Below are 56228 nucleotides of genomic sequence, written 5' to 3' on the forward strand. Positions count from 1 at the left end.
TCTCTGCGGTAACACGCTCCTGTGCGCCGGTGGGTTCGAAGGGGAGCTGCCCGCGCAGTTGTTGCCACAGCGCCCCCGGGGGCTGGATGACCGGGGCGCTGCGTGTGTCCGCGGGCATCCGGCTCTGCTGCATGCGCGCGAGTTGGTGGGCGCAGAGCTCTTCCAGGGCCAGCCGTGTGCGCGCCGGGCTGCGGTTCTCCGGGGTGTCCAGGGCGGCCAGTGCGTCGGCCTGCGCCGGTGGGTGATGGAGCTGCTCGAGGGCGCTATGCAGGCCAGGCAGGCCCTGCCGGGGCAGTTCCGGAAGCAGGTCGGGCAGGGCCTGCATCCCCGGGAGGGCGTGCGCGACCAGCTGGCGCAGCAGCTTTTGCGACACACCCTCGGTGGTCGGGTAGATCGGGGTCAGGTGCGACTCCATCGCCGGCGGGCTATCGCCCACGGTCTGGATCTCCGGGTGCACGCACTCCAGTGCGCCGGGCATGCCGCGGGGCTCGCCGAAGGCGCGGATGCACGTGCCGGGGCTCAGGCGGCGCTGCTGGTTGGCCCCGAAGTGAAAGAACCGCAGCAGGACCTGGGCCTGGCCGTCGGCCAGGGTGACCACCAGCATGCGCCGGCGGCGGTGGACTACCTCGGAGTGGGTGACGTGCCCCTCGAACAGTGCAGCCAGCCCCGGACGCAGCGCGGCAATCGGCGTCAGGCGCGTGCGATCCTCGAAGCGCAGGGGCAGATGGAACAGCAGGTCCCCGGCCTGCTCCAGACCCAGACGCTCCAGTCTTTCCGCCACCGCCGGGCCGACACCCTTCAGCGCGGTCAGCGGGACCTGCAGCTCCACCGGTTGGGTTCGCGCAGCGCGATCAGTCGCGCGGGCACCAGGCGATGGCGTCCATTTCCACCTGGGCGCCCTTGGGCAGGGCGGCCACGCCGATCGCGGCACGTGCCGGGTAGGGCTCGTTGAAGACTTCGCTCATGATCTTGTTCACAAGCGGGAAGTGAGCCAGGTCGATCAGGAAGATGTTCAGTTTGGCGATATCGGCGGTGCTGGCTCCCGCCGCCTCCAGGACAGCCTGGAGGTTGGCGAACACCTGGCGGATCTGGTCCTCGATGCCGCCGTCGACCAGTTCCATGGTGGCCGGGTCCAGCGGGATCTGGCCGGACAGGTACAGGGTGTCGCCGGTACGCACGGCCTGCGAGTAGGGGCCGATGGCGGCCGGGGCGTTTTCGGTCTGGATGATCTCGCGCGACATGTGGACTCCTTGTACTGCCGGGTTGAATCTTGATAGGGCCGCGATTGCTGCATGCGGACCCGCCATTCTACTGATCAATCCGCACGCGTGTGCGGTTGGGGGGCTCGGCAGCCGTGCACGCGGACGGCTACACTGCGGGCCACATCCGTAACGACAAAAGGAAGCAGGCAATGACGGGATACGCACTGGCAAACGTGCTGCATGTACTGGCCGTGGTGATCTGGGTGGGCGGTATGTTCTTCGCCTACATGTTCCTGCGCCCGGTGGCCGGGCAGCAGCTCGAGGGGCCGGCGCGGCTGAAGCTCTGGGAGGGTGTGTTCGCGCGCTTCTTCCCCTGGGTCTGGGCCTCGGTCCTGGTGATCCTGGTGACCGGCTTCTACCTGATCTTCGGGGTGTTCGGCGGCATGGGTGATGTGCATCCCAGCGTGCACACCATGCTGCTGCTGGGCCTGATCATGATGGCGATCTTCGCCCATGTGTTCTTCGCCCCTTATCGGCGCATGCGCAAGGCCATTGCGGCAAACGATACCGAGGAAGGCCTGCGCCGGCTGGGGCAGATCCGCATCCTGGTCGGGATCAACACCGTCATCGGTCTGGTGACGATCGTGGTCGCTTCCGGCGGTCGCCTGCCGCTGTAGGAGGCACGCTACCTTCCTAGCCCCGGGTGCCATACCAGCCGGGGCCGAGCCGGCGGTTCCAGCAGCACGGCTGCGTTCTGGCCGAAGGCCTCCAGCCAGCGCGCCAGCAGGTCGTCGGGCAGGTCCGCGATGGCCAGGCCCGGTTCGTCCGGCCACTGGCCGCGCGGGTCGCGATTGCGGGCAGGCCATGCGCGCAGGCCGTGCTCGGCCACGGTCTGCTCCAGCCGGCGCTGGCGTTGGATGTTTTCACCCTCGGTGCTCGGGCGGCTGCCCGGGTTGCAGGCGGTGAACAGGACCAGGCGCTGCATGTCCCGCTCGGCCATCCAGGTCGTGACATCCTCCGCGGGCTGGTCGATGTACAGAACTCGGCTGCTGCCCTCGATCTCCAGGCAGTAGGCGGCGCTTAGGTAGGCCTTCTCCAGTGTCGCCAGCTGCGCTACGGGAGCGGGCGACTCCGCGTGCGCGGCAGACATCCGGTCGCCGTATTTGCTTGTATTGGTGGACATCTCGCGGCACCCTCCCCGCCTGGATCGTGCGGATGTGGTCGATCAAACAGGGGGAGCGGGATGCGCGTCAAGGATGCGACAGCGGTTTGTGGTGCCTCGTCGGGTGCGGGTGCGTCCATGGACCGGCCCGTCCCCGGCTGGGATTGAGACGCGATGGCCCCGCGTCCCTTCGTTCCCGGGCTGACCGGCGCCTTTGTTGTGGTGCTGCTGCTGGTCGCGGTGGTCGCCGTCGCCAGCTGGCTTCGGGTGCAGCAGCTGCAGTACGACGTCCAGGCCCTTACCGAGGAGTACGTGCAGAAGGTGGACCGCGTGCATCGCATGCGCAGCCTCGTGCGCGAGCGCATGCTGCGCGCCTCGCTCGTGATCAGTGCAGAGGACCCGGCCCTGCAGGATCGCTACCAGCGGGAGTTTCGCGAGCTGGCCGAGCGCTTCCTGGACGCCCGCGAGGGTGCGGAATTACTGGCTCGGACCCCTCGCGACGCTGCGCTGCTGGCCGAACTGCGTGCGCTGACCGCGACCGGTGCCCCGATCCTGTCCGAGCTCCTCGACATTGCCCTGGCGGGTGGGCGCAACGAGGCGCTGGCGATCCTGTATGCGGACGCGATGCCGGTGCAGGAGGATGTGCTGGAGCAGATGGAGGCCATCCTCGCGGCCTTCGAACGTGATAACGAGGAGGCGGTGGCGGCCATGGCGCAGCGCCATGAACAGGCGCAGCAGGTGATGCTGGTGGCCACCGTCCTGACCATGCTGATGATTGTGCTGATGTGGGTGCGGGTGCGCCGGAGGATCTGGCGTGATCACGCCGCCTTGCACAAGGAACTGGAGGGGCGCCAGCAGATCGAGGCGCGCCTGCGCGAGACGCAGGCCGGGCTGGAGGCGGCGGTGGCCCGGCGAACCGCGGCCCTGCAGGAGACTACCGAGCGCCTGGAAGAGGCCCAGCGGATTGCCGGGGCCGGTTACTGGGACTGGGATATTCGTGGTCTGCGGATGAACTGGTCCACGCATGTCTTCGATCTGTTCGGGCTCGACCCGCAAACCGATACCGCGGGATTCGAGGCCTACATGCGAGCCATCCATCCCGACGACCGTACGCGGGTGCGCCGCGCTACCAACGAGGCGCTGGATCACGAGGCCTATTACCGGGTGGATCACCGGGTGGTGCGCGCGGACGGCGGGCTGCGCCATGTGCGGGTCGAGGGCGAAATCGATCGGGACGCCCAAGGCCGCGCCGTGCAGGTCCTCGGGATGGTCCGTGACATCACCCGCGACAAGGCCTCCGAGGAGCGCCTGTGGCACCAGGCCCATCATGACTCCCTGACCGGCCTGCCCAATCGCAGTCTGCTGCAGGAGCATATTCAGCAGGCCCTGCGCCGGGCCCAGCGCGCCGGCACCGGCCTGGCCCTGGTGGTCTGCGATCTCGACGGCTTCAAACCCATCAACGATCGCCTGGGACACGATGCCGGCGACGTGATGCTCGTGACCGTGGCGCGGCGTCTGCGCGAGGGCGTGCGCGAGAGCGACGTGGTGGCCCGCGTGGGCGGCGACGAATTCGTGCTGCTGCTGGAGAATGTGCGTGATCCGGATGCGGTGACGGGGGTCGGACTCAAGCTGATCGAACGCTTCGAGGAGCCGGTGGAGGTGAATCGCGAGTCGGTTCGCGTCGGGCTCAGCATGGGGGCGGTGCTCTACCCCGAGGACGGGGACGATGTGGAGGCGTTGCTGCAGCGCGCCGACCGCGCGATGTACGTGGCAAAGGAGGAAGGCGGCAGCCGGATCGTGCTGTACCGGGAATGCCCCGGAGAGGAGCGCCGGCAAACGGATCTGTCCCTGCGCCGGCGCGGCGCGCTGGGTTGCGGGCTGGAAGACCCGGCCGCTCGCGACTGAATCGGCCGGCCTCGTCTACGGCCGATGCAGTCGCGCGACGAATTGTTCGTGCGTCAGCGGCGCGCTGAACAGGAAGCCCTGGAACCGGGTGCAGCCCAGGGCCAGGAGCTGCTCCCGCTGTTCCGGGTGCTCCACGCCCTCGGCGATGACGTCGAGCTCCATGTTGCGGGCAATGTCCACGATGTTTTCGATCAGGGTCCGGTCACCGCCGGCCAGCAGTTCCTTGACGAAGGATTTGTCGATCTTCAGCTCGTCCACCGGCAGGTCGCGCAGGTAGGCGAGCGAGGAATAGCCGGTCCCGAAGTCGTCCAGGGCGATGCGCATGCCCAGCCGGCGCAGCGCGCCCAGCTTGGTGATGGCGTCCGGCAGGTCGCGCAGCAGGCCGGACTCGGTGACCTCCAGGGTCAGGGCGTGGCCGTCCACCCCGTGTCGGCGCAGCCGCGCCTGGAACTGGTCGACGAAGTCCGGGCGCGCCAGTTGCCAGGGCGAGAGATTCAAGGCCAGGCGAGGTGGCTGCAGGTTCCCGGCCTGCCACTGCGACAGCTGCATCAGGGCGTGTTCCAGGACCCAGTTGCCGACCCCGTGGATCAGGCCGGTCTCCTCGGCGACCGGGATGAAGAGATCTGGCGGGACCTGGCCCATCTCCGGGTGCTGCCAGCGCAGCAGGGCCTCGGCTCCGATCAGGCGCTCGGCGGCATCGAACTGCGGCTGGTAGTGCAGGTCCAGCTCGTCACGTTCGGCCGCTTGTCGTAGCCCGTCCTCGATCTGCAGGCGGGCATGCGCCTCGTCCTGCAGTGCATGGCGGTAGAACTGCACGCCGCCGCGGCCGGCACGCTTGGCCTGGTACAGGGCGATATCGGCGTGGCGCAGGGCTTCTGCCGAGCTCTCGCCGGCGTCGGGATAGCATACGCAGCCGAGACTGGCGCCGACCCCGAAGGTGCGTTCACCGATGATGATCGGGCGCTGCAGGGCCTCCAGGATGCGCTCGGCGATTGCCTGCAGTTCCGGCTCCAGGGTCTCGCGTACCCGGGCGCACGGGGGCAGGACAACGGCGAACTCGTCGCCACCCAGGCGCACGATCAGCGCATCCTCGGGGGCATGGCTGCGCAGGCGGTCCGCCACCGCGCCCAGCACGGTGTCGCCTACCGCATGCCCCAGGGCGTCGTTGATGGTCTTGAAGTGGTCCAGGTCGATCAGGATCAGCCCGCCATGCAGGTGGCCGGCGGTGGCCTCCTCGATATGGCGGGTCAGGTCGTCGTGCAGGCGGGTGCGGTTGGCCAGCCCGGTCAGGGAGTCGTGGTAGGCCAGGGCATGGATGTGTTCCTCGGTGTGCAGGCGTTCCAGTTCCGCCCCTGCGCGGTCGGCCATGATCCCGAGGATCTCCATCGCCTTGTCGACATCCTCCACCGGATGTCGGTTGACCATGGCGATGTGCCCCAGCAGCGTGCCCTGGCTGTCCAGCAACGGGGCCCCCAGATAACTCTCGGCGTCCATCTCCACCAGCATCTCGTCGGCCGGAAAGCGCTGTTGTACGTCGCAGGGGTAGATACAGGTACCGATCTCCAGCACACGTTCGCAGGGGGTCTCGGCGAGGTCGTAGCGCAAGTTCTCCACGATCTGCCCCGCGGTGCACAGGGCGACGGTCTCCACCACGCCGGGTTTTTCCGGATCCTCGATGCCGATCAGGGCATAGTCGGCAGCGAACAGGTTGCTCAGCTTGAGAACCAGCTGCTGGAAGAACTCCTCGCGCGAGCGCGCCTGCAGCCCCTCGGCGATCAGGCGCAGGGCGTCCTCGCTGCGGTGCGCGGCGGTGATGTCCTCCTGCATCACGATCACGTCCTGTACCTCGCCGCGGGCATCCTGCAGTGGGTAGATGCAGCCCCGCAGCCAGCGCTCGGGGGTGATGAGCGGGGTGGTCTGGGTCGCCGGGTCGGGGTCGGCGGGTTCGGCCGACTGGTCGGGGCGGGCTGGTGGGGTGTAGGGCAGCGGGCCGATCTCGCGGTAGTGTCCGCGCAGGGCATCCTTGAGCGGTTCGTGGATGTGCCGGTCGATGGCATCCGGGCGGTCCAGAACGTTGCCGCCCGGCAGGGAGGCTTGTGCGCCGTGCATGGTTTCCCAGGCGGCGTTGCACTGGCGGATCTCGCCCTGCGGTGTGAGTACCTGGATGCCGACCGGGGATTGCTCCACCAGCGCCCGAAAACGGCTTTCCGAGTCACGCAGGCGTTCGCTGGTCTCGCGGTTCAGTACCAGGCTCATCATGACGACCATCACCACGTAGCCGAACGGCGCGAGCTGGGGCATCTCCAGTGCGCCCCCCCGGGCCAGGACGCCCTGCAAGGTGAACAGGACGAAGACCCCGATCCCGCCCAGCAGGAGCAGGGTGGTGGTCTGGCGATAGCGCCGGTAGTGCCGGATCAGTGTGGTGAGGGCGAAGCCCAGGACCAGAAAGACCGCGAGCACGCCAAAGCCGAACCAGGGGCTGATGGTACCCACTGCCAGGGCCACGGTTTCGCCCCAGGGGAGTTCCAGGGGGCGGAGTTCGTCGATCACCTGGTACTGCATGCTGTAGGGCTGCAGGGTGTTGACCACCCAGGTGATGACCAGCAGTACCAGAAGACCGGAGATCAGCCAGCGGGCGGAGGTGCGCGTATGGGCCGCGACGAAGGCGGCGAACAGCACGTAGAACGGTCCCAGCAGATAGACGTTCAGGGTGAGTGCGCGGGTATAGGCCTCGACGGTGCCGGCCTGGTAGGTCTGGGCCGATCCGACGGCAAGCACCGCCATCAGGCCGCACATCGCGGCGAACAGCCGGTGCTCGGTGCTCCGGGCACTTTGCCGGCTGTGCAGCAGGTGGCTGAGCGTGGCGTAGATCGCCAGCCCCGCTGCAAGGTAGAGCGATGGCGCAAGGATCCCGTTCATCGGTTCCCTGCGCTTGCGTCCCAGTGCCGTGCCATCCCTTGCCCCCCTGCGGTGAAGCGATGCGGGTCGGTGCCCGCGCTCGGTCCCTGCCGCTACAGTACAAAAGAACACGCGCGCGCGTCCCGGTTCGCGTGAGGGTCACCGCGGGGGTGGCTAACGGTCGGTCACAGATACGGCGTGAGCAGGCGCGCGGCCCCGTCGCGCAGTTGGGTCGCGAGCGGCCGGGCACGGACCTCCTCGAGCGTCAGGGGGTGCGACTGTGCGCGCAGCGCGTCGGTCCAGGTGGCCAGTTCCTGGCCCAGTCCGGCATCCAGGCATTCCAGGTTGAACTCGAAGTTAAGGCGCAGGCTGCGCGGGTCCCAGTTGGCGGAGCCAACCAGGGCCCACTCGCGGTCTACCAGCATCAGCTTGGCGTGGTTGAACGGTGGTGGTGTGAGCCACAGCCGGCAGCCGCGCTCCAGCAGTTCGGCCTGCTGCGGGCGGCTGGCCCACTCCACCAGGCGCAGGTTGCTCCGGGCGGGGATCAGGATGTCGACTTGCACCCCGCGCAGGGCCGCGGCCTTCAGCGCCCCGGTGAGCGCCACGTCGGGCAGGAAGTACGGGGTCACGATGGTGACCTGTTCGCGGGCTTCGGCCAGCGCCGACTGCAGGGTGAAGTTCAGGACCTCGAAGTCCTCGTCCGGGCCGTCCGGAAGGCCGCGGCAGGCGCGGGCGCCGGCGGGGTCTACGGACTGCGGAAGCCAGAGCGGCCCCTCCAGGCGTTCGCCGGTGGCGAATTGCCAGTCTTCCGCGAAGACCCGCTGCAACTGGGTGCAGGCCGGACCCCGCAGCTCGAAGTGGAGGTCGTGTATGGGGTGCGGACCCGGGTTGGTGTGGCTGTGGCCGCGGCGGATATTCATGCCGCCGGTGAAGGCGCGGGCGCCGTCGATCACCAGCATCTTGCGGTGATTGCGCAGGTTGAAGGCGGCCAGGCTGCTCGGCAGGTGTACCGGCATGAAGGCGGCGGCAGGCAGGCCCACCCGGCGCAGCTGGCGCAGGGTGTTGCGACGGCTGTAGCGCGCGCCGATGGCATCGATCAGGATGCGTACCTGCACGCCCCGGTCCTGTGCCTGCTGCAGGTGGGCGACGAAGCGCTCGCCCACGCGGTCATAGTCGAAGATGTACGTGGCCAGGCTGATGCTGTGACGGGACGCGTCGATCGCGGCCAGCATCTGCGCGTAGGCGCGATCGCCGTCGAACAGCGGTTCGATCGCGTTGCCACCGACCAGGCGGAACGGGCTCAGGCGGTCCCCGGAATGCAGCAGGCGCTGCCAGCGTTCCGGTGGCTCGGCCAGGCTGGTCCCGTCGGTGCTGGGGTCGGCGATCAGATAGCCCTCGCGCAGGGCGTGGGCCCGCCGGCGAATACGATTGACGCCGAACAGCCAGTAGAGCAGCGAGCCGGCCAGGGGCAGCAACACGATCAGCCCGACCCAGGCGATGACGGTCCCGGTATCGCGGCGTTGCAGCAGCGCGTGCACGACGCTCATCACCGCCAGGGCGAAGACGGCGATGGCGACGATACTGGCGGTCCAGCCTGTATCCGGCACGGACGGACTCCTTGTCGATGATGCGTTTTCCGACTGCACCCGTGGAACGCCGGGCGCGTGCCCGCTACAGTACGCGGGCCCGACCCGGCGTAAAACCCCGGCCCATCCACGTCCGCGAGACCGTCGATGACCGATATCGAGACCCCCAGCCTGTTCGCCAACAGCGGCGAGCAGCTGCCGCTGAAGGACTTCACCGAGAAGGCGTACCTGGACTACTCCATGTACGTGATCCTGGACCGTGCGCTGCCGCATATCGGCGACGGCCTGAAGCCCGTACAGCGGCGGATCATCTACGCGATGAGCGAGCTGGGGCTCTCCGCCACCGCCAAGTACAAGAAGTCCGCGCGCACCGTGGGCGACGTGCTCGGCAAGTTCCACCCGCACGGGGACTCGGCGTGCTACGAGGCGATGGTGCTGATGGCGCAGCCGTTCTCCTATCGCTATCCGTTCGTCGACGGGCAGGGCAACTGGGGTTCGCCGGATGATCCCAAGTCCTTTGCGGCGATGCGCTACACCGAGTCGCGCCTGTCGCGTTATGCGCAGCTGCTGCTTTCCGAACTGGGTCAGGGCACGGTGGACTGGGTGCCCAACTTCGATGGTGCGCTGGACGAGCCGAAGATGCTCCCGGCGCGGCTGCCGAATGTGCTGCTCAATGGGGGTTCCGGGATCGCGGTGGGTATGGCGACGGACATCCCGCCGCACAACCTGCGCGAGGTGGCCGCTGCCTGCGTGCACCTGCTGGAGCACCCGAAGGCAACGGTCGAGGAGTTGTGCGCGATCCTCCCGGCGCCGGATTTCCCCACCGAGGCCGAGATCATCTCCCCGCCGGCCGAGTTGCGAAAGGTCTACGAGACCGGCCAGGGCTCGATCCGGGCCCGGGCGCGCTACGAGCGCGAGGGCGACGACATCGTGGTGACCGCGCTGCCGCACCAGGTCTCCGGCGCCAAGCTGCTGGAGCAGATCGCCGCCCAGATCCGCGCGAAGAAGCTGCCGATGGTCGAGGACCTGCGCGACGAGTCCGACCACGAGCATCCGACGCGCCTGGTGATTACCCCGCGCTCGAACCGGGTGGACGTCGAGGGCCTGATGGCGCATCTGTTCGCGACCACGGATCTCGAGAAGACCTACCGCGTGAACATGAACGTGATCGGCCTCGATGGACGGCCGCGGGTGCGCGACCTGGCAGGGCTGCTCGGCGAGTGGCTGCAGTTCCGGATCGAGACGGTGCGCCGGCGCCTGCAATGGCGGCTGGAGAAGGTGCAGGCGCGGCTGCACGTGCTGGAAGGCCTGCTGATCGCCTACCTCAATATCGACGAGGTGATCGCGATCATCCGCGAACACGACCGGCCAAAGCCGGAATTGATGAGCCGGTTTGGCCTGAGCGATATCCAGGCCGAGGCGATCCTGGAGCTGAAACTGCGCCATCTGGCGAAGCTCGAGGAGATGAAGATCCGCGGCGAGCAGGACGAGCTCAGCCAGGAGCGCGACCAGCTGGAGAAGACGCTGGGCTCCGAGCGCCGCCTGCGCACCCTGGTCCGCCGCGAGATCGAGCAGGACGCGAAGGAGTATGGCGACGAGCGGCGCTCGCCGCTGGTCGAACGCGCGGCCGCGCAGGCGCTGGATGAATCGGCACTGGTGCCGACCGAGCCACTGACCATCGTGCTCTCGGAGAAGGGCTGGGCGCGCGCGGCCAAGGGCCACGATGTCGATCCCCGCGGGCTCAGCTACAAGGCCGGAGATGCCTTCCAGGCGGCGGTCATCGGGCGCAGCAACCAGCCGGTGGCGTTCATCGACTCCACCGGTCGCACCTACACCATTGCGGCCCACACGCTGCCGTCGGCGCGCGGCCAGGGCGAGCCGCTTTCCGGCCGGGTGAACCCGCCGGAGGGGGCGCGTTTTGTGGGCCTGGCCACCGGGGCGGAGGAAGACCGCTGGCTGCTGGGCTCGGATCACGGCTACGGCTTCATTGCCAAGCTGGGTGACCTGCTCGGCCGGCAGAAGGCAGGCAAGAACGTGCTGAGCGTACCGGCTGGCGCGGCCGTGCTGCAGCCGGCGCCGGTGCGCAACCCGCACGAGGATCACATCGCGGTGGTCACGACCCGCGGCTATCTGCTGGTGTTTCCGGCCGCGGGGCTGCCGGAACTGGCGCGCGGCAAAGGCAACAAGCTGATCGGCATCCCGTCCGCGGCGCTCAAGGATGGCTCCGAGCGGGTGCTCGGGGTGGCTGTGCTGGCGCCGCAGGACACCCTGGTCGTGCATGCGGGCAAGCGCTTCAAGGCACTGGCCCCGGCGGAATGGGCCGAGTACGTTGGCGAGCGCGCGCGTCGCGGGCGTCAGCTCCCGCGCGGCTATCAGAACGCGGACAGCCTGGAGGTGCGCCCGGCCTGAACCCGCGCGTACCTGTGTGGTCTGTGAACGCGGCGGTGCTTGAATTTGGCCGCTGCGCCCCGACTATCGGTTCATCCCGTCGAGTTTATTAATTGGAGTACAGGAAAGCTTCATGAAACGTATCGTGCTGTTTCTGGCGACCAACTTCGCCATCCTGATCGTCCTTAGCATCACTCTGCGCATCCTTGGGGTCGAGAGCATCCTGGACGACCAGGGGGTCAATCTCGACCTGACCGCGTTGCTGATTTTCGCCGCCGTGTTTGGCTTTGGTGGTTCGTTCATCTCGCTGGCCATCTCCAAGTGGATGGCGAAGAAGACGATGAAGGTCCACGTGATCGACAAGCCACGCAACGCCACCGAGCAGTGGCTGCTGGAGACGGTCACCCGTCAGGCCCGCGAGGCCGGAATCGGGATGCCGGAGGTCGGTATCTACGACTCGCCGGACCCGAACGCCTTCGCCACGGGCATGAGCAAGAACAATGCCCTGGTCGCGGTCAGCACGGGGTTGATGCAGAACATGGGGCAGGGCGAGGTCGAGGCCGTGCTGGGGCACGAGGTGGGCCACGTGGCCAATGGCGACATGGTGACCCTGGCGCTGATCCAGGGGGTGGTCAATACCTTCGTGATCTTCCTGTCGCGCGTGATCGGTCACTTTGTCGATCGCGTGATCTTCAAGAACGAGTCCGGTCACGGGCCGGCATTCTGGATCACCGCCATCGTGGCCGAGATCGTCCTCGCGATCCTGGCCTCCATCATCGTGTTCTGGTTCTCGCGTCAGCGCGAGTTCCGCGCCGACGAGGCGGGGGCTCGCTTTGCCAGCCGCGAGAAGATGATCGGGGCGCTGGAGTCGCTGGCGCGCGCCTCCGGTCGCCCGGTGGACATGCCGGACCAGATGGCCGCCTTTGGTATTCGCGGCGGCATGGCCCAGGGGCTGAAGAAGCTGTTCATGAGCCACCCGCCGATCGAGCAGCGCATCGCGGCGCTGCGCGCCAACGGCTGACCGCAAGCCTTTATGTGTACCAGGAGAGGGCCGCCCTTCGGGGCGGCCTTTTCCGTTTGCAGTGCCGGGGCGGCGGCCGGTCGGATCAGTAGTAGCGACCGCGTCCGGGTTCGCTGCCGGGGGCGGCGATGACGTCGTCGCCGACGAAGGGGTTGCTGCGGCGTTCTTCGCCGAAGGTCGACTCGGGACCATGACCGGGGACGAATCTGGTGTCGTCGCCCAGCGGCCAGAGCTTCCCGGTGATGGAGTCCAGCAGCTCGCGCCCGTTGCCGCGTGGAAAGTCGCTGCGGCCGATCGCGCCGTGGAACAGGACGTCACCGACCAGGGCGAGCCGGCCCTCGCGATCGTGGAAGACCACGTGGCCCGGGGTGTGGCCGGGAGAGTGCAGGACGTGGAGGGTGGCTTGCCCGAGCTCGACGGTGTCGCCATCTTCCAACCACTGATCGGGCACCAGTGGCTGGACCTCGGAGAAGCCGAAGATCTGCGCCTGCGCCGGGAGCTGGTCCAGCCAGAAGGCATCGTCGCGGTGCGGGCCGATGATCGGCGCGCCGGTACGTTTGGCCAGTTCGGCGGCCGCGCCCACGTGGTCCAGGTGGCCATGGGTCAGCAGGATCTTTTCCAGGTGGACGCCCTGATCCCGCGCGATCCGTTCCAGGGCCGCGGCATCCGCGCCGGGATCGACCCAGGCCGCCGCCCCGGTGACGTCGCACCAGATCAGAGTGGCGTTCTGGGCAAGCGGGGTGACAGGGTGGCTCAGATGGCGAAGCATAGCGGCGGGATCCGTGAACGAATTCGAATTTTGAAGGCTGGAGGCGCTGGATTGCGCGCACCCGGGAATAGAACCGTCGAGCGGGCGTCTTACGGGGTATGCAGGTCTTCAAGGGTACGTGATATGACGATGCGGTGAATCTGCGACCCCCTGCGCATTCACCACTTGACAAGAATATCGCCATATTAGAAGATTTGCATACGCTAATCGCTGTCCCCCCTGTCAGCGGTTGGTGGACTCCTCCATCCTCCTTTGGTGGTTTTCTTGGCGCGGGCCTCGACCCGCGCTTTTTTTTGCCTGCAATTCGCGTCATGCCGGCCGCCGTGTCTACCATGGTGGCCTTCGACGACGCTGCGAATCGCCCTTTATGACCCGACGCCTGAACAGTCTGCGCACCGCGGTGTTGTCGTTCGTGCTGCTGCCCCTGCTGCTGTTGATGGCCGCGGTGGTGGCGCTGGGTCTGCACGAATTTCAGACCCAGATGGAAAACCGGATGCAGGAGGACATCGAGCTGGTGGCGCGCTCCATCCGCCTGCCTGTGGCCGGTGCGATGCTGCAGGACGACGCGGCCGGTGTGCAGCAGTCGCTGGACTCCCTGTTCCAGATCGAGGAGGTGTTCGGGGTCTATGTCTACGATGCCGACGGCCGGATGGTGGCGGCCAGTGGCCCGCCCAGTCCGACCCTGCAGCGCCGTGGCGAGGCGCAGGTCATCAGCGAAACCGGGAGCCTCGGGGCTTTCGGCGAACATCAGGGGCGCGAGACCTTTTCGTTCTTTCTTCCGTTGTCCGATCCGGCCGGTCGCATCGTGGGGCTGTTGCAGGTGACGCGCGACGTCACACCGTTCCGGGCCTTCGTCGCGCAGCTCCAGTGGCAGGGTGGGTTGCTGATGCTGGGGATTAGCGGGCTGTTTCTGCTGGTGGTGCTGTTCGGGTACCACCGGGCGGTGGGGCGGCATGTGTCTCGGTTGATGGCCGCGATGCGCGCGATTGGCGAGGGTCAGCGTGGATTGCGGGCGCCGGAACAGGGACCGGCGGAGCTGCGCGGCCTGGCAGTCTCGATGAACCGCATGATGGAGCGTCGCGAGGCCTCGGAGGCCGAACTGGAGGCGCAACGCCTTGAGCAGGGACGGCTGGAGGAGAAGCTGCGGCACTCGGAGAAGCTGGCGGCGATCGGCCAGCTGGCGGCCGGCGTGGCACACGAACTGGGGACGCCGCTCGGGATTATCGCCGGTCGCGTGCAGCGCGCCATCCGGCACCTGCCGGAGGCGGATCCGGCGCGCACCGAGATGGAGGCGCTGAAGGCCGAGCTGGAGCGGGTGGAGACCATCGTGCGCCAGCTGCTGGACTTTGCCCGGCGCAATCCGTTGCAGGAACGCTCGCTGGGTCTCGCGCAGCTGGTTGGAGATCTGGTCGGGCGTGTGCGCGAGCGGCATGCCTCCGGCGGGGTGGAATTCCGGCTCGAAGGCCCCGAGTTGACCATCGCCGCGGACCGCCTGCGCTTGGGCCAGGCCCTGGAGAATCTGCTGGAGAATGCCGCGCAGGTCGCCGCCCGCGAGGTCCGGGTCCGCTGGCATGCCTCGTCCGACCGGGTCGAGCTGGTGGTGGCGGACGACGGCCCCACGGCCGGGCGAGGGATAGACGATGAGCAGGCCGAACGCCTGTTCGAGCCCTTCTTTACCACCAAGCCCACCGGCGAGGGGACCGGGCTCGGGCTGGCGGTGGCGCAGGTGGCGCTGGAGGACCACGGGGGTACGGTGATGCTGGATCGCAGTGTCGCGGGGGAGACCCGTTTTGTCGTGCATCTGCCGGTGTCAGCTGGCGCCCAGGAGGATTCGCTTCGATGAGCAGCAAGGCACAAGTCCCCGCAACGCCCCCGGAGTCGGTCCTGGTCGTGGAGGACGATCGCGGGCATCGCGAACTGCTGACCGAGGAGCTGACCGAGGCCGGCTACGCGGTTACGGCGGTTGCCAGTGCCGAGGATGCCGCGCGGGTGCTTGCGCAGCAGGCCTTCAGTCTGGTGGTGAGCGACCTGCGCCTGCCCGGCGCGGATGGCTTCCAGGTGCTCCAGGAGGCCCGCGCCCGGGTGCCGGCACCCGGGTTCATCATGCTCACGGGCTTTGGGACCATCGACCAGGCGGTGGCCGCGCTGAAGGCGGGGGCGGATGACTTCCTGACCAAGCCGGTGGATCTGGATCACCTGCGTCTGGCCGCCGACCGGGTGACCGAGGCGCGGCGTTTGAAGGACGAGGTGCGTCGCTTTCGTGAGGTCCTTGCGCAGGCCGATGGCTTTCACGGCATGCAGGGCCGCAGTCCGGCCATGCTGCAGTTGTTCGACCTGATTCGGCGGATCGCGGCCGCCGACGGCAGTGTCCTGATCACCGGCGAGTCCGGGACCGGCAAGGAACTGGTGGCGCGCGCGCTCCATGCGGAAAGCGAGCGGGCCGGTGGTCCGTTCGTGGCGATTAACTGCGCGGGCATCCCCGAGGCCCTGCTGGAGTCGGAGTTGCTGGGGCACGTGGCCGGTGCGTTCAGTGGGGCCAAGGGGGCTCGGCGCGGCCTGTTTACCGAGGCCGACGGCGGCACCCTGTTCCTGGACGAGATTGCCGAGATGCCGGTGGCCATGCAGAGCAAGCTGTTGCGTCTTCTGCAGGATGGTCGCGTGCGTCCGGTGGGCGCCAACGAGGAGATCGCGACCGATGTGCGTATCGTGGCGGCCACGCATCAGGATCTGCAGGCACATATTGCCGACGGTCGTTTCCGTGAGGATCTCTACTATCGCCTGGAGACCTTTCGTATCGAGATCCCGCCGCTGCGCGAGCGTGGCGATGACATCGAACGCCTGGCCCTGCAGTTCCTGCGTCAGCAGGCCCTGGCCCGCGACCTGCCCGAGCGTCGCCTGAGCCCGGAGGCCCTGCGTGCGCTGGTGCGGTATCCGTTCCCGGGGAACGTCCGCGAACTCGCGAGTCTGATGGAGCGTGCCGCCACCCTGGCGGCCGGCGAGGTCATCGAGACCCGTGATCTGCCGGAGCGCGTATTCGAGGCGCCCGCCGAGGATCCCGGCGGAACGACGGGCGACCGGGCGGAGGGGGCGACGCCGGTCCCGGGGATGGGCGACGACGGCCAGTGGCCGACCCTGGAGGAGCGCGAGCGCGACTACATTCGCAGGGTGCTGGAGCATGTGGACGGCAACAAGCAACGCGCTGCGCGGATCCTCGGCATCGGCCGCAAGACGCTGTACCGCAAACTCGGGGAATCCGACCCATCGTGACATCCTGACCCGGGTCGACCTGACCCATGTATCATTCTGACCCGGTTTACCGTTGGTGCGTTCCCCGGCCCTTTTGGGGTGATGAGAGCATAAGTCGCTGTTTAAAAGTGTTTTGTTTGTCTTTTTCCAATCTTGGCACGATGCCTGCTCCTCCTCGGGCAGCAATCGAGGAATCGGAACCGCAGTGACGGACCATTCCTCCTCACACGGTTGCAACGAAATCGGGCGTGCTGATGATCGACCTTGAGTCGTAGCCGGCTTCGCCCCGAGATCCGAACGATCCAAAGGAAAAGGAGCAACATGATGAATATGCGCAAGACGATGCTCGCGATGGCCCTGACCTCCCTGTTTGCCGTGGGTGGAGCCGCCTCCGCCCAGTACGGCGGTGCCGAAGGTGGCGCCGGTGGGGGTGACATGGGCGGTGCCCAGGGCGGCCAGCCGCCGGCTCAGGAAGGCGGTGCCGGTGGCGGTGCTCAGGGCGGCCAGCCACCTCAGGGTGGTGCCCAGGGTGGCGCGGCCCAGGGTGGCGCCCCGATGCAGGAAGCCCCCGAGGTGGATCTGAGCGAAGAAGACATCGACACTTTCGTAACCGCCTTCGTTGCGGTGCAGGAAGTGCGCGAAGACTTCGCCGACCGCCTGCAGAGTGCCGAGGACGAAACCGAGGCCCAGTCCATGCAGCAGGAAGCACAGGACGAAATGGTCAACGCGGTTGAAGACTCGGGCATGAGCGTCGAGGAATACAACGAAGTGGCCATGGCCCTGCAGAACGACCCCGAGTTGATGCAGGAAGTCCAGGAGCGCGCTGAAGCCCAGCTGTAACGGGCAGCGCAACCCCCCCCGGGCATTGCGCCCGGGGGGTTGCAGGGGCCGGCCTTCGGGGCGGCCCCTTGTTTGTGTCCGGGGCATGCACGCGAATGTTCTGCACATTGATCCGTGATTCCCCCGAGGGCGGACGCCTTCGCGTCTCGGGAATTGTCCCTGTAGCTTGAATTGGGCGGAGGGAAGCGTTATTCTTGCGCGCTTTCTGAATCGCCCCGACCTCGGAGCATCGAACATCATGAGTACCATTAGCGCCAAGCCGGCCGAAGTCGAACGCGACTGGTTTCTCGTCGACGCCGACGGCAAGACCCTCGGTCGACTCGCCACGGAAATCGCACATCGCCTGCGCGGGAAGCACAAGCCCGTGTACACGCCGCATGTCGATACCGGCGACTACATCGTCGTGATCAACGCGGAGAAGATCCGCGTCTCCGGCAACAAGGCCATGGACAAGAAGTACTTCCACCATTCCGGTTACCCGGGTGGCATCAAGGAAGCCAACTTCACCCAGATGATCGAGCGTCATCCGGAGAAGGTGCTGGAGCTTGCCGTCAAGGGCATGCTGCCGCGCAACCCGCTTGGCCGGGCCATGTTCAAGAAGCTCAAGGTCTACGCCGGTACCGAACACCGGCACACGGCCCAGCAGCCGCAGCCGCTCGAAGTCTGAGCCGCCAGAATCAGCAAGGGAATCGATCCGAATGGCTATCAATCAGTATTACGGCACCGGCCGCCGCAAGACCGCCTCGGCGCGCGTCTTCCTGCGTCCCGGCACGGGCAACATCACGGTTAACGAGAAGCCGCTGGACGACTTCTTCGGCCGCAAGACCTCGCGCATGGTGGTACGCCAGCCGCTGGAGGCGACCGAGTCGACCGGCAACTTTGACGTGATCGCGACCGTTGAAGGCGGTGGCGGCAACGGCCAGGCCGGCGCGATCCGTCTGGGTATTGCCCGCGCCCTGGTGCAGTACAACGAAGACATGCGCCCGTCGCTGCGTCGTGGTGGTCACCTGACCCGCGATGCCCGCGAGGTGGAGCGCAAGAAGATCGGCCTGCGCAAGGCCCGTCGTGCAACGCAGTACTCGAAGCGCTAAAATTCGCGTCGAGTTTCGGGCTGCACCCGACCCGGTTTACTGGGGGATCGTCTAGCGGTAGGACTGCGGACTCTGACTCCGCCAACCCAGGTTCGAATCCTGGTCCCCCAGCCATTCATGAAAGAAGGCCCCCTTGTGGGGCCTTTTTTCATGAATGGTTGGAAGATTTCAGGATGAGAACCTGCAAGGTTCGAGGGTGAGGCGTAGCCGAGCCGAACAGCGCCGTATGCGGCGCTGGCCCGAAGGGCGAGGCGCATGGCGCCGATTAATCCTGGTCCCCCAGCCAAGGCAGTGCGCCCCTCGAAGGGGCGCACTGCCATCCCCGGAGCCTGGCAACGATTCGGGCCAGAACGTTTCGGCACCGCCCCGCTGATTTGTGGACGCCGACCCTGCTTCCGGTCTCCCTGCCTTTAAATGGCCAGCCACCGCCGACCTTGGCGACCGGTCCCCGGTAGCCACAAACGCCCGGACCCCGGCATCCCGTCAACCTCGCTCCCGACTCCGCTACAATCCCTCGACAGTGATCGGGAAATGCAGGGAATTCTCCCGCCCTTTTTCCGTCCAATTCCGCAGAACCCGGCCGCACTGGGTCGGATCGATCAAAATGCCAGAGAAGAGAGGATTGACCATGTCGGTACCCGAGAATCCCTACGAGCCGGTCAGCGTGGATGTGACAGCCCACGAGGTCGAAGGGCTGGACACCTGGTACATGATCGGGATCTCCGGTATTCCGGATCCCGACAACGAGGGGCATACCTCGAATGCGGGGTTCGTCGTGACCGACGAGGGCGTGGTGGTATATGACGCCCTGGGGACGCCGCCACTTGGTTTCGAGATGATTCGCCGGATCCGCGAGGTGACCGACCAGCCGATCAAGTACGTGATCGCAGGTCATTATCACGCGGATCACATCTATGGCCTGCAGGCGTTCGCGGACCACACCGATGCCAAAATCATCGGGCAGGCGCGCGCGCGGGACTATCTGGGAGGCGCCGGTGCGGTGGCGCGGCTCGAGCAGCGCCGGGGCGTGCTGGCCCCATGGGTGGACGAGGACACCCAGATCATCCCGCCGGACGAATTCTTCGAGGACGAGTACACCATCCGTCTCGGCGGGAAGACCTTCCGGTGCGTGCACGCGGGGCCCGCACACTCGCCGGACGACATCATCATGGTGGTGGAGGAGACCGGCGTGGTGTTCGCCGGCGACATCGTGTTCGATGGCCGGATTCCGTTTCTGGGCGACGATGCGCTGGATTCGGAGAATTGGGTCAAGCGCCTGGAAGAGTTGATGGAGATGGACCTGAAGTTCCTGATTCCGGGGCATGGCGAGGCGACCGATCAGGCGGCCCGGGCGGTCAGGTTCACCCGCGACTACCTGGTGAAGCTGCGCGAGCACATGGCCGTGGCGGTCGAGAACATGGATTCCTTCGACGAGGCCTACTCCGCGATGGACTGGAGTGACTACGAAGACCTGCCGGCCTTCGAACAGACCAACCGCAGCAACGCCAACGCGGTCTATCTGGAAATGGAAGAGAAGCTCTTTTGAGATCCGTCCCTGGGGAAGCGCAGTCAGTGCTTCCCTTGCGGGCCCTTGATGTATCCCTGAACCCCACGAGCGAAAGGAATGATCGCCAATGACGCTGAATATCGAACCAGGCCTGCTAATGGCCATCCTGTCCCTGGTGGCGGGCATCCTGATCCTGATCCGGCCCCGCCTGCTGAACTACATCGTCGCGATCTATCTGATCGTTATCGGGGTGCTGGGTCTTCTGGCTTATTTCTAGGGAGATGCTCATGGGACGCCAGCGCGCACGCGTGAATCGATCAGCGTCTCCCTGGCGACGTAAAGGCCCCCCGGCACCGATAGTTTGGTGCCGAAAAGCATGGACCAACAGTGCGACTTCGTGCGCAGGGCGTGCGGACCCGTTACTCTTTTGCCACATTCTGATCGGGGGGCTACGCCTCAATGACCGCCGAACGCGTCCGAGAAATACCCTATAACTACACCTCATTCTCCGACCGCGAAATCGTTATCCGTTTCCTCGGTTCCGATACCTGGGACCTCCTCAACGAGCTGCGTGGGGAGCGTCGGACGGGCGTGTCCGCGCGCATGCTGTTCGAGGTTCTGGGGGACATGTGGGTGGTCACCCGAAACCCGTACATCCAGGACGATCTGCTGGAGGACAAGAAGCGCCGCAAGGCGCTGATCGACGCCATGCAGCATCGTCTGGGCCAGATCACGGCCCGGGCCGACGGCAACGAGAAGGCGCTTAAGCTGGGTCAGCGCGCGCAGGCGGCGGTGTCCGCCTTTGCGCAGGAGTTCACTGATACCGCCGCGCTGCGCGATCAGGTGCGCAAGCGCATGAAGGCCCTGACGCACAAGGACAACATCCAGTTCGGCGGCTTGGCGCGGGTCTCCCACGTGACCGATGCGACCGACTGGCGTGTGGAGCTCCCGTTCGTGGTGCTCACCCCGGATTCCGAGGAGGAGATGGGCCCGCTGGTTGCGGCCTGCATCGACCTCGGCCTGACTGTGATCCCGCGTGGCGGTGGCACCGGCTACACCGGCAGTGCCGTCCCCCTGTCCAAGCGCTCGGCGGTCATCAACACCGAGAAGCTGGAAGGTCTGGGCGAGGTCGAGCGCCGGCCCTTGCCGGGCGTGGAGCATGACGTACCGGTGGTGCGGGTAGAGGCCGGTGTGGTCACCAAGCGCGTCTCCGAGCTGGCCGATCGCAACGGCCTGGTGTTCGCGGTGGATCCGACCTCGCAGGACGCCTCCACCATCGGTGGCAACGTCGCGATGAACGCCGGCGGGAAGAAGGCCGTGCTGTGGGGCACCGCGCTGGACAACCTGGCCGCGTGGACCATGGTGACCCCCGAGGCGGAGTGGATGTATGTCGAGCGCCTCGACCACAACCTCGGCAAGATCCACGACGCCGAGGTTGTGCGCTTCCGCGTGAGCCGCTATCAGCCGGACGGCAAGACCCCGAAGGGCGAGCCCGAGATCCTGGAGATGCCGGGACAGAGCTTCCGCAAGCTGGGGCTGGGCAAGGACGTGACCGACAAGACCCTGATGGGCGTGCCGGGCATCCAGAAGGAAGGCTGCGACGGTCTGATTACTTCGGCCGAGTTCATCCTGCACCGGATGCCGGACAACATCCGCACCGTGTGTCTGGAGTTCTACGGGACCGATCTGCACCAGGCCGTGCCGGCGATCGTCGAGATCAAGGATGCGGTGGACGCCGAGGACGAAGTCCTGCTGGCGGGCCTGGAGCACCTCGACGAGCGCTACGTGCGGGCGGTGAAGTACACCCCGAAGGGCGCCCGTGGTGACCTGCCGAAGATGGTCCTGGTCGCCGACATTGTCTCCGACAACGAGGATGCCTTGGGCAAGCTGGCGGCCAGGATGGTGCGCGCGGCGAACGCCCGCAATGGCGAGGGTTTCGTTGCGGTCAGCCCCGAGGCGCGCAAGCGCTTCTGGGCGGATCGCGCCCGCACCGCGGCGATTGCTCACCACACCAACGCGTTCAAGATCAACGAGGACGTGGTGATCCCGCTGGAGCGCCTGGCGGAGTACACCGAGGGGATCGAGACCCTGAACGTGCGCGAGTCGCTGAAGAACAAGCTCCGGATGGTCGACGAGATGCAGGAGTGCATGCGCGGTGACCATCCGGAGCTGCGCGAGTTGCTGGACGACACCGGTGGCGAGGGCCAGCAGTGGTTCGAGGCCAAGCGCGAGCGTGCGGTGGAGGTCCTGGAGACGGTGAAGAAGCGCTGGGAGGCAATCTCGGACAACTTCTTCACCCAGGCCTCGGAATGTGACGAGCTGCTGGACGAGCCCGCTCGTGCGGATCGGCGCGACCATGACAAGCTGATCAATGTGCTGCTGCGGCGCAGCCTGCGCATCTCCTACCGCGCCGAGGTCGAGCGCCCGCTGTTCGAGATCTTTGGCGGGCACCAGCTGGAGCCGGTGCGCAAGCGGCTGACCGCGATCCACGACCGGGTACTGACCAGCCGCCTGTTTATCGCCCTGCACATGCACGCGGGCGATGGCAACGTGCACACCAACATCCCGGTCAATTCCAATGACTACCAGATGATGCACCAGGCCGAGCGCCTGGTGGATGAAGTGATGCGCCTGGCACGCGAGCTCAATGGGGTGATCTCCGGCGAGCACGGGATCGGGCTGACCAAGATGCAGTATCTCGAGCCCGAACGCATCGAGTCGTTCGCGAAGTACAAGAAGGACGTCGACCCGAATGGCGTGTTCAACGCCGGCAAGCTGCTGGTGGGCTCCGGGTTGTCCAATGCCTATACGCCGTCGCTGCGCCTGGTCAAGCAGGAGGCGTTGATCCTTGAACAAAGCGAGCTGGGCGATCTCAACGACGAGATCAAGGACTGCCTGCGTTGCGGCAAGTGCAAGCCGGTGTGCAACACGCACGTCCCGCGCGCCAATCTGCTGTACTCGCCGCGCAACAAGATCCTGGCGACTGGGTTGATCGTCGAGGCGTTCCTCTACGAGGAGCAGACCCGGCGCGGGCTGTCGCTGAATCACTTCGAGGAGATGAACGACGTCGCGGATCACTGCACGATCTGCCACAAGTGCCTGAATCCGTGTCCGGTCGACATCGACTTCGGCGACGTGACCATGCACATGCGTTCGATCCTGAACAAGAAGGGCAAGCGCAAGGCGACGCCGGCGACGATTATGTCCATGGCCTTCCTCAACGCCAAGGACCCGGCCACCATCAAGGGCATCCGCAAGGGTGCGATCCAGATGGGCTATGCCGCCCAGCGCCTGGGGCATTTCGCATTCAAGAAGCTGAACCTGACCGGGGAGGGCAAGACCCCGCGCTCGACCACCGGCAAGGCCCCGATGCACGAGCAGGTCGTGCACTTCGTGAAAAAGCCGATGCCCGCCGGGCTGCCGAGCCAGACCACCCGCCAGATGCTGGGGCTGGAGGATTCGCGCTACGTGCCGATCCTGCGCGACCCGGTGAAGACCGATCTGGATTCGGATGCGGTGTTCTACTTTCCCGGGTGCGGTTCCGAGCGCCTGTTCAGTCAGGTGGGCCTGGCCACCCTGGCCATGCTCTACGACGTCGGCGCGCAGACCGTGCTGCCGCCGGGCTACCTGTGCTGCGGGTATCCGCAGAATGCCGGTGGCGATTTCGAGAAGGGCCAGCAGATCAGTACCGAGAACCGGGTACTGTTCCATCGCCTCGCGACCACGCTCAACTACCTCGACATCAAGACCGTGGTGGTGTCCTGCGGCACCTGCATGGATCAGCTCCTGAAATACGAGTTCGAGCGGATCTTCCCGGGTTGCCGGTTGCTGGACATCCACGAGTACCTGATGGAGAAGGGCGTCCATCTCGAGGGGCTCGAGGGCGTGCAGTACATGTACCACGATCCCTGCCATTCGCCGATGAAGTCGCACAAGCCGACCGACGTCGCGGCCAAGCTGCTGGGTCAGGAGGTCCTGCAGTCCGACCGTTGCTGTGGCGAGGCCGGGACCTTCGCGATCAGCCGTCCGGATATCGCCACCCAGGTGCGCTTCCGCAAGCAGGAAGAGCTGCACAAGGGCATCAAGGAGCTGACCGGAGAGGAGAAGGCGAAGGACGGCAACGTGAAGATGCTGACCTCCTGCCCGGCCTGCCAGCAGGGCCTGGAGCGCTATCGCGAGGACACCGGGATGGATACCGACTACATCGTGGTGGAGATGGCCAACCGTCTGATGGGCGATGGCTGGCAGAAGGCCTTCATCGAACGGGCGCGCGAGGGCGGGATCGAGAAGGTCCTGCTGTAGGGCTGGCGAGCCGGCACAAGCGGGTGCTGCACATGGCCCGCCCGGGTTGGCTACAATCGGGGGCACCGGGCGGTCGCGACGGAATAAAGGATCGTCACGTCGCGTCGCCCCATCGGGCGTATGCAATGCCCGTCCAGGCCGCGGCAGTGTATGCGGCATGTCCACCCGTCCATGCAAGGGAGTTCGCATGACCTTTCGCTCTTTGAGTCCCCGTCTCGCCGTGATGGCCCTTTGTTTCGGGCTGGCGGCGGCCCCCGTCGTGGCCAGTGCCCAGGCCTTTGTCGAATTTCCCGGCCGCAGTCTTTACGAGCGATTCGGCGTGGATGCCGTGGACCTGTTCGATCTGCGGGGCCAGTTGTCGCGTTCCACGGTGATCGATGTCCGCCCGCGGCTGGAATACGACATCCTGCACATCGAGGGGGCCCATCATGTACCGCTGGGCGCCCCGGATTTCGAGGATCAGGTACGGGCCCTGGAAGACCAGCATGGCGGGCCCCTGGTGTTCTACTGCAACGGGCGCGAGAGCTACATGTCCTATCGCGCTGCCGCGCGGGCCAACGCGGCCGGGCTCGGCCCGACCCAGGCCTATGACGCCGGCGTCGCGGACTGGGCAGACCGCTACCCGGGGCTGGCCATGCTCCGCGGCGAGCCGATCGAGGACCCCGAGACCCAGCTCATCACGGACGAGGCCTTCGAGGCGCGGTTGCTGGATGCCGACACCTTCGCCCGTCGTGTTCGCAACGACGACAATGCGGTGGTGCTGGACGTGCGCGGCAACGAGGAGCGTGACGAGATCTCGCTGTTTGCCGGGCGCGAGATGTCGGCCCCGTTGGAGAACATCGATACGCTTAACCGCATCCTCGGCCAGGCCAACCGGGATGGTGATGCGCTGTTGATCTTTGACCAGGACGGTCAGCAGGTGCGCTGGTTGCAGTATCACCTGGAGGAACGCGGCATCGAGAACTACCACTTCCTGGAAGGCGGCCTGCAGCATTTCTACGACGAGGTGATGACGCGCTGATTGTCCGTCTCACCGCTTGCCTGCGTTAAAAAGGGCCGGGATCATACGATCCCGGCCCTTTTTTTGGAGCGGTATCAGCGACGAAACAGCGCCAGGAGGATCGTGATCCCCACGCTGACGATGATCATCGTGGTGAGTGGGAAGTAGAAGCGGGCGTTCTCGCGTTCGATCACGATGTCACCCGGGAGCCGGCCCCAGGGGATTTTTCCGAGCCACGGCCACAGCAGACCGATCAGGACGATCAGCCCGCCGATGATGATCAGCCATTTGCCCGTCGCGTTCACCGTGGCGGACTCGACCTGCTTAACCGGCGGTCATCTCCTCGACGCCCGAGGCGGAGCCCACCAGCATGACATCCGCCGAACGGCGGGCGAACAGTCCGTTGGTCACGACGCCGGCGATATGGTCCAGCTCGGATTCGAGCTCCACCGGGTTCATGATGCGCAGGTTGTGCACGTCGAGGATCACGTTGCCGTTGTCGGTCTTGAAGCCCTCGCGCAGTTCCGGGTTGCCGCCCAGCTTCGACAGGGCGCGGGCCACGTGGCTGCGCGCCATCGGGATGACCTCGATCGGTAGCGGGAAGGCGCCGAGATAGTCGACGACCTTGGTCTCGTCGACCACGCAGACGAAGGTCTTCGACGCCGCCGCGACGATCTTTTCGCGGGTCAGCGCGCCGCCGCCGCCCTTGGTCAGGTGCAGATGCCGGGTCGCCTCGTCGGCCCCGTCGACGTAGATCGGCAGCGGACCGGCGGAGTTCAGGTCCAGTACCTCGATACCGTGGCCGCGCAGGCGCTCGGCGCTGGCCTCGCTGGAGGCCACGGCGCCATCGATCTTGCCCTTGATGCCGGCCAGGGCGTCAATAAAGTAGTTCGCGGTGGAACCGGTGCCCACACCCACGATCCAGCCGCTCTCGATCCGTTCCAGCGCCGCCTCGGCGACCGCCTTTTTCATTTCGTCCTGATTCATCACCGTCTCCCGAATATTCTGTCCGTAACCCATTGAGGATACCGACTGCTCCGTCCCCGGGACAAGCGGAAGCGTTAAGGCCTCGCATGCTATCGTTTGGGGCATGAAATTCCCCTATCTCGAGAAGATCCTGACGGCGCGCGTCTACGATGTCGCGCGCGAGACGCCGCTGGACCCGATGCCGAATCTGTCGGAGCGCCTTGGCTCCACGTTGTGGCTGAAGCGCGAGGATCTGCAGCCGGTGTTCTCGTTCAAGCTGCGTGGCGCCTACAACAAGATCGCCCAGCTAACCCCGGAGCAGCGCGCAAAGGGCGTGGTCGCCGCCTCCGCCGGCAATCATGCGCAGGGGGTTGCGCTGGGGGCCAGTCACCTCGGCATCAAGGCCGTGATCGTGATGCCAGTGACCACGCCATCGATCAAGATCGACGCGGTGCGCCGGTTCGGTGGCAAGGCTGTGCTGCACGGCGACTCCTTCGACGAGGCGGCCGCCCACGCCCGCGAACTGGAACAGAAACACGGCTACACCTTCATCCATCCGTTCGACGATCCCGACGTGATCGCCGGGCAGGGCACGGTGGCGATGGAGCTATTGCGCCAGCACCCGGGCGAACTGGACGCGGTGTTCGTGTGCATCGGTGGCGGTGGCCTGGCGGCAGGCATGGCGGCCTACATAAAGCGCCTGCGTCCGGAGATCAAGGTCATCGGCGTGGAGCCGGATGATGCGCCCTCGATGTACAAGGCGCTGCAACAGAACCGCCGGGTCACCCTCAAGCAGGTCGGGATCTTTGCCGACGGTGCAGCAGTGCGTCAGGTCGGCAAGGAGACCTTCCGCCTGTGCCGCGATCTGGTCGACGAGGTCCTGCTGGTGGACACCGACTCCATTTGCGCGGCCATCAAGGACATCTTCGATGACACCCGCGTGGTGGCCGAGCCGGCCGGGGCCCTGGCGGTGGCCGGGATGAAGCAGTACATCCAGCGCGAAGGCCTGCAGGGCGCGAATCTGGCGGCGGTGCTCAGTGGCGCGAACATTAATTTCGATCGTTTGCGTCACGTGGCCGAGCGTGCCGAGATCGGCGAGCATCGCGAGGCCCTGTTTGCGGTCACCATCCCCGAGCGTCCGGGTAGCTTTCGCCAGTTTTGTCAGGCCATCGGCAAGCGCGGGGTCACCGAATTCAACTACCGCTACGCAGATGACGAGCAAGCCCAGGTCTTTGCTGGGATCAAGCTGGAAGGGGGCGATGCCGAGCGCCAGGAAATCCTGGCGGCCCTGGAGGAGGCAGGTTACGACGTTCTGGACATGACCGAGAACGAGGTGGCCAAGCTCCATCTGCGGCACATGGTCGGCGGCCACGGTGGCGAGGTCCGCAACGAACGGATCTACCGCTTCGAGTTTCCGGAGCGACCCGGCGCGCTGCTGAATTTCCTGACGCACATGGGCCAGACCTGGAACATCAGCCTGTTCCACTATCGCAACCATGGCGCCGCCTATGGCCGCGTGCTGGTCGGCATGCAGATCCCCGCCGAGGATCGGGCGCGGTTCCGCGAGTTTCTGAAGGAGGTCGGGTATCCATGGCACGAGGAGACCGGGAATCCGGCCTACTCCCTCTTCCTGCGCTGACCGCGTCTCGCCCGCCTCCCGGGAGCGGCTGGCCCCGGTTCGTCATCTGCTGTTTACGGTGGCTTCGTCCGGCGGCCTGCCGAGCGCTCTCTCGCAAGCGCACCGCGAGGTACTTCTTTGCTCGTGCAAAGAAGTACCCAAGAAACACGCCCGACTGCCGCGACCCCGGCCCGCTGCGCGGGCCGGGGTTTCCCTCGCTCCGAGGCTTTTCGCGGGCGGCGCTGAACTCGCTGCGCCTGCGGCTCCGCTCAGACATCCAGCGCCCCGTGTCTATTTAGAATCGTCCCGCGAAAACCCTCTCCACTCGGCGCGACGACAACGGGGAGGAAGGTCCAAACAACGGCGATCGCAGCGTTCTTGCCAGTGGATGATGGCTAGGTCTTTGGACATCTTCGGCACGCTCGGCCTGTGGCCGTTGCGTGTCGCGCCCGCGAAGCGGGCGCCGGGGGACGTAGGATGTGATGAGCGCAGCGAATCGCATCAGGGTTTCGCACGACGTGGGGAACGGTGCGTTTCGCTGCGCTCAACCGCACCCTACCGGATACCGTCGGTTTTGACCTTCGCCTCCCGTATGGAGCCCCTTGCGGAAGGGTTCTCGGGCCGGGAGAAGGCGCTGGATGTCTGAGCGAAGCGCAGCGTAGCGAGTTCAGCGCCGCCGGTCCGAGGGCCCTGGAGCAAGGTTCCCGGGCGGAATCCGGGTGCGCCTCGAAGGGTACTTTCTTGGGCAAGCAAGAAAGTACCTCGCGGCGCGCTGGCGAGACAGCGCACGGCAGTATGCGGACCGAAGCCACCGTAAACACCGAGTGATGAACCATGGCCAGCCACAACATGGCATATGCGGCCGGATGGAAGGCGGGTGCCTGGAAGGTGCTGCGCGGTAGCGGCCGGGTCAGGCGGGACAGGGCGTTTGCCAGGTCGTCACGCGGGTGGGATCGCCGTCCGTGTTGTCGAGGCGGGCGAGGGTCATGCGGTTGCCCCAGACGCAGCCGCTGTCCAGGGCCAGCCAGTCCGGTCCGACGCGATGTCCGAGGGCGGCCCAGTGGCCGAACGCGATCGGGTGGCCGGCGGCCGCGCGGCCGGGTACCTGGAACCAGGGGGTGAGGCCGGATGGGGCCTCTTCCGGCGGGCCATTGCCGGCGAATTCCAGCGCCCCATCGGAGGTGATGTAGCGCATGCGGGTGAAGGCGTTGATGGTGTAGCGGGAGCGGTCGTAGCCGTCGAGATCGGGGCTCCACAGTGTCGGTTCATCGCCGTACATGACCTCGAACAGCGCCTGACGGCGGGCGGGGTCGCGTAGATCGGCCTCCACGCGCTGTGCCTCGGTCTGCGCTGTGCCCGGGTCCCAGGCCGGCGGGAGGCCCGCATGCACCAGCGTCCAGCCGCTGGCCGTGTCGGAATGCAGTAGCGGGCGCCGCGCCAGCCAGTCCAGCAGGTCGGCGGCGTCCGGGGCGTCCAGCACCGGGCGCAGGGTGTCCTTGCCGCCGGGGGGGCGCACGCCTTCCGCGGTGGCCAGCAGGTGCAGGTCGTGGTTGCCCAGTACCGCGGTCGCGGCATCCCCCAGCGCCCGGACCCGGCGCAGGCAGCCGAGCGAGTCCGGGCCACGGTTGACCAGGTCGCCGACCAGCCATAGATGGTCGGCCGCCGGGTCGAAGCGCACCTGCTCCAGCAGGCGTTCCAGCGGGTCCAGGCAGCCCTGGAGGTCGCCGACGACGTACAGTGCCATCGGGCCGCCTAGTGCAGCGTGCGCGGGACGGATAGCGTGAACGGCGGGATCGGCGCGTCGAAGGTGTTGCCGCGTTCGTCGCGCATGCCGTAGCTGCCTTCCATGGTGCCTACCGGGGTCTCGATCACCGTGCCACTGGTGTACTCGAAACTGTCACCGGGCTCGATGCTGGGCTGTTCCCCGATCACGCCCTCGCCGCGGACCTCCTGCGTCTGGTCGCGGCCATCGCGGATGATCCAGTGGCGGTTGAGCAGTTGCACGGTCAGCGCCCCCGCGTTGCGGATCACCACGTGATAGGCGAAGACATAGCGGTCGTCATCGGGTTCCGACTGGTCTTCCACATAGGCAGTGGAGACCTCGATCTCGATGGTGTGGGCTTCGGTGTCGTGCTCTTGGGGCTGGTTCATGCGGTTGCGGCTCCAGATTCGTGAGCGGGAAACGCCCGTGCGCGGGGCAGGCCCGGCATCAGGGTTTCACGGACCGGCTGGCGTAAACGGCAGCGCCGAGCAGGCCCGGTTCGGGGTGCATGATAAGGGCCACGGGCAATTGCTCAAGCAAGTGGGTCATCGGTGGGCGATTACGGAAGGTGCTACGAAAGCGTGGTCCGCGGAACGTCTCGAGCCAGCGCGGGGCGATGCCACCGGCCAGGAAGACCCCCCCGGTGGGGAGTGCGGTCAGGGCCATGTCCGCCAGTTGCCCGGCGTAGATGCCGACGAAGCGATCGATGACGGCTTGAGCCGAGGGGTGCCCGGCGAGCGCCAGTTCGCCAATCGCCGCGGCGGGTTCGGCGGTCTCCAGGGCCTGCGCCAATTCGGGGTCAGGCTGGCGATCGAGCTCGAAATGCCCGATGCGGGCGATCCCGCGACCGCTGAGTAGATGCTCGCGTGTGCAGTATCCCAGTTCGCGGGCCACGAAATCGCCCAGTGCGGCCTCCTCCGCCCCGCTGGGCGAGAAGCGCGCGTGGCCGCCCTCGCCGGGAAAGATGGTGGCGGCGCCGGGCGGGCCCACCAGACAGGTGCCGAGCCCGGTACCGGCGCCCGCGACCAGGCGCAGGCCGGCGGGATCGTGCGCTCCTTCCTGCAGGGTTTCGCAGTCCTGTGGCTGCAGGGCGTCGAGGCTCGCGCCGATGGCGGCAAAGTCATTCAACAGGGTGACGGGCAGCCCTAGGTGATCCGCGAGCGTGGTGGTGTCCAGCGCCGTCCAGGGCAGGTTCGTGACGCGCGCCCGGCCGTGATGCACGGGGCCGGCCACCGCCAGACCCGCCGCAGCAAAGGTATCCACTGTCGCAACCTCGGTGCGCCAGCGTTCGAGGATGCTGGCCAGGTCGGGGTGTTCGCGGCTGCGGTAGCGCTCGCCCTCGTGCAAAGACCACCCGTCCGCATCGCGGTGGGCGCGGGCAACGCGGGTATTGGTCCCGCCAACATCGGCAACGATCAGGTCCATGGGCCCATGGTAGCGGATCGCGGCCGCCGGCTGTTCAGGGGGTGGCGGGGTGGAGGCGTCGAGCCAGGGCCTCGAAGCCGGTGATGTCGATGTTCTCCGGGCGCTCGCCCGGATCCAGGCCGGCGGCCTCGAGATCGGCGATCTCGGCCAGGCCGGAGAGACCGCGGCGCAGGGTCTTGCGGCGGCTGGAGAATGCCTGGTTGACCACCCGTGCGAAGGTTGGGTACAGCGTCGCCGCGACGCGCGGTTCGGCCAGGGGCGTGATGCGCACGACGCTGGAGTAGACCTTGGGTGGGGGGTGGAAGGCCCCGGGGGGCACGGTGAACAGGGCGGTCGCCTCGGCGCGGGCGGCCAGCATCACCGTCAGGCGCCCGTAGCGCTTGCTGCCGGGGGCGGCGGTCATGCGCTCCACGACCTCGCGTTGCAGCAGGAAGTGCATGTCGCGGATCGTGCCGACCTGATCCAGCAGGTGGAACATCAACGGGGTGGAGATGTTGTAGGGCAGATTGCCGACCACACGCCAGCCCCGCTCGGGCAACGCGCCGAGGTCGGATAGCTGCATCTGCAGGGCGTCGCCCACGTGCAGATCCAGGCGTTCTGAGGGGAAGCCGGCGCGCAGGCCGGCCGCCAGGTCGCGGTCGATCTCCACCGCGACCAGATGCTCCAGGCGCTCCAGCAGGGCGGCCGTCAGGGCGCCACGGCCAGGACCGATCTCCAGCACGGCATCGCCGGGTTGCGGGGCGATCGCCGCGACGATGCGCGCGAGGATGCCGGCATCGTGGAGGAAGTTCTGGCCGAAACGCTTGCGGATCGGCGACGAGGTCTTGATTCGGGTCATGCCCTGGGGGTGCTCCGGCGTTCGGCGGCTCGCGCCGCGAGGGTTTCGGCCAGGCGTTCGGCGGCCTGGAAGCTGCCGACCTCGGCGCGCCCGGTGCCGGCCAGATCCAGTGCCGTGCCGTGGTCCACCGAGGTGCGGATGAAGGGCAGGCCCAGGGTGACATTGATGGCGCTGCCGAAGCCGGCATGCTTGAGCACCGGCAGTCCTTGATCGTGGTACATGGCGAGCACGGCGTCGACGCCGTGCAGGGCGCGCGGGGTGAATGCGGTGTCGGCCGGGAGTGGCCCGCGCAGACGCATGCCGGCCTCCCGCAGGCGGTCCAGGGTGGGGGTGATGATCTCGATCTCCTCGCGTCCGAGGACACCATCCTCGCCGGCATGCGGGTTCAGCCCGCAGACGGCGATCACCGGGTCGGCGATACCGAAGTCGCGCTGCAGGTCGTGATGCAGGACGCGGGTCACGGCCTCCAGGCGGTCTGCGGTGATGGCGTCGGGGACTGCGCGCAGTGGCAGGTGGGTGGTGACCAGCGCGACCCGCAGGCCCTCGGTGGCCAGCATCATCACCGGCATCGGCGCGCCTGCACGCTCGGCCAGCCACTCGGTGTGACCACTGAAGGCGATCCCGGCGCGGTTGATTACGCCCTTGTGCACCGGACCGGTGACCATCGCCTCGAAGGTGCCGTCGAGGCAGCCGGCGGCGGCCGTGGCCAGCAACGCCAGCACGTGCTCGGCGTTGGCCGGGTCCAGGGTGCCGGCGACCACCGGGGTTGCCACCGGTACGGGCAGGATCTCCAGGGTGTGGGCCGGGGTGACCGCGCGCGGGCGTTCCGGGTCGAAGTGGATCAGGCGCAGGGACTCGCCGAGCTGGCGGGCACGGGCCTCGAGGACGTCCGGGTCGGCGATGGCGACGCGCTGCGCGTGGCCGCGCTGCCGGGCCATGGCGATCAGGAGATCGGGCCCGATGCCGGCGGGGTCGCCGGCGGTCAGGGCCAGGCGCGGGACCGCGTGGGCCCCGCGCGGATCAGGAGCCGAAGCCGTCGACCCGGTATTCGACATAGGCCTCGTCCCGCAGGCGGCGCAGCCACAACTCGAGTTCTTCCTCGCGCTTGCGGTTTTGCAGGATCTCGCGGGCACGGGCCCGGATCTGTTCGCGCGAGGTGTCGACCTCGCGGCGTTCCAGGACCTCGATGATGTGCCAGCCGAACTGGCTCTCCACCGGTTCGCTGACCACGCCCGGTTCCAGGGCGTCCATGGCCTCCTCGAAGCCGGGCACCAGTTCGCCCGGGCTGACCCAGCCGAGGGCGCCGCCCTGGGCGGCCGAGCCGGGGTCGTCCGAGTTGGCGCGTGCCAGGTCCTCGAAGCTCGCGCCCTCGCGGATGCGGTTGTATAGCGACTGCGCCTGGCGGCGGGCGTCCTCGTCGCTGCGCACCTGGTCCGGGCTGATCAGGATGTGGCGCACGCGGGTCTGCTGCACGCGGGTCTGGTCGCCGCCCTCGCGGTCCAGCAGTTTCATGATGTGGAAGCCGCCGGGCGAGCGCAGGACCTCGCTGATCTCGCCTGTGCGCATCAGCACCGCTTCGCGGGCGAACATGCCGGGGATTTCGCCGGCCGAGCGCCAGCCGAGGTCGCCGCCTTCCAGGGCCTGAGGGCCTTGGGACTCGCTGATCGCGACGGTGGCGAAGTCCTCGCCCTCGCGCACGCGCTGGCGCAGCGCTTCGGCCTTCTCGCGTGCCTCGGCGATCTGGCTGGCATCGGCGCCCTGGGGCAGGGGGACCATGATCTGCGCGATGCGATAGCGCACGCCGCGGTCGATCGCACCGCTCTCGGAGGCGATCAGGTCGGCGATCTCCGGGTCGGAGACGCGGATGCGCTGATCGACCTGGCGGCGCTGCAGCTGGTTCACGGTCAGTTCGTGGCGGATCTGTTCGCGAAAGGCGTTGAAGTCCACCCCGTCCTGCATCAGGGCCTGACGCAGTTGCGGCAGGGTCATGCGGTTCTCGCGGGCGATGTTCTCCATCGCGCGGTTCAGAGTCATCTCGTCGATGTTGATGCCGACGCGCTCGGCCTCCTGCAGCTGCACGCGCTCGACGATCAGGCGCTCCATGACCTGACGCGCCAGGGTGTCCTGATCCGGCGGGCGAGTGCCGCGCTCGACCATCTGCTGGGCGATCAGGTTCATGCGTTCCACCAGTTCGCGCTGGGTGATCACGTCGTCGCCCACCACGGCCAGGATGCGGTCGGTGAAGCGGTCGCCCTCCGGGGTAATGGGGGTGGCCGGGGCCCCGCTGTCGCGGGCGGCCCCGGGGGTGACCGGGGCCTCGACCGCGCCCTGCGAGAGGTCGCCGGCCGCGGGCCCGGTCGTCTGGGCCATCGCCGGCAGGCCGAGGCCGTAGACCAGGGCGGCCAGCAGCGGCAGCAGGGCGCGGGCCTTGCCGCGGCGGCGTTGTTCAGGGACGTGCGTCATATCCGGCAATACCCTCGCGCAATAGCGAATCCACGCCGGAATCGAACCGTGCCAGGCCGTCCAGCGTGAGTTGGAAGTAGATCGAGTTGTCGTAGGTCTCGTCGAAGGAGAGCGCGCGGCGTGCGACCACGCGGATACCATAGCAGCAACTACGATACTGAAGCCCGGCCAGAAGTTCGAGATCGCGTTCCTCTTGCAGGCTGTAGTTCCAGCGCCCGATGGCGTCGATGCGCTCGGTGACCGGCCACATCACGGAGATATCGGTCTGGTCGATGGAGCGGGCGCCGGCCTCGCGCTGGCGGTAGCCGACGTTGATCCGGGCGCGTTCGCGCGGGCTGTAGCCGACCGAGACCGCCGCCAGGGTGGTCTCGCCGGCATCCTGGTTGTAGAGGATGGATCCGCGGCCGTCCCAGGCATCGCCGATGCGGACCCGGCCTTCCAGTGCCAGGTCGGAGGTGGAGGCGTCCAGTACCGGGGCGTTGGGGTTGCGCCGGACCTCGCGGTCTTCCAGATAGTGGATCTGGCCGGCGGACAGGCTCAGGCGTTCAAGCCCGGTCTGCTGGTCGAAGATGCGCGTGGTCAGGGCGGTGGTGACCTGATGGGTGTCGCCCACCCGGTCGGCGCCGACGAAGCGGTCGAGGCTGAACAGGTTGTCGAAGCTGAAATCGGCCTCGCCGGTATCGAAGATCGGGATGTCATTCTGGTCGCGAAAGGGCACATAGCCGTAGAAGATGCGCGGTTCCAGGGTCTGCAGCCGTCGCCCGTCCGCGATTGGGCGCTCGAAGATCAGTCCGGTGTCGATGGAGGCCCGCGGCACGGTGCGGCTGATCGATTCCGGACGGTCGTCCTGGCCGCGGCGGTCCAGCTCGTAGCGGGTGTGACGGATGCCGACGGCGGGTTCGAAGAAGAAGCCGCCGGTGTCATGGCGCCAGCGCACCTCGGGGTTCAGGTCGAGGCGGGTGCCCAGCGGGCGCCCGGACTGATCCTCGCTGCGCTCGAAGCGCACCAGTTCGGTGTCGAGGTCCCAGGACAGGCCGTGGCCTAGGTATTCCCCCGCCTCCAGGGTGATCTGCGGTAGGCGCTGGTAGGGCTCGCCGGCTTCGCTCAGATCGGGGTCGACGATCTGGTAATCCTCGATGCGCGTGCGCAGGCGGTAGGCCGGCTGGTTCCAGGTCAGGTCGGCGGAGCGCCGCAGATAAGGGGTGGAACCGGCGTAGCGGTCCGAGTTGCCGAAATCGAAGAAGTATTCGCGGTCGGACACATCCGCGGCGTCGAGGCGCAGGTTCAGATTGGAGGTAATCCGGGTCTGATGGCGCCACTGGGCGAAGTGGCGGTCTTCGCCGGTCTCGCGGTCATCCGGCAGGTAGCGGACGTCGAGCACACCATGGTGCCGGGGCTGCAGATAGCGGAACTCGGTGCCCAGCATTACTCCGCGGTCGGCCATGATGCGCGGGGTAAAGGTCGCGTCGTAGTTGGGCGCGATGTTCCAGTACCAGGGCGTCGCGAGATCGAACCCGGTGCGCCCGCCGGTACCCACACTGGGCAGCAGGAAGCCGCTCTTGCGGCGATCATCCAGCGGGAAGTTGATGTACGGGGTGTAGGCGATGGGCACGCCCTTGAAACGGATCGTCGCGTTGCGGGCCACGCCGACGCCGCTTTCGCGGTCGAGCTCCAGGTCGCCGGTGCGCAGCCACCAGGAGTCGTTGCCCACCGGGCAGGTGGTGTATTCGGCGTCCTCGAAGTCGTGGCGGTGCGGGGCGTGCTGGATGCCGCGTTCGGCGCTGCCGCGGGCCGGGATGGACTGCACCAGGAAATCGATTCTGCGGAACTCGCCGCTCTCCGCGTCCAGGCGATATTCGCCGCCCTCGGTGTGCAGCAGCAGGTCGCCGTCGAACAGCCGGGTGTCGCCCTCGGTGCGCGCAGTGCCGGAGGCGCGGTCGTATTCGAGGAAGTCGGTATCCAGGCGTCGCCCGGCCTCGAACAGGTGCACGTTGCCCGTGGCCGAGATGCGTTCGCCGTCGCGGCGGACGTGATCGGCGTCAATCTCGGTCAGGCCGCCCTCGAGGGTGCGCAGCTCGGGCCATTCGATCCCCGGGGCAAACGCGCATCCCGACGGGCGTTCGTCGGCGGGAACGGTTACGGGGATCAGGCCGGCGGCCGCCAAGCCCAGGCTCACCGCGACCTGCCGCGCGATCGGGTGACGGCGAGGCGCGGAGCTGGCGGGCCGGCGGCTCATCCCGAATTCAGGACAGCAGCTGGCGGATCTCGTCGAAGATCAGCTCGATGTCGCGGGTGCCGTTGATGTGCTTGAGCAGGCCATGACCGTCGTAGTACTCGATCAGCGGCTGGGTCTGCTCCTCGTAGACCTTGAGGCGGTTGACCACGGTCTCTTCGTTGTCGTCCGCGCGGTGGACCAGGTCACCGCCGCACAGGTCGCACACGCCTTCCTTTTGTGGCGGGAAGGTATGGGTGTTGAACACTGCGCCACAGTCGCCGCAGGAGACACGCCCGGTCAGGCGCTGCTTGAGTTCCTCGAACGGGACGTCGATCTGGATCGCGCGGTCGAGCGGCGACTCGATGTCGGCCAGCATGGTATCCAGGGCCTCGGCCTGGGCGACGTTGCGCGGGAAGCCGTCGAGGATGAACCCCTTCTGCGCATCGGGTTCCTGCAGGCGATCGCGGATCAGCCCCAGCACCAGGTCGTCGGGGACCAGCTGGCCGGCATCCATCGCGCTCTTGGCCTGCTTGCCGAGTTCTGTCTCGGCGGCGACGGCGGCACGCAGCAGGTCGCCGGTGGAGATCTGGGGGATGCCGAAGGTGGCGACCATCTTCTTGGCCTGGGTGCCCTTGCCGGAACCGGGGGCGCCCATCAGGACGATACGCATAGCTGACTCCTGCCGGGTGCCGCGCCGAACCGCAGGACTAGCCGGGAACGGGGGCGGCACGGTGAATGGCGGTGGCGAAACGGGGCTGGTCACTGAAGACGCAAACCGTTTCCCGAGCGCGGTCTTATACCGCCTGAAGGTGCTTGCCCGCAACCGTTGGGGCCGCTGGCCGGGTGCCCTTGAGGTGCGTGTCCCCTGTATAATGCCCGGCTAGCCAAACAAACTTTTTGGGAAGCAAGCATGGACATGAACCAGATCGAAGCCGGCAAGGATCTCCCCAATGACGTCAACGTCGTGATCGAGATCCCCGCCCACGGGCAGCCCGTCAAATACGAGATCGACAAGGACAGCGGGGCCCTGATGGTTGATCGCTTCATGACGGTCGCGATGTTCTATCCGTGCAACTACGGGTTTGTTCCGCACACCCTGTCGGAAGACGGCGATCCGGTGGATGTGCTGGTGGTCACCCCGGTGCCGCTGATGCCGGGTTCGGTGGTGCGTTCGCGTCCGATCGGCGTGTTGCAGATGACCGACGAGGCGGGTGTGGACGCCAAGATCCTGGCCGTGCCGGTGACCAAACTGCATCCGCAGTACGAAAAGTATCAGGGACCGGAGGACGTGGGTCAGGAACTGCTGGACTCGATCAAGCATTTCTTCGAGCACTACAAGGAGCTGGAGAAGGGCAAGTGGGTCAAGGTCGAGGGCTGGGCGGACGCCGAGGCGGCCAAGGCGGAAATTGTTGCCAGCTACAAGCGTTTCCAGAAGAGCAAGATCTGACGTCGCCACCCGCTGCATGCAGCGAGAGGCCAGCGCCGGGCCGCCCCCTTGGGGCGGTCCGGTCTTTGCGTGGGCGGTGGTCAGCGGGGATCACGGCCCCGTGACCCCCTGAAATGGCGGAACGCGACGCCTACGGCGAGGAACAGCAGGACCGCGAACGCTTTGCCGTGCGCATCCTGCTGGCGCTGGTGATCCTGGGGGTCATTCTGCTGGCACTGGGCTGGCGGCTTTCGGGCCTGCAGGTCGGTGCGCACACGCACTTCACCACGCTCTCGGAGAACAACCGCCTACGGGTGGAACCGATTGCCCCCACTCGAGGGGTGATCCGCGACCGCAATGGCGTGCTTCTGGCGGGCAATCGCGCCTCCTATCAACTGGAGGTCACGGTCGAGCAGGCCGGCGATCTCGATTCCCTGCTCGCTCGCCTGCGCGGTTACGTGGAGCTAAGCGAGGCGGACGTCGAGCGGTTCCAGCGCGGGGTGCGTCAGCGGCGGCCGTTCCAGCCGGTGTTGCTGAAGGCCGGCCTGGACGACGAGACGGTGGCGCGGATTGCGGTTTCGCGCCACGAGCTGCCCGGGGTGGAGATCGAGGCGCGGCCGCTGCGGTTCTATCCGCTGGGGTCCAAGTTCTCGCATGCGGTCGGCTATGTCGGGCGCATCAACCAGCAGGACCTGCAGCGGGTCGACGGGCGTGCCTATGCCGGCACTTCGCATATCGGCAAGAGCGGCGTCGAGCGCTACTACGAGGATCTGCTGCACGGGCGGCCGGGCTATCGCCAGGTGGAGGTGAACGCCCAGGGGCGCGTGATCCGCGAACTCTCGGTGACCCCGCCGCAACCGGGCACGGACCTGACCCTGACCCTGGACGTCAACCTGCAGCAGGCGGCCTATCGGGCGTTGGCCGGGCGGGACGGGGCCATCGTGGCCGTGGATCCGAATAATGGCGAGGTGCTTGCGCTGGTCAGCGCCCCCGGTTTTGATCCCGAGTCGTTCGTCCACGGGATCTCGCAGGCCGACTTTGCCGCGGTGCGTGACGACTATCGCCGGCCTCTGTTCAACCGCGCCCTGAGTGGCCAGTACCCGCCGGGTTCGACGATCAAGCCGCTGGTGGGTCTGGCGGCCCTGGACGAAGAGGTGACCACCGCCGAGCGCGAGATGTTCGCCCGCGGGTATTTCCAGCTCCCGGGGCATGAGCGGCGCTATCGCGACTGGCGTCGCGAGGGGCATGGTCGCGTGGACATGTCGCGCGCCATCGCGGTGTCGTCGGACGTCTATTTCTACGACCTGGCCCACACCATGGGGATCGACCGCATGGTCCCGATTCTGGGGGCCTTCGGGATCGGGCAGCGGACCGGGATCGATTCCACCGGGGAGCGCCCGGGCATCCTGCCCAGCCGCAACTGGAAGCGGGCCACGCATGACCAGGTGTGGTTTCCCGGCGAGACCCTGATCACCGCGATCGGTCAGGGCTACATGCTGTCGACCCCCCTGCAGATGGCCGACTTCACTGCGGCCCTTGCGGCCCGTGGCGAGCGCTATCAGCCGCACCTGCTGCGCGCCATGGACAACGGAGTGGGCGAACCCGAATATCGCTTACCCCTGCTGCGGGATCCGGTAACGGTCGACGAGAAACACTGGGACGCCATCCATGGCTCGCTGGTGGAGGCCGTGAACGCGCGTCATGGCACCGCCTGGGGTAGCGTCGGCAGTACACGGCCGGAGTACACCATCGCCGGCAAGACCGGTACCTCGCAGGTGTTCAGCCTGGGCGAGGACGAGGAATACGACGAGGAGGAACTGGCACGGCGCCTGTGGGACCATGCCCTGTTCGTCGGATATGCCCCGGCCGAGGATCCGCGCATCGCGGTGGCGGTGCTGGTGGAGCACGGCGGTTCCGGTGGCCGGGTGGCGGCGCCGGTGGCCCGCGAGGTGATGGATGCCTATCTGCTGGAGGGGGCGGGCATGACGATCGATGTCCCGGAGGACGAATGATCAGCGTGACCGGCCGCGAGATGTCCGTTAGTCAGTGGGCGCTGCGCAGCCTGCGCCTGGACAGCGTGCTGCTGGTGCTGCTGTCCATCCTGCTGCTGCTGGGGCTGGCGATACTGTTCAGCGCCACCGGCGAGAGCGTGGTCGCCCTGGAGCGACAGGTCATGCGGATCGGCCTGGGGGTGGTCGCCATGCTGCTGGTCGCCCAGGTGTCCATGCATGCCCTGCGCGCGATCTCGCCATGGCTCTTTGTAGCCGGTGTCCTGCTGTTGCTGGCGGTGATGTGGGTCGGGGATGTTGGCAAGGGCGCGCAGCGCTGGCTGGATCTCGGCTTCATGCGCTTCCAGCCTTCGGAGATCATGAAGCTCGCGGTGCCGATGATGGTGGCCTGGTACCTGTCCCAGCGGGATGGTCGTCCGCGCTTCCGAGACCTGGTGGTGACCGCGGCGCTGATCCTGGCGCCGGTCTATCTGATCATGCAGCAACCGGACCTGGGCACCTCGATGCTGGTCGGGGCCGCCGGGTTCCTGGTGATCTTCCTTGCGGGGCTGGGCTGGCGCTGGTTCGTTGGGCTTGGGGTCACGGCGGCCGCCGCCATCCCGATCCTGTGGTCGCAGATGCTGGATTATCAGCGCCAGCGGGTGCTGACGCTGTTCAACCCGGAGTCCGATCCGCTGGGCGCCGGTTATCACATCATCCAGTCGAAGATCGCCATCGGGTCCGGCGGGCTGTATGGCAAGGGCTGGCTAAACGGGACCCAGTCGCAACTGGAGTTTCTGCCCGAGCGTTCCACCGACTTCATTTTTGCGGTCTACGCCGAGGAATTCGGCTTTATCGGTGTCGCGCTGTTGCTGCTGCTGTATTTTGCGATTGTTGCGCGCGGGCTCTGGATCGCCGCGCTGGCACAGGATCGCTACGCCCGGTTGCTGGGCGGGAGTATCAGCCTGACCTTTGCGGTCTACATGGTGGTCAATATCGGCATGGTGACCGGCCTGTTGCCGGTGGTCGGCGTGCCGCTGCCCCTCGTCAGTTACGGGGGTACTTCGCTGGTGACCCTTATGGTCGCCTTCGGTATTCTCATGAGCATAGCCTCCCAGAAACGCCTGGTGAATCGATGAGCCTGAACTTGCGCCCCGTGTGGGCCCGCATTGTCCGCCCGACCCTGTTACGGACGGGGCTGGTCCTGTCCCTGGCTGCCGTGTCCCTCCCGGTCGCGGCCGAAAGCGAATTCCGTGCCGGCGATCCGCCGTATCTCGAGCGCGACGAGGTGCAGGCGTTCATCGACGAACAGGTGGAGGCCGGCCGCGACCGCGAGGCGCTGGAGGCGATGTTTGCCGCCGCCGACCCCCAGCAGCGCATCCTCGACCTGATCTCCAGCCCGGCCGAGGCGCGGCCGTGGAAGGACTATCGTCCGATCTTCATCACCGACGAGCGCATCGAGCGCGGTCGCGACTTCATGGAAGAACACGGCCGCTGGCTCAAGCGCGCCGAGGATCGCTTTAGTGTGGAGCCGAAGATCATCGCCTCCATTATCGGGGTCGAGACCTACTATGGCCGCAACACTGGCGGCTTCCGCGTGTTCGATGCCCTGGTGACCCTGGGCTTCGACTACCCGCCGCGGTCGGATTTCTTCCGCCGCGAGCTGGGTGAATTCCTGACCCTGGTGGACGAGGAAGGCCTGGATCCGCGCGAGACGCGCGGATCCTACGCTGGGGCCATGGGGCGCGGTCAGTTCATCTCGTCCAGCTACCGCCACTACGCGGTGGACTTCGACGGCTCCGGTCAGCGTGACCTGTTGAACTCCTGGCCGGACGCGATCGGCTCGGTGGCCAACTACTTTCGCGAGCACCACTGGAACCATGGCGAGCCGGTGGTGGCGAAGGCGCGGGTCGAGGGGGATGCCCACGAGGCCCTGATCAGTCGCAACTATCAGGCTCGCTTCGGTCTCGACGAACTGGCCGAGCACGGCATTTATCCCGACGAGGCCGTGGGCGAGGATGGCGAGTATTCCTTCATTCGTCTCGAGGGTGATGACGGTTACGAGTACTACCTTGGATATCCGAACTTCTACGTGATTACCCGCTATAACCGGAGCCCGCTGTATGCGATGGCCGTGCACCAACTTGCCGAGGCACTGGCCGACTAGTCCGGCCTCCGGGCCTGCGCCCGGGGCGCTCCTGCTGGGGTTTGTGTTGCTGGCGCTGGCTGGCTGTTCCGGTACCCCGGAGCGCGACCCGCGCCCGCTGGGTGATGCCGCCTATGACAGTTACCCCGATGCGGCCGACGTGCCGCAGGACCTGGCCCTGATCCCGGAACCGGAGCCGCGCAACGAGCCGCCCAGCCGCTATGGCAACCCGTCGGAATACGAGGTGTTCGGGCAGCGTTATCGCACCCTGCGGACCAGTGACGGCTTCGAGGAAGAGGGCATTGCCTCCTGGTACGGCACAAAATTCCACGGCCGGCGTACGTCCAGCGGCGAGCCCTATGACATGTATGCGATGACGGCGGCACACAAGTCTCTGCCGCTGCCAAGCTATGTCGAGGTCACCAACCTGGAGAACAACAAGCAGGTGGTGGTGCGGGTGAATGATCGCGGGCCATTTGTGGATGGGCGCATCATCGACCTTTCCTACGCTGCGGCCCATCGCATCGACATGACCGATGCCGGTGTGGCTCGGGTGCGTGTACGCTCGGTGGGGCCGGGTGATACTGGGCCCGACGACCGAGTTGCGGCCGCGCCGGCAGCGGGGCCCGTCGTCGATGTGGCCGCCGTGACCTCGCCGGAACGGGGGGGCGAGCGAGCCCCCGAACCGGTACCGGAGACAGCAGACTCCGGGGTGCCCGCCGCCGGGTCCAGCGGCGAGGGCGCCGGGGGCGGGCGTTTTGTCCAGGTCGGGGCGTTTTCCGAGCGCCAGTCCGCCGAACGGGTGCGCGAAGATCTGCGCGCTCTGGGTTTCGACCCGGTTCGTATCTCCACCCTGGGGCGGGACAGCGGTGCGGAACTCCATCGCGTGCGGATTGGCCCGCTGGAGGATGGCGATGAGGTCCGTGCGATCACGGATCGCCTGCAGGGTGCGGCGCACGTTGATTACCGCGTGGTCGAGAACGCCCAGTAAAGGCTCTGCCGCTGTTGTTTTTCCGGCCCGTCCCGGGCCCCACTCTGCTATCGTAGACCGGTCCTTAAGGAGGTCCTTCCCTGTCATGACTCTGTCCGTCCGCATTCCCTTTTTGCCGTTTCTGGTGGCCTGCCTGCTCGCGATGCTGGTGCTTGCTCCGGTGCACGCGCAGGAACAGCAACTGCCCGTGGCCGGGGATGGGGCGATCACCCCCAGCGGGATCCCGCGCCCGCCATCGGATGTGACGGCGGGGAGTTATGCGCTGATGGACTTCGACTCCGGTCTGATGCTGGCCAGTCGCGAGCCGCAAGTGGAGCGCGAACCGGCCAGCCTGACCAAGGTGATGACTGCCTACGTGGTGTTCGGCGAGATCACCGAGGGCCGCATGGCGCTGGACGATATGGTCACGGTGAGCGAGCGTGCCTGGCGCACCGGGATGACCGGGGCATCGCGGATGTTCATCGAGGTCGGCGAGGAGGTCGCGGTCGAGGATCTGTTGCGTGGCATGATTGTCCAGTCCGGGAACGATGCCTCTACCGCTCTGGCCGAGCATGTGGCCGGCTCCGAAGGGGCCTTTGTCGACATGATGAACTCCCAGGCTCGTGAGCTGGGGATGCGCCAGTCCTATTTTGCCAACCCGCATGGCCTGCCTTCCGAGGAGTCGCAGTACACCACTGCGCAGGATATGGTGCTGCTGGCGCGGGCGCTCATTCGCGATTTCCCGGATCTCTATGGCTACTACAGCGAGCGGTCCTTCGAGTACAACGACATCTCCCAGAGCAACCGCAATATGCTCCTGTGGCGCGATTCCGGCTTTGATGGGCTGAAGACCGGCTGGACCTCGAGCGCCGGGTACAACCTGGTGTCGTCGGCCAAGCGCAATGATCGTCGCCTGGTGGCCGCGGTGATGGGCATCGAGGCGGCCGACCATCAGCAGGGCGGGACCCGCCGTGCGAACGAATCCCAGGCGCTGGTGAACTGGGGTATGCGTTTCACCGCGACCCGCAAGTTGTTCGAAGGGGCGCACGAACTGGGAACGCCACGGGTCTACCGCGGGGCGGATACCGAGGTCGCCGTGGGGCTGGCCGAGGACTTCTGGGTGATGGTTCCGCCGGGGCGTGAGGACGACCTGGACGCCTCGATGGAGGTGCACCAGCCGTTGGAGGCACCGCTGGCGGCGGGTGACCCGGTCGGTGAGGTGGTCGTGCGCCTGGATGGCGAAGTGATCCGTACCCAGCCACTGGTTGCGTTGCACACGGTGGAGCAAGGTGGCCTCGTGCGCCGCCTGTGGGATGGGGCAGCGCTGGGTATCCAGGCGGCCTGGCCGTTCTGACACGCAGGCCGCGCGTGAGTATTGCCTACTTCAACGGGGACTATCTGCCGCTGGACCAGGTGCGGATCTCGCCGCTGGACCGAGGTTTCCTGTTCGGGGATTCGGTCTACGAAGTGATTCCCAGCTACGCGGGCGAATTCTTCATGCTCCCCGCGCATCTCGAGCGCCTGGATCGGTCCCTCGCAGCCATTCGCATCTCCAACCCCTTTGATGCGGGGCAGTGGACTGCGCTTCTGGAAGATCTGCTGGCGCGCAATGCCGATCCCGCTACCCCGGATCTGGGGGTGTACCTGCAGGTGACCCGCGGCGTGGCCCCGCGCGATCATGCCTTCCCGCTGGATGCCCGGCCGACGGTCCTCGCGATGGTGAGCCCGATCCGTCCTCTGCCGGAGACGGTGCGCACGGAGGGTGTGGCGGCCGTGACCGCCGAGGATCGCCGCTGGGGCCACTGCGACATCAAGGCGACCACGCTGCTGGCCAATGTCCTGAACCGCCAGGCCGCGGTCGAGCAGGGTGCGGTCGAGGCGATCCTGCTGCGTGATGGACAGCTCACCGAGGGTGCGGCCAGCAACGTCCTCGTGGTCCTCGACGGCCGTCTGGTGACGCCGCCACTTGCGCCTTCGGTGCTGCCCGGGGTGACGCGGTCACGGGTTCTCGATCTGGCGCGCGAGTTGGGCTATCCGGTGGAGGAGTGCGCGGTAAGCGAGCCGGAGCTGGCACGGGCCGAGGAGATCTGGCTGACCAGTTCGACCCGCGAGATCCTCCCGGTCACGCGCCTCAATGACCGGGTCGTGGGTGCGGGACATCCTGGTCCGGTCTGGAAGGCCCTCCATGCGGCCTATCAGGCTGCCAAGCCGGGTGCGCCCGTGAGTGAGCCAATGCAGTCCGGAGGTGCCGCATGAGTGACCGCGAGACCCTGATCGAATTTCCCTGCCGGTTCCCGGTGAAGGTGATGGGGGATGCCCATCCAGAGTTGATGGAGGCCGTAGAGGGTTGCGTGGCCGAACACCTGGATGCCGATGACGCGGTGATCGAGCAACGGGCCTCGCGCGCCGGCCGTTACGTCGGCATCACCATCACCTTTACCGCGACGAGCCAGGCACAACTGGACGCCTTCTACCGCTCCCTTGGCCGCTGCGACCGGGTGCGCATGATCCTGTGACACCGGCCCCGGTCGAGGTGCGCGAGCTGGGGCTGCAGCCCTACGTTCCGGTATGGCAGGCGATGCAGTTGCATGGGCGCGAACGCGCGGTCGATGCCCCTGATGCCCTGTGGTGCGTGCAGCACCCCCCGGTCTTCACCCAGGGGCGCAATGGCCGTCCGGAACACCTGCTGGATCCCGGGGCCGTGCCGGTGGTGGCGATCGACCGCGGTGGTCAGGTCACCTACCACGGGCCCGGGCAACTGGTGATCTACACGCTGCTCGATTTGAAGCGGCTCGGGATCGGCGTGCGGCGTCTGGTGGAGTGTCTGGAACAGGCCATCATCGAGACGCTCTCCCAATGGGGTATCGAGGCCGAACGTCGGGCCAACGCGCCCGGGGTCTATGTAGGGCAGGCGAAGATTGCGGCCCTCGGCTTGCGCGTGCGCCACGCCCGCAGCATCCATGGCCTTGCCCTGAACGTGGCACCGGTGCTGGCGCCGTTTGCGCGCATCAACCCCTGTGGTTATGCGGGCCTGCCGACGACCTCCATACAGGCGCTGCTGGGCAAGTCAGTCGCTATCGACCGTGTTCGCGACGCGCTCCTGGCGAATCTCGCCGCACAGCTATTCTCGGACCGGGATTCTCCATTCCTGCATGAGCCGGCGCTGCCAGCCGAGCTGGTGCGGGTCCAGGCCCTGGGGCGTTGCCCGGCGCCGTAACACGTCGCCCGGCCTTCCCAAGGCTGGGTTGTGGCTGGTCCCGGTTCGTCCTCCGGTGTTTACGTGCCTTCGTCCGGTCGCCTGCCGAGCGCTGACTCGCCAGCGCGCCGCGAGGTACTTTCTTGCTTGCCCAAGAAAGTACCCAAAGAAGGGCACCCGGATTTCGCCCGGGAACCTCGCTCCGGACGCGCTGGACCGGCGGCGCTGAACTCGCTACGCTGCGCTTCGCTCAGACATCCAGCGCCTTCTTCCGGCCCATCACGCCCTCCACGAGGGGCTCCATACGGGAGGCGAAGATCAAAACCGACCGTATCCCCACGCTTCCGCCTAACCATAGGCATTGCCGCCAGAAAGTCCCTGGCGCCCGCCTTGCGGGCGCGGCACGCAACGGCCACAGGCCGAGCGTGCCGAAGATGTCCAAAGACCTAGCCATCATCCACTGGCAAGCACGCGGGGATAGCCGTTGTTTGGACCTGCCTCCCCGTTGTCGTCGCGCCGAGTGGAGAGGCTTTTCGTGGGACGATTCTAAATAGACACGAGGCGCTGGATGTCTGAGCGGAGCCGAAGGTGTAGCGAGTTCAGCGCCGCCCGCGAAAAGCCTCGGAGCGAGGGAAACCCCGGCCCGCGAAGCGGGCCGGGGTCGCGGCAGTCGGGCGTGTTTCTTGGGTACTTCTTTGCACGAGCAAAGAAGCCAGTTTTTGATCGACAACGGGCGCGGTGCGCTCGCGAGAGAGCGCCTGGCAGGCGGTGGACCGGAGGCACCGTAAGCACCGGATGCCGAGCGGGCCAGGTTCGCGATGCAGGGCTGGATGGGCCGGTGGCACGGGCCACCGGGGCCGGGACGGGTCAGGCGGTTTCGAGGCCCTGGGCCTGGAGGTCGGCGTGGTAGGACGAGCGGACCATCGGGCCGCTGGCCACCTGCTTGAAGCCCATCTCGCGGGCGCGGTCGCCGAGCTCGTCGAACTCCTCGGGGGAGAGGAAGCGCGTCACCGGCAGGTGATGGCGCGACGGCTGCAGGTACTGGCCCAGGGTCAGCATGTCGCAGCCGTGGTCGCGCAGATCCTGCAGGACCTCCAGCAGTTCTTCACGGGTCTCGCCGAGCCCCAGCATCAGGCCCGACTTTGTCGGCACGCCAGGGTGCTGTTCCCGGAACTGCCGGAGCAGCTCCAGCGACCAGGCGTAGTCGGCGCCCGGGCGGGCTTCGCGGTACAGGCGCGGGACCGTCTCCAGGTTGTGGTTGAACACGTCCGGCGGGGCCTGCTGCATGATTTCGAGCGCGCGATCCATGCGACCGCGAAAATCCGGTACGAGGATTTCGATTTTCATGCCCGGATTCAGGGAGCGCACCTCGCGGATGCAGTCGACAAAGTGCCCGGCACCCCCGTCGCGCAGGTCGTCGCGGTCCACCGAGGTGATCACGACGTACTTGAGGCCAAGCGCCTGGATGGTCTCGGCCAGGTGACGGGGCTCGTCCGCGTCCAGGGCCTCGGGGCGGCCGTGGGCGACGTCGCAGAACGGGCAGCGGCGGGTGCAGATGTCGCCCATGATCATGAAGGTGGCGGTGCCGTGGGCGAAGCATTCGCCGAGGTTCGGGCAGCTGGCCTCCTCGCAGACGGTGTGCAGTTTCTGCTCGCGCAGGATGCCCTTGATGCGCTGTACCTCGGGCCGTGCCTGGCTTTGCGCGCGGATCCACTTGGGCTTGCGCTGGGGCTTCTCGGTGGGATGGATCTTGACCGGGATGCGCGCGACCTTGTCGGCGGCGCGCTGTTTTTCACCGGGCTGGGGGCGGATTCGAGTGTCCATGGACCTTCCCTGAATTTCGTGGCGGCCGGGTTGTGCGGCCGGCGTGGGGCGATCGGGCGTGCTCAGGCAACCTCGCGGATCAGCGCCTCGACTTCCTGCCTAGCCGTCTCGATGGCGGGCAGGTTGCCGTCCTCGTCCAGGATAAAGCCGAGGCGTTCCACTGCCCGCAGGTCGGTGAGCGGGATGCGGTCGGCGAGCAGGTCGTCTTCGGCATCCCGCGGGCATGCGGCGCGGGCGATTCGCACGATGTCGGTCAGGGCGTGAGCCTCCGGGTTTTCCGGGCCGCCGGAATCGCGAATGGCCTCTATGATATCGGATGCCAGGTCCCATTGCTGGGCAACCAGTTCGCCGATCAGGCCTTCCAGTCGGAACAGTACGCGTTCCACTTCCCCGGGTGTTCGATCCGGATGGGTGCGGGCGACCTCGGCGATGACCGGCAAGGCCCCGACGCGGTGCAGGAGTCCGGCGAGCAACGCACTCTGTGGATCGGCGGCCTCGCACTGGTCGGCCAGCACGCAACTGACCGCGGCAATGCGTGCGGAGCGCCGCCACAGGCGTTCCAGCAGTTCGTGGTAGGGGTTGTCACGATGGATGAAGACCTGGTGCATCGCCAGGGCCATCACCAACTGGCGGGTGCGTTCCAGTCCAAGCCGGGCGACGGCATCCTGAAGGCGCGAGACGACACGGCGGCTGCCCATGGCCGGGCTGTTGGCCACACTCAGCAGGCGGCCGGCTACACTCGGATCTTCCTCGATGATCCGGGTGGCCTCGGCGATGGAGACATCCGGATCCTTCAGGGCCCGCTGCAGGTGCAGGGCAACCTCGGGGAGCTGGGGCAGGGCCAGTTCCCCGGAGTAGGCATGGGTGTAGATGCTGCTGAACAGTTCGCCCTCGAGATCGGATAGCTCGATCTCGCTGACCTCGACGCTGTCCTGGCCGCCGCCGTCGATCAGGGTTTCATAGACCTTGCGATCAAGCATGGCGAGGGTCGAGCGAGTCGCGGCGATGGCATGGCTGTGGTAGTCGTGCGTATCGAATAGGGGGTTCAGCGCTTCGCTGCTGTCGCCTTTCAACATGACCGAATTGCGCCCGCTGGCCAGGATCATGCGGCCTTCCAGCAGGAAGATCATGCTGCGGAATTCGTCGCGTGCATGCAGCTTGAAGCCCGGATCCACCGTCATGGTCCGGGCGTGTTGCAGTAGCTTGTCGCGGGCCCGGTCGCTCAGCTCGGAAAACGGGCGCAGCTGGGGGAGGCGTTGCTCGATCACCGCGGTTCAGGCGTTGAACATGGCGCGGAGTTCTGCCAGATCCTCGGCGCGCTCTTCCAGGAACGCGATCGGCTCGCCGGGTGGGGGCGGGGTGATCCCGAGGACCTCGAAGGCCGCGACATCGGTGGCATCGGGCACGGCCTCGCCTTCGGCGCGGCGGGTGGCCCATTCCGCGACCAGGGCGATGCTGGCGTAGTCCGGTTCGCTGGCGCGATAGCCCCAGTCTCCGGCGTGTTCAGCGACCGTTACCAGGTCGCCGCCCAGATCCCAGTAGTTGATTACCAGGACGCCGGCGAGATTGCTCAGGCGCCGCACCAGCGATTGCACGCGCTCGCGGTCGGGATGGTCCTCGCGCAGTTCCACGAACTGGATGATCGGGACCGCGCCGATCCCGGCGACCAGCCCGGCCAGCAGTGCCCGCTCGCGGTCCAGCTGCTTCAGCGAGTCCGCGATCAGGTAGCTGTAGGCCGATTGCAGGGCGCCGTGTTTCCAGCTGGACTCCATCGCGTCGCGGGTCGAGGCGTGCTTGGCCTTGAAGGCCTGACGCAGGGCCATGTTCATCGCCAGCATGCGGGTGTTGCGAAAGCCCAGGCGGTTGACTGCGTCGCGCACGGACTGGATCTGCTTGGCGGCGCGAAACAGCGGGCTGTTGGTGGCGTGCAGCAGCGCACCGGCGATCGTCCCGTCGCGCTGGATGACCTCGGTGAGCTTGTCCAGGTCGGCATCCGGATCGTTAGTCAGTTCCTGAATGCGCAGCGCGATCTCCGGCATGGTCGGCAATTCCAGCCGATTGCTGGTGATCAGGTCGTAGAGCTCGCCGAAGAAGGCACCCTCGGTGTCGTCCAGGTCGGTGTCGTGCACTACGAGCGAGGCACTGTGGGCCTTCTTCAGCGCCGCTGTGGGGATCTCCAGCAACTGACAGGTCTTCTCGGTAATGAGGAAGTCCTGCTGCCCGATGTTCTGGTCGAACATCTGCAGGGGGCTGTCCGGATCGGTCGACTCCAGGGTGATGCGGGCCGGACTGCCGCCGCTGACGCGGACCAGCTGGCCGCGTACCAGGAACAGGTAGCGATCCTCGACCTCCTGCGGGCGCAGGCGCCGCCCGGCGTCCAGCTCCCGGGCCAGGCAGGCCGCGGCCAGTTCGCCGCGGGCTTGCTCCGACAGGCTGGAGGTCAGGTCCAAGTCCTGAAGCAGGGCATCAATGCTGGTGCTATCCATGGGGCGGTTCCCGATCCGTGCTGTGCCAATCCGTTCCCGCGCTGCAGCGCCGCGTGGCGGGCCGCGGGGCGTACCCGCCACGCGGGTTACTCGACTGGCGCCAGTGTAGCATCCGATCTGGTGGCGGGAAGCGCTGACGCCGCCCCACGGCAGGCGAAGCGCGGTCGGTCGGCGGCGTCGATCAGGTCATGGGCTTGCAGAAAGCCCCGCGCATCGGCGGCATCCTCGCGGAACCAGGCGGCGGTATTTCCCAGGCGGAAGCTGTAGCCCCAGGCGTCCATGTCTCGCATCAGCCGGTCGCGGCCGACGCCGGGGATCTCGTCGGCCAGCAGGATCTGCAGATAACATACGCCGCACTCCTCCAGGTCGTCGCCGCCCGCATTGGTATGCAGGGCGGCGCGCCGTCCTGCGTCCATGCAGATGACATGTCCGGCCTCATGCAGGGCCGAGTGGATGGGGGTGTCGGGACGCACATGCACGTCATGGCCGACGATCCCGGCCTCGGGTTCGCCCCACCAGCTGCCGGGCAGCGGCGCCTGGGCCGGGTGCGCGACCAGGCGCAGGCCGTAGCGGGCGAACAGGGTCACGAGCGCGTCCTGCAGGGCCGGGTCGCCACAGGTCTGGATCGCGGGGTTGTTCATGTGTCGGAGTCGTCGGGCAGGGCCGTGGTGCGCTTGCGGCTGCGCCGTGGGCATTCCTCGGGGTGCTCGCGGCACCAGGTGTCGACCCGCTCGGTGAGGTCGTCCTGAAAGCACAGCAAATAGAACCGCGCCTGCTCGCGGTTGGCGATGGCGGGCCGCCCCAGGGTGTCCACCACGCCGGTGCGCAACGCCGCGATGATCGCGTTGGCGGCCTTCTTCTGCGGCCAGGCGGTAATCTGCTCCCAGGCCTCGGGCGTGAAATACAGGCGCAGGAGGTCGGGGCGGGTGGTCAGCAGCATGCGCGTGACGTTGCGCAGGGTGGTCTCGGCCTCGCCCCAGTCGTGTACCAGGCCGCCCTCCAGCAGGCGTTCGATCTCCTCGCGACCCTTGGGCGACAGCATCGGCACGCGCGCTGAACGCCTCAGGCGCTCGGGGCATCCTCGGGGGTGAAGGCGCGGATGGACAGGGCGTGGAGTTCGCCGGAGTCGATCTGCTCGCGTACGGTGGCGTAGACGGTCTGATGTTTCTTGACCGCGTTCATGCCAGCAAACTGTGGGCTGACGACCAGGGCCTCGAACTTGCCCTCGCCTCCGGTAACCTCGACCTTCTCGGCCGACGGCAGGCCGGCGCGAATGAGTTCGGCCACTTGATTGGCATCCATGATGAGTCCCTTGATTGGTGCGTATTGGTCAGCCGCGGATGATAGCCGGGCGATGGGCCCGACAGAAGTTCCCCCACGCGGGGAACTCGTTCCCGCGGCACGGGTTCGTAGGAAAACACCTGCATGGATTGTCGGGCTGGTTTGGGTTGTTCCGGGTTGGCTGCGCTAGCATCAGGTCACTAACGTTCGGCCCGCCGGGCCATGGAGGCAATCGCAATGATCTTCAAGCAACTGTTCGAGGACGAGTCGTCCACCTATACCTATCTTCTGAGCTGCCCGGATACCGGTAAGACCGCATTGATCGACCCGGTCATCGAAACCGTCGACCGCGACATGCGCGTGTTGCAGGAGATGGGCCTGAGCCTCGATTACGTCATCGAGACCCATATCCATGCCGACCACATCACCGGCGCCCGGATGCTGCGCGAAAAGACCGGCTGCAAGCTGGGCGGGCCGGCGATGGACGAACTGCCGTGTCGCGATTTCGGCCTGCGCGAGGGCGAGCCCTTCCAGGTGGGCAACCTGGTGGTCAACCCGCTCTATACCCCGGGACACACGGATGCGCACCACGCCTACCTGATGGATCACGTGGGCCTGAAAATGCTGTTCTCCGGCGACGCCCTGCTGATCGAGGCCTGTGGCCGCACCGATTTCCAGTCGGGGGATGCCAAGACGCTCTATCACTCGATTCACGACAAGTTCTTCACCCTGCCGGACGAGACCCTGGTGTATCCCGCGCACGATTACGAAGAGCGCCAGATCACCACCATCGGCCAGGAGAAGATGCGCAACCCGCGCCTGGGCAAAGGCAAGCCGGAGGCGGAGTTCGTGAAAATCATGGACGAGATGGACCTGCCGTACCCGAAGAAGATCGACTGGGCCCTGCCGGGCAACGAGGGTTGCGGGATCTGCCCCGACAACCTGCCGGACGAGAAGAGGCGCCTCTGCGAGACCGATCAGCAGGGTTAGTTCGACCCCTTCCGGTGGCCCCGCCAGGAGCTACCGGTTCCGAATGTTCATCCGGTGGGCGGTTTTTACCGCCTGCCGGACCCCGTACACTCCCGCGATGACCGAACACACACCCGTTGACGTGCCGGGTCCGCTGGACCGCCTGCGGGCGATCATGGCGCGGCTGCGTGATCCCGAATCCGGCTGTGCCTGGGACCGGGCGCAGACGGCCGGGACTATCGTCCCGTTCACCCTGGAAGAGGCCTATGAACTGGCCGACGTGATCGCGCGCGATCAGGGCGAGGCCGCGGATACCCGCGAGTTGCGCGATGAGCTGGGCGACCTGCTGTTCCAGGTCGTGTTCCAGGCGCGCATCGCCGAGGAGGCCGGGCGCTTCGATCTGGATGATGTAGCGCGCGCGATCGGCGACAAGCTGGTGCGCCGGCATCCGCACGTGTTTGCCGATGTCGAGCATGCCTCGGATGCGGAGCGCGAGGCGGCCTGGGAGGAGGACAAGGCCCGGGAGCGTGCCGATCGTGCCCAGACCAGCGCCATGGACGACATCCCGCTGGCTCTGCCGGCCCTGTCGCGGGCGGTGAAGAGCCAGCGCCGCGCCGCCCGGCTCGGTTTTGACTGGGACGATCCGGCGCCGGTGGTCGCCAAGATCCACGAGGAGCTGGCCGAGGTGCAGGAGGCCGTGGATCAGGGCGAGGCCGAGGCGCGCATCGCCGAGGAGGTCGGCGACGTGCTGTTTGCCGTCAGTAACTGGGCGCGCCACCTGGGTGTGGATCCGGAGGGGGCGCTACGCGGAAGTACGCGCAAGTTCGAGGCCCGCTTCCGGCATATGGAGGCCCTGGCCGCCGCGTGCGGCGAGACCCTGGGGGCGCTGGATTTCGCGGCCCAGGAGACCCTTTATCAGGAGGCGCGGCGCCGCGAGCGCCAGCCTTACGACGAATCCGAGACCAAGGACCCGAGATGAGCGACGCCGTCGAACTGCCCGACCATTTCCTGCCGGCCCGGATCGAGTCGATCGAGCAGGTTACCCCGTTGATCAAGGTGTTCACCCTGGCCGCGGACCCGCAGCGCTTTACCAGCAAGGCCGGCCAGTGGCTGGATCTGGTGATCCCGCAACCCGAGGGCAAGCCCTTCGTCGGTGGTTATTCGGTCGTGTCCGCGCCGCGCGCGGATGGCCGCTTGCAACTGGCCATCAAGTACGCTGACCACCACCACGCGACGCATCACCTGCACGCGGTCGCGCAGGAAGGCGACACCGTGTACATCACGCCGGGACAGGGCAGTTTCTTCTTCGAGCCCGGCATGGCAAGGAATGTCGTGCTGCTGGGGGCCGGCATCGGCGTGACGCCGCTGTTCGGCATCCTGCGCGCGATTCATGCCGACATGCCCGAGGTCTATGCGCATCTGGTGTACAGCGTGGCGCACCAGGACGAGGTGCTGTTCCCGCAGGAGCTGGAGGCGATGGCCAAGGCGCCGAATATCGACGTCAGCCTGACCGTGACCCGCGAGGCCGAGGACTGGCTGGGCCACACCGGACGTATCAGCCATCGGCTGCTGGAGTCGCTCGATCTGCCGCGCGATGCGCTGTTTTACTTCTGTGGCTCGCGCGAGTTCATCGAGGACATGGCCACCCTGCTGGCGGAATGGGGCATCCCCGAGGCGCAGCTGAAATACGAGAAGTGGTGGTAACGCGCCGCGTGTCTAGCTGAACCCGTCATTGCGAGTCGCCGCAGGCGACGTGGCAATCGATGTGCTCGGCCACCTGATCCCAGCGCTTTGCCAGCGTGGGGTGGGTTACTCGCTCCGCTCGCCCTTCGGGCCGGCCTGCGGCCGTTCAACGCAGCTTCGCTGCTTTTGTGCTTCGTCGCTGCGCTCCTCGCAATGACGGGAGGGAAGGCAGGCGCGGTGCTCGAACCCAGAAGGATTACGGCCGGCGGGTGTCGCCCGGGCGCAGGGCGTTTTCGGGGGCGAGGATGGTCGGCTGGCCGTCCAGGGCCGGGTCGGTGTCCGGGTAGTCGCGGATGAAGTGCAGCCCGCGGCTTTCCTTGCGCGACAGGGCACTCTTCACGATGATCTCGGCGACCATGGCCAAGTTGCGCAGTTCCAGCAGGTCCGGGGAGATGCGGAAGTGGCTGTAATACTCGTGAATCTCTTCCTGCAGGATGCGGATGCGCCGCTCGGCGCGGTGCAGGCGTTCGCGTGCGCGCACGATCCCGACGTAGTCCCACATCAGCCGGCGCAGCTCGTCCCAGTCGTGGGCGACCACCACCTCCTCCTGTGACTCGGTCACTCGGGACTCGTCCCAGGCCGGCGGCACGGGGAGATTCTCGGGGGCGGGCAAATCGGTCTGCGACAGGATGTGGTCGGCCGCGGCACGGGCATACACCAGGCACTCCAGGAGCGAGTTGCTGGCCATACGGTTCGCGCCGTGAAGACCTGTGTAGGAGGCCTCGCCGGCGGCGTACAGCCCCGGCAGGTCGGTCTGGCCGAAGTGGTTCACCATCACGCCGCCGCAGGTGTAGTGCGCGGCCGGCACCACCGGCAGCGGCTCGCGGGTCATGTCGAAGCCGAATTCCAGGCAGCGCTCGTGAATGGTGGGGAAGTGTTCGCGGATGAACTCGGCCGGTTTGTGGCTGATGTCGAGGTTCACGTGGTCGATGCCGAGGCGCTTCATCTCGTGGTCGACGGCGCGGGCGACGATGTCGCGCGGGGCCAGTTCGGCGCGCTCGTCGAAGCGCGGCATGAAGCGTTCGCCGTTTGGCAGGAGCAGGACACCACCCTCGCCGCGGACCGCCTCGGAGATCAGGAACGACTTGGCCCGCGGATGGAACAGGCAGGTCGGGTGGAACTGCATGAACTCCATGTTGGCGATGCGGCACCCGGCGCGCCAGGCCATCGCGATGCCGTCGCCGGTGGAGCCGTCCGGATTGGAGCTATAGAGGTAGACCTTGCTGGCGCCGCCGGTTGCAAGGATCACGGTCGGGGCGAGGATGGTCTCCACCTCACGGGTCTTGGCGTCCTGCACGTAGGCGCCAACCACGCGGCGGGTGCCGTCCACTGGTTGGGTGATCAGGTCCACGGCCACGTGGCGTTCGAACACCTCGATGCTGCCCTGGCCCGAGGCGCTGCGCACCAGGGCCTCTTCGATGGCTCGCCCGGTGGCATCGGCGGCGTGCGCGACGCGCCGGGCGCTGTGCCCGCCCTCGCGGGTCAGGTGCAGCCGGCTGCGGCCCTCGAGCGGCTCGCGGGTGAACGGCACGCCGAGGTTGAGTAGCCAGTGGATCGCCTCGGGGCCCGCCGCCACGGTGCGGCGCACGGCGTCCGGGTCACACAGGCCCGCGCCCGCGTCCAGGGTGTCCTGAATGTGGGCATCGAAGGAGTCGGTGCGGTCGAGGACTGCCGAGATTCCGCCTTGGGCATAGCGGGTAGAACCCTCGTCCACCGGGCCCTTGCTGATCACGGTGACGCGACGGTGCGGGGCCAGATGCAGGGCTGCGGAGAGCCCCGCCGCGCCGCTTCCAATCACGAGGACGTCCGCCAGGCGCGGTTGTTGTACTGTCCCCATGGGTCAGGTAACGTGCTGCGCTTGTTGCCAGAGCGAATTGTGGCCCTTGCGCAACAGTGTTGTGCGCAAAGCGAACTTAATGCGAGTCAGGCGGTCCATGCAACATAGAATACCGGAGACTGGCGTGTTGGCGGGAGTCCCCGCATGAGCGAGAAGGC

Annotated in this window: 51 protein-coding genes, 1 tRNA gene, 1 other RNA gene and 1 pseudogene (2 of these 54 only partly in view); 30 read left to right on the forward strand and 24 right to left on the reverse strand. The window is 67.0% G+C overall.

Features of this window, described 5'->3' with window-relative positions; translation table 11 throughout:
- Window positions 1-859, reverse strand: a pseudogene (gene recG, locus F792_RS0101500) (ATP-dependent DNA helicase RecG); its annotated part reaches 1235 nt to the left of the window's first position; the annotation flags it as partial.
- Window positions 852-1241, reverse strand: a complete 390-nt coding sequence (locus tag F792_RS0101505; RefSeq protein WP_018168099.1) for a RidA family protein — start codon at window positions 1239-1241, stop codon at window positions 852-854. The pseudogene recG and the gene F792_RS0101505, both read right to left, overlap by 8 nt.
- Window positions 1242-1411: 170 nt before the next feature.
- Between F792_RS0101505 and F792_RS0101510 the strand changes: the two genes are divergently transcribed.
- Window positions 1412-1879 carry a CopD family protein gene (locus F792_RS0101510; protein WP_018144117.1) on the forward strand — a complete coding sequence of 156 codons (468 nt, stop codon included), beginning with the start codon at window positions 1412-1414 and terminating at the stop codon, window positions 1877-1879.
- 8 nt (window positions 1880-1887) lie between these two features.
- Here F792_RS0101510 and F792_RS0101515 read toward each other — a convergent pair whose 3' ends face one another.
- Window positions 1888-2385, reverse strand: coding sequence for a DUF3293 domain-containing protein (locus F792_RS0101515; protein ID WP_018168100.1), 498 nt, complete (start codon window positions 2383-2385; stop codon window positions 1888-1890).
- Window positions 2386-2538: 153 nt separating this feature from the next.
- On the opposite strand from F792_RS0101515, the gene F792_RS0101520 reads away from it, so the two are divergent.
- Window positions 2539-4269 carry a diguanylate cyclase domain-containing protein gene (locus tag F792_RS0101520; protein WP_018168101.1) on the forward strand — a complete coding sequence of 577 codons (1731 nt, stop codon included), beginning with the start codon at window positions 2539-2541 and terminating at the stop codon, window positions 4267-4269.
- A gap of 15 nt (window positions 4270-4284) precedes the next feature.
- On the opposite strand, the gene F792_RS0101525 is transcribed toward F792_RS0101520, so the two are convergent.
- Together F792_RS0101525 and cls are read right to left on the reverse strand one after the other, a co-directional pair.
- Complete coding sequence (locus F792_RS0101525) at window positions 4285-7188, reverse strand: EAL domain-containing protein (protein ID WP_018168102.1); 2904 nt, start codon at window positions 7186-7188, stop codon at window positions 4285-4287.
- 164 nt (window positions 7189-7352) lie between these two features.
- Window positions 7353-8774, reverse strand: coding sequence for a cardiolipin synthase (gene cls / locus F792_RS0101530; protein ID WP_018168103.1), 1422 nt, complete (start codon window positions 8772-8774; stop codon window positions 7353-7355).
- Between the two features lie 126 nt (window positions 8775-8900).
- Between cls and parC the strand changes: the two genes are divergently transcribed.
- Together parC and htpX are read left to right on the forward strand one after the other, a co-directional pair.
- Window positions 8901-11162, forward strand: a complete 2262-nt coding sequence (gene parC / locus F792_RS0101535; protein ID WP_018168104.1) for a DNA topoisomerase IV subunit A — start codon at window positions 8901-8903, stop codon at window positions 11160-11162.
- Window positions 11163-11274: 112 nt separating this feature from the next.
- Window positions 11275-12162 carry a protease HtpX gene (htpX, locus tag F792_RS0101540; protein ID WP_018168105.1) on the forward strand — a complete coding sequence of 296 codons (888 nt, stop codon included), beginning with the start codon at window positions 11275-11277 and terminating at the stop codon, window positions 12160-12162.
- An 85-nt stretch (window positions 12163-12247) separates the two neighbouring features.
- Here htpX and F792_RS0101545 read toward each other — a convergent pair whose 3' ends face one another.
- The gene (locus F792_RS0101545; protein ID WP_018168106.1) at window positions 12248-12931 is read right to left on the reverse strand and encodes an MBL fold metallo-hydrolase; all 684 of its coding nucleotides are present in this window, start codon (window positions 12929-12931) and stop codon (window positions 12248-12250) included.
- Window positions 12932-13298: 367 nt separating this feature from the next.
- Here F792_RS0101545 and F792_RS0101550 point away from each other — a divergent pair, with 367 nt between their 5' ends.
- The 11 genes from F792_RS0101550 to F792_RS0101595 all read left to right on the forward strand — a co-directional run bounded on the left by F792_RS0101550 (window position 13299) and on the right by F792_RS0101595 (window position 24938).
- Window positions 13299-14774, forward strand: coding sequence for an ATP-binding protein (locus tag F792_RS0101550; protein WP_018168107.1), 1476 nt, complete (start codon window positions 13299-13301; stop codon window positions 14772-14774).
- Entirely contained in the window at window positions 14771-16198 is a 1428-nt protein-coding gene (locus F792_RS0101555; RefSeq protein ID WP_018168108.1) for a sigma-54 dependent transcriptional regulator, read from the forward strand. The genes F792_RS0101550 and F792_RS0101555 overlap by 4 nt, the downstream gene beginning before the upstream one ends.
- Before the next feature lie 303 nt (window positions 16199-16501).
- Window positions 16502-17017: a DUF4168 domain-containing protein gene (locus F792_RS0101560; RefSeq protein WP_018168109.1), complete on the forward strand. Its 516-nt coding sequence runs from the start codon at window positions 16502-16504 to the stop codon at window positions 17015-17017.
- A gap of 238 nt (window positions 17018-17255) precedes the next feature.
- Complete coding sequence (rplM, locus tag F792_RS0101565; protein WP_018144106.1) at window positions 17256-17684, forward strand: 50S ribosomal protein L13; 429 nt, start codon at window positions 17256-17258, stop codon at window positions 17682-17684.
- Window positions 17685-17715: 31 nt separating this feature from the next.
- A complete protein-coding gene (gene rpsI / locus F792_RS0101570) occupies window positions 17716-18108 on the forward strand; it encodes a 30S ribosomal protein S9 (RefSeq protein WP_018144105.1) in 393 nt (130 codons plus the stop codon).
- A 40-nt stretch (window positions 18109-18148) separates the two neighbouring features.
- Window positions 18149-18222, forward strand: a tRNA-Gln gene (locus F792_RS0101575).
- Between the two features lie 36 nt (window positions 18223-18258).
- A non-coding RNA gene (locus F792_RS14405) (RtT sRNA) lies at window positions 18259-18394 on the forward strand.
- A 342-nt stretch (window positions 18395-18736) separates the two neighbouring features.
- On the forward strand, window positions 18737-19654 hold the full coding sequence (locus tag F792_RS0101580; protein ID WP_018144104.1) for an MBL fold metallo-hydrolase: 918 nt from the start codon (window positions 18737-18739) through the stop codon (window positions 19652-19654).
- Between the two features lie 88 nt (window positions 19655-19742).
- On the forward strand, window positions 19743-19892 hold the full coding sequence (locus tag F792_RS14410) for a DUF3096 domain-containing protein (protein ID WP_018144103.1): 150 nt from the start codon (window positions 19743-19745) through the stop codon (window positions 19890-19892).
- A 182-nt stretch (window positions 19893-20074) separates the two neighbouring features.
- Window positions 20075-23917 carry a DUF3683 domain-containing protein gene (locus tag F792_RS0101590; RefSeq protein WP_018168110.1) on the forward strand — a complete coding sequence of 1281 codons (3843 nt, stop codon included), beginning with the start codon at window positions 20075-20077 and terminating at the stop codon, window positions 23915-23917.
- 187 nt (window positions 23918-24104) lie between these two features.
- Entirely contained in the window at window positions 24105-24938 is an 834-nt protein-coding gene (locus tag F792_RS0101595; protein ID WP_018168111.1) for a rhodanese-like domain-containing protein, read from the forward strand.
- Between the two features lie 74 nt (window positions 24939-25012).
- Here the strand turns inward: F792_RS0101595 and F792_RS0101600 are convergent, their stop codons facing one another.
- A complete protein-coding gene (locus F792_RS0101600; protein WP_018168112.1) occupies window positions 25013-25222 on the reverse strand; it encodes a DUF2905 domain-containing protein in 210 nt (69 codons plus the stop codon).
- Window positions 25223-25241: 19 nt separating this feature from the next.
- A complete protein-coding gene (gene rpiA, locus F792_RS0101605) occupies window positions 25242-25904 on the reverse strand; it encodes a ribose-5-phosphate isomerase RpiA (protein ID WP_026313012.1) in 663 nt (220 codons plus the stop codon).
- 103 nt (window positions 25905-26007) lie between these two features.
- Here rpiA and ilvA point away from each other — a divergent pair, with 103 nt between their 5' ends.
- Complete coding sequence (ilvA, locus tag F792_RS0101610) at window positions 26008-27522, forward strand: threonine ammonia-lyase, biosynthetic (protein ID WP_018168114.1); 1515 nt, start codon at window positions 26008-26010, stop codon at window positions 27520-27522.
- Between the two features lie 367 nt (window positions 27523-27889).
- Window positions 27890-28147 carry a hypothetical protein gene (locus tag F792_RS14960; protein WP_081620105.1) on the forward strand — a complete coding sequence of 86 codons (258 nt, stop codon included), beginning with the start codon at window positions 27890-27892 and terminating at the stop codon, window positions 28145-28147.
- Window positions 28148-28411: 264 nt separating this feature from the next.
- Here F792_RS14960 and F792_RS0101615 read toward each other — a convergent pair whose 3' ends face one another.
- From F792_RS0101615 to F792_RS0101650, 8 genes are read right to left on the reverse strand one after another with little or no spacing between them, the layout of a single operon-like run.
- The gene (locus tag F792_RS0101615; RefSeq protein WP_018168115.1) at window positions 28412-29245 is read right to left on the reverse strand and encodes a symmetrical bis(5'-nucleosyl)-tetraphosphatase; all 834 of its coding nucleotides are present in this window, start codon (window positions 29243-29245) and stop codon (window positions 28412-28414) included.
- 8 nt (window positions 29246-29253) lie between these two features.
- Window positions 29254-29652 carry a Co2+/Mg2+ efflux protein ApaG gene (apaG, locus tag F792_RS0101620; RefSeq protein ID WP_018144096.1) on the reverse strand — a complete coding sequence of 133 codons (399 nt, stop codon included), beginning with the start codon at window positions 29650-29652 and terminating at the stop codon, window positions 29254-29256.
- Between the two features lie 58 nt (window positions 29653-29710).
- On the reverse strand, window positions 29711-30688 hold the full coding sequence (locus F792_RS0101625) for a glucokinase (RefSeq protein WP_018168116.1): 978 nt from the start codon (window positions 30686-30688) through the stop codon (window positions 29711-29713).
- Between the two features lie 34 nt (window positions 30689-30722).
- Window positions 30723-31526, reverse strand: coding sequence for a 16S rRNA (adenine(1518)-N(6)/adenine(1519)-N(6))-dimethyltransferase RsmA (gene rsmA, locus F792_RS0101630; RefSeq protein ID WP_018168117.1), 804 nt, complete (start codon window positions 31524-31526; stop codon window positions 30723-30725).
- Window positions 31523-32581, reverse strand: coding sequence for a 4-hydroxythreonine-4-phosphate dehydrogenase PdxA (gene pdxA, locus F792_RS0101635; RefSeq protein WP_018168118.1), 1059 nt, complete (start codon window positions 32579-32581; stop codon window positions 31523-31525). The genes rsmA and pdxA overlap by 4 nt, the downstream gene beginning before the upstream one ends.
- Window positions 32547-33989 (reverse strand): peptidylprolyl isomerase, encoded by a 1443-nt coding sequence (locus tag F792_RS0101640; protein ID WP_018168119.1) that lies wholly within the window; start codon window positions 33987-33989, stop codon window positions 32547-32549. The genes pdxA and F792_RS0101640 overlap by 35 nt, the downstream gene beginning before the upstream one ends.
- Entirely contained in the window at window positions 33973-36225 is a 2253-nt protein-coding gene (locus F792_RS0101645) for an LPS-assembly protein LptD (protein ID WP_018168120.1), read from the reverse strand. The genes F792_RS0101640 and F792_RS0101645 overlap by 17 nt, the downstream gene beginning before the upstream one ends.
- Before the next feature lie 7 nt (window positions 36226-36232).
- The gene (locus tag F792_RS0101650) at window positions 36233-36874 is read right to left on the reverse strand and encodes an adenylate kinase (protein ID WP_018144090.1); all 642 of its coding nucleotides are present in this window, start codon (window positions 36872-36874) and stop codon (window positions 36233-36235) included.
- Window positions 36875-37114: 240 nt separating this feature from the next.
- Here F792_RS0101650 and ppa point away from each other — a divergent pair, with 240 nt between their 5' ends.
- The 9 genes from ppa to lipB all read left to right on the forward strand — a co-directional run bounded on the left by ppa (window position 37115) and on the right by lipB (window position 45951).
- Entirely contained in the window at window positions 37115-37651 is a 537-nt protein-coding gene (gene ppa / locus F792_RS0101655) for an inorganic diphosphatase (RefSeq protein ID WP_018144089.1), read from the forward strand.
- Window positions 37652-37764: 113 nt separating this feature from the next.
- The gene (mrdA, locus tag F792_RS0101660) at window positions 37765-39642 is read left to right on the forward strand and encodes a penicillin-binding protein 2 (protein ID WP_018168121.1); all 1878 of its coding nucleotides are present in this window, start codon (window positions 37765-37767) and stop codon (window positions 39640-39642) included.
- Window positions 39639-40757 (forward strand): rod shape-determining protein RodA, encoded by a 1119-nt coding sequence (gene rodA / locus F792_RS0101665; protein WP_018168122.1) that lies wholly within the window; start codon window positions 39639-39641, stop codon window positions 40755-40757. Before mrdA ends, rodA begins: the two co-directional genes overlap by 4 nt.
- A complete protein-coding gene (mltB, locus tag F792_RS0101670) occupies window positions 40754-41785 on the forward strand; it encodes a lytic murein transglycosylase B (RefSeq protein ID WP_018168123.1) in 1032 nt (343 codons plus the stop codon). Before rodA ends, mltB begins: the two co-directional genes overlap by 4 nt.
- Window positions 41742-42755: a septal ring lytic transglycosylase RlpA family protein gene (locus F792_RS0101675; protein ID WP_081620106.1), complete on the forward strand. Its 1014-nt coding sequence runs from the start codon at window positions 41742-41744 to the stop codon at window positions 42753-42755. Before mltB ends, F792_RS0101675 begins: the two co-directional genes overlap by 44 nt.
- Window positions 42756-42840: 85 nt before the next feature.
- Window positions 42841-44088, forward strand: a complete 1248-nt coding sequence (locus F792_RS0101680; protein WP_018168125.1) for a D-alanyl-D-alanine carboxypeptidase family protein — start codon at window positions 42841-42843, stop codon at window positions 44086-44088.
- A 14-nt stretch (window positions 44089-44102) separates the two neighbouring features.
- On the forward strand, window positions 44103-44990 hold the full coding sequence (locus F792_RS0101685; RefSeq protein WP_018168126.1) for a D-amino acid aminotransferase: 888 nt from the start codon (window positions 44103-44105) through the stop codon (window positions 44988-44990).
- Window positions 44987-45250 carry a YbeD family protein gene (locus tag F792_RS0101690; RefSeq protein WP_018144082.1) on the forward strand — a complete coding sequence of 88 codons (264 nt, stop codon included), beginning with the start codon at window positions 44987-44989 and terminating at the stop codon, window positions 45248-45250. The genes F792_RS0101685 and F792_RS0101690 overlap by 4 nt, the downstream gene beginning before the upstream one ends.
- Window positions 45247-45951, forward strand: coding sequence for a lipoyl(octanoyl) transferase LipB (gene lipB, locus F792_RS0101695; protein ID WP_018168127.1), 705 nt, complete (start codon window positions 45247-45249; stop codon window positions 45949-45951). The genes F792_RS0101690 and lipB overlap by 4 nt, the downstream gene beginning before the upstream one ends.
- Window positions 45952-46180: 229 nt before the next feature.
- Here the strand turns inward: lipB and F792_RS14965 are convergent, their stop codons facing one another.
- From F792_RS14965 to F792_RS0101730, 7 genes are all read right to left on the reverse strand, one after another.
- A complete protein-coding gene (locus F792_RS14965) occupies window positions 46181-46387 on the reverse strand; it encodes a hypothetical protein (RefSeq protein WP_018168128.1) in 207 nt (68 codons plus the stop codon).
- Between the two features lie 410 nt (window positions 46388-46797).
- Window positions 46798-47754 (reverse strand): lipoyl synthase, encoded by a 957-nt coding sequence (lipA, locus tag F792_RS0101705; RefSeq protein WP_018168129.1) that lies wholly within the window; start codon window positions 47752-47754, stop codon window positions 46798-46800.
- 62 nt (window positions 47755-47816) lie between these two features.
- A complete protein-coding gene (locus F792_RS0101710; RefSeq protein WP_018168130.1) occupies window positions 47817-49022 on the reverse strand; it encodes an HDOD domain-containing protein in 1206 nt (401 codons plus the stop codon).
- Between the two features lie 6 nt (window positions 49023-49028).
- Window positions 49029-50240, reverse strand: a complete 1212-nt coding sequence (locus F792_RS0101715; RefSeq protein ID WP_018168131.1) for an HDOD domain-containing protein — start codon at window positions 50238-50240, stop codon at window positions 49029-49031.
- A gap of 86 nt (window positions 50241-50326) precedes the next feature.
- On the reverse strand, window positions 50327-50881 hold the full coding sequence (locus F792_RS0101720; RefSeq protein WP_018168132.1) for a hypothetical protein: 555 nt from the start codon (window positions 50879-50881) through the stop codon (window positions 50327-50329).
- A complete protein-coding gene (locus tag F792_RS0101725) occupies window positions 50878-51282 on the reverse strand; it encodes a hypothetical protein (RefSeq protein ID WP_018168133.1) in 405 nt (134 codons plus the stop codon). Before F792_RS0101725 ends, F792_RS0101720 begins: the two co-directional genes overlap by 4 nt.
- A gap of 20 nt (window positions 51283-51302) precedes the next feature.
- On the reverse strand, window positions 51303-51542 hold the full coding sequence (locus F792_RS0101730; protein WP_018168134.1) for a BolA family protein: 240 nt from the start codon (window positions 51540-51542) through the stop codon (window positions 51303-51305).
- A gap of 216 nt (window positions 51543-51758) precedes the next feature.
- On the opposite strand from F792_RS0101730, the gene F792_RS0101735 reads away from it, so the two are divergent.
- The 3 genes from F792_RS0101735 to F792_RS0101745 are packed head-to-tail and all read left to right on the forward strand — an operon-like array spanning window position 51759 to window position 54194.
- Window positions 51759-52511, forward strand: a complete 753-nt coding sequence (locus tag F792_RS0101735; protein ID WP_018168135.1) for an MBL fold metallo-hydrolase — start codon at window positions 51759-51761, stop codon at window positions 52509-52511.
- A gap of 43 nt (window positions 52512-52554) precedes the next feature.
- Complete coding sequence (gene mazG / locus F792_RS0101740) at window positions 52555-53469, forward strand: nucleoside triphosphate pyrophosphohydrolase (protein WP_018168136.1); 915 nt, start codon at window positions 52555-52557, stop codon at window positions 53467-53469.
- Window positions 53466-54194 carry a ferredoxin--NADP reductase gene (locus F792_RS0101745; RefSeq protein ID WP_018144072.1) on the forward strand — a complete coding sequence of 243 codons (729 nt, stop codon included), beginning with the start codon at window positions 53466-53468 and terminating at the stop codon, window positions 54192-54194. Before mazG ends, F792_RS0101745 begins: the two co-directional genes overlap by 4 nt.
- Window positions 54195-54429: 235 nt before the next feature.
- On the opposite strand, the gene nadB is transcribed toward F792_RS0101745, so the two are convergent.
- Window positions 54430-56070: an L-aspartate oxidase gene (gene nadB, locus F792_RS0101750; protein ID WP_018168137.1), complete on the reverse strand. Its 1641-nt coding sequence runs from the start codon at window positions 56068-56070 to the stop codon at window positions 54430-54432.
- Between the two features lie 144 nt (window positions 56071-56214).
- On the opposite strand from nadB, the gene rpoE reads away from it, so the two are divergent.
- On the forward strand, window positions 56215-56228 hold the start of the coding sequence (rpoE, locus tag F792_RS0101755; protein WP_018168138.1) for an RNA polymerase sigma factor RpoE. Its footprint extends 568 nt past the window's final position; the window shows 14 of its 582 coding nt (coding positions 1-14); it begins with the start codon at window positions 56215-56217; its stop codon lies beyond the right edge, outside the window.

The sequence above is a fragment of the Thioalkalivibrio sp. ALMg9 genome (genome assembly GCF_000380625.1).
Lineage (GTDB): Bacteria > Pseudomonadota > Gammaproteobacteria > Ectothiorhodospirales > Ectothiorhodospiraceae > Thioalkalivibrio > Thioalkalivibrio versutus.

Excerpts from the sequence above, each read along its gene's own strand:
- F792_RS0101625 (WP_018168116.1), bottom strand. The coding sequence starts at position 30,688 with ATGGACCTGATCGTTGCCGATGTTGGCGGGACCAATACCCGCGTTGCC.
- F792_RS0101645 (WP_018168120.1), bottom strand. The coding sequence starts at position 36,225 with ATGAGCCGCCGGCCCGCCAGCTCCGCGCCTCGCCGTCACCCGATCGCG.
- F792_RS0101720 (WP_018168132.1), bottom strand. The coding sequence starts at position 50,881 with ATGAACAACCCCGCGATCCAGACCTGTGGCGACCCGGCCCTGCAGGAC.
- F792_RS0101520 (WP_018168101.1), top strand. The coding sequence starts at position 2,539 with ATGGCCCCGCGTCCCTTCGTTCCCGGGCTGACCGGCGCCTTTGTTGTG.
- F792_RS0101745 (WP_018144072.1), top strand. The coding sequence starts at position 53,466 with ATGAGCGACGCCGTCGAACTGCCCGACCATTTCCTGCCGGCCCGGATC.
- F792_RS14960 (WP_081620105.1), top strand. The coding sequence starts at position 27,890 with ATGATGGCTAGGTCTTTGGACATCTTCGGCACGCTCGGCCTGTGGCCG.
- rplM (WP_018144106.1), top strand. The coding sequence starts at position 17,256 with ATGAGTACCATTAGCGCCAAGCCGGCCGAAGTCGAACGCGACTGGTTT.
- rpsI (WP_018144105.1), top strand. The coding sequence starts at position 17,716 with ATGGCTATCAATCAGTATTACGGCACCGGCCGCCGCAAGACCGCCTCG.
- F792_RS0101650 (WP_018144090.1), bottom strand. The coding sequence starts at position 36,874 with ATGCGTATCGTCCTGATGGGCGCCCCCGGTTCCGGCAAGGGCACCCAG.
- rsmA (WP_018168117.1), bottom strand. The coding sequence starts at position 31,526 with ATGACCCGAATCAAGACCTCGTCGCCGATCCGCAAGCGTTTCGGCCAG.
- F792_RS0101675 (WP_081620106.1), top strand. The coding sequence starts at position 41,742 with ATGCGATGGCCGTGCACCAACTTGCCGAGGCACTGGCCGACTAGTCCG.
- mazG (WP_018168136.1), top strand. The coding sequence starts at position 52,555 with ATGTTCATCCGGTGGGCGGTTTTTACCGCCTGCCGGACCCCGTACACT.
- parC (WP_018168104.1), top strand. The coding sequence starts at position 8,901 with ATGACCGATATCGAGACCCCCAGCCTGTTCGCCAACAGCGGCGAGCAG.
- F792_RS0101725 (WP_018168133.1), bottom strand. The coding sequence starts at position 51,282 with ATGCTGTCGCCCAAGGGTCGCGAGGAGATCGAACGCCTGCTGGAGGGC.
- lipA (WP_018168129.1), bottom strand. The coding sequence starts at position 47,754 with ATGGACACTCGAATCCGCCCCCAGCCCGGTGAAAAACAGCGCGCCGCC.
- F792_RS0101525 (WP_018168102.1), bottom strand. The coding sequence starts at position 7,188 with ATGAACGGGATCCTTGCGCCATCGCTCTACCTTGCAGCGGGGCTGGCG.
- rodA (WP_018168122.1), top strand. The coding sequence starts at position 39,639 with ATGATCAGCGTGACCGGCCGCGAGATGTCCGTTAGTCAGTGGGCGCTG.
- nadB (WP_018168137.1), bottom strand. The coding sequence starts at position 56,070 with ATGGGGACAGTACAACAACCGCGCCTGGCGGACGTCCTCGTGATTGGA.
- apaG (WP_018144096.1), bottom strand. The coding sequence starts at position 29,652 with ATGAACCAGCCCCAAGAGCACGACACCGAAGCCCACACCATCGAGATC.
- F792_RS0101640 (WP_018168119.1), bottom strand. The coding sequence starts at position 33,989 with ATGACGCACGTCCCTGAACAACGCCGCCGCGGCAAGGCCCGCGCCCTG.
- ppa (WP_018144089.1), top strand. The coding sequence starts at position 37,115 with ATGGACATGAACCAGATCGAAGCCGGCAAGGATCTCCCCAATGACGTC.
- pdxA (WP_018168118.1), bottom strand. The coding sequence starts at position 32,581 with ATGTCGAATACCGGGTCGACGGCTTCGGCTCCTGATCCGCGCGGGGCC.
- F792_RS0101690 (WP_018144082.1), top strand. The coding sequence starts at position 44,987 with ATGAGTGACCGCGAGACCCTGATCGAATTTCCCTGCCGGTTCCCGGTG.
- F792_RS0101735 (WP_018168135.1), top strand. The coding sequence starts at position 51,759 with ATGATCTTCAAGCAACTGTTCGAGGACGAGTCGTCCACCTATACCTAT.
- F792_RS0101615 (WP_018168115.1), bottom strand. The coding sequence starts at position 29,245 with ATGGCACTGTACGTCGTCGGCGACCTCCAGGGCTGCCTGGACCCGCTG.
- F792_RS0101595 (WP_018168111.1), top strand. The coding sequence starts at position 24,105 with ATGACCTTTCGCTCTTTGAGTCCCCGTCTCGCCGTGATGGCCCTTTGT.
- mrdA (WP_018168121.1), top strand. The coding sequence starts at position 37,765 with ATGGCGGAACGCGACGCCTACGGCGAGGAACAGCAGGACCGCGAACGC.
- F792_RS14965 (WP_018168128.1), bottom strand. The coding sequence starts at position 46,387 with ATGATGGCTAGGTCTTTGGACATCTTCGGCACGCTCGGCCTGTGGCCG.
- rpiA (WP_026313012.1), bottom strand. The coding sequence starts at position 25,904 with ATGAATCAGGACGAAATGAAAAAGGCGGTCGCCGAGGCGGCGCTGGAA.
- F792_RS0101580 (WP_018144104.1), top strand. The coding sequence starts at position 18,737 with ATGTCGGTACCCGAGAATCCCTACGAGCCGGTCAGCGTGGATGTGACA.
- htpX (WP_018168105.1), top strand. The coding sequence starts at position 11,275 with ATGAAACGTATCGTGCTGTTTCTGGCGACCAACTTCGCCATCCTGATC.
- F792_RS0101505 (WP_018168099.1), bottom strand. The coding sequence starts at position 1,241 with ATGTCGCGCGAGATCATCCAGACCGAAAACGCCCCGGCCGCCATCGGC.
- mltB (WP_018168123.1), top strand. The coding sequence starts at position 40,754 with ATGAGCCTGAACTTGCGCCCCGTGTGGGCCCGCATTGTCCGCCCGACC.
- F792_RS0101730 (WP_018168134.1), bottom strand. The coding sequence starts at position 51,542 with ATGGATGCCAATCAAGTGGCCGAACTCATTCGCGCCGGCCTGCCGTCG.
- F792_RS0101550 (WP_018168107.1), top strand. The coding sequence starts at position 13,299 with ATGACCCGACGCCTGAACAGTCTGCGCACCGCGGTGTTGTCGTTCGTG.
- F792_RS0101510 (WP_018144117.1), top strand. The coding sequence starts at position 1,412 with ATGACGGGATACGCACTGGCAAACGTGCTGCATGTACTGGCCGTGGTG.
- F792_RS0101515 (WP_018168100.1), bottom strand. The coding sequence starts at position 2,385 with ATGTCCACCAATACAAGCAAATACGGCGACCGGATGTCTGCCGCGCAC.
- F792_RS0101680 (WP_018168125.1), top strand. The coding sequence starts at position 42,841 with ATGACTCTGTCCGTCCGCATTCCCTTTTTGCCGTTTCTGGTGGCCTGC.
- ilvA (WP_018168114.1), top strand. The coding sequence starts at position 26,008 with ATGAAATTCCCCTATCTCGAGAAGATCCTGACGGCGCGCGTCTACGAT.
- F792_RS0101715 (WP_018168131.1), bottom strand. The coding sequence starts at position 50,240 with ATGGATAGCACCAGCATTGATGCCCTGCTTCAGGACTTGGACCTGACC.
- F792_RS0101545 (WP_018168106.1), bottom strand. The coding sequence starts at position 12,931 with ATGCTTCGCCATCTGAGCCACCCTGTCACCCCGCTTGCCCAGAACGCC.
- F792_RS0101555 (WP_018168108.1), top strand. The coding sequence starts at position 14,771 with ATGAGCAGCAAGGCACAAGTCCCCGCAACGCCCCCGGAGTCGGTCCTG.
- F792_RS0101560 (WP_018168109.1), top strand. The coding sequence starts at position 16,502 with ATGAATATGCGCAAGACGATGCTCGCGATGGCCCTGACCTCCCTGTTT.
- F792_RS0101590 (WP_018168110.1), top strand. The coding sequence starts at position 20,075 with ATGACCGCCGAACGCGTCCGAGAAATACCCTATAACTACACCTCATTC.
- F792_RS14410 (WP_018144103.1), top strand. The coding sequence starts at position 19,743 with ATGACGCTGAATATCGAACCAGGCCTGCTAATGGCCATCCTGTCCCTG.